The organism is Microbacterium resistens (assembly GCF_031456305.1).
Lineage (GTDB): Bacteria > Actinomycetota > Actinomycetes > Actinomycetales > Microbacteriaceae > Microbacterium > Microbacterium resistens_A.
The window spans coordinates 1-56,481 of the sequence record NZ_JAVDUM010000002.1 but is presented as its reverse complement, the minus strand read 5'-3'; the positions used below and the strand labels follow the sequence as shown (position 1 = coordinate 56,481).

General features: G+C 69.1%; 51 protein-coding genes, 2 tRNA genes and 1 other RNA gene (1 of these 54 only partly in view). 11 read left to right on the top strand and 43 right to left on the bottom strand.

The window, feature by feature from the left end:
• From J2Y69_RS02325 to J2Y69_RS02300, 6 genes are all read right to left on the bottom strand, one after another.
• On the bottom strand, nt 1–319 hold the 5' portion of the coding sequence (locus tag J2Y69_RS02325; protein ID WP_310017131.1) for a type IV toxin-antitoxin system AbiEi family antitoxin domain-containing protein. The gene continues 215 nt to the left of window position 1, outside the view; 319 of the gene's 534 nt are visible here — the first part of the coding sequence; its start codon is at nt 317–319; the stop codon falls past the left edge of the window.
• A 301-nt stretch (nt 320–620) separates the two neighbouring features.
• Nucleotides 621–692, bottom strand: a tRNA-Gln gene (locus J2Y69_RS02320).
• Nucleotides 693–788: 96 nt separating this feature from the next.
• A complete protein-coding gene (gltX, locus tag J2Y69_RS02315; RefSeq protein ID WP_310017129.1) occupies nt 789–2,291 on the bottom strand; it encodes a glutamate--tRNA ligase in 1,503 nt (500 codons plus the stop codon).
• A 78-nt stretch (nt 2,292–2,369) separates the two neighbouring features.
• Nucleotides 2,370–5,030: a hypothetical protein gene (locus J2Y69_RS02310; RefSeq protein WP_310017127.1), complete on the bottom strand. Its 2,661-nt coding sequence runs from the start codon at nt 5,028–5,030 to the stop codon at nt 2,370–2,372.
• Between the two features lies 1 nt (nt 5,031).
• A complete protein-coding gene (locus tag J2Y69_RS02305) occupies nt 5,032–6,279 on the bottom strand; it encodes an MFS transporter (protein ID WP_310017125.1) in 1,248 nt (415 codons plus the stop codon).
• Nucleotides 6,276–7,052: a fumarylacetoacetate hydrolase family protein gene (locus J2Y69_RS02300; RefSeq protein WP_310017123.1), complete on the bottom strand. Its 777-nt coding sequence runs from the start codon at nt 7,050–7,052 to the stop codon at nt 6,276–6,278. The genes J2Y69_RS02305 and J2Y69_RS02300 overlap by 4 nt, the downstream gene beginning before the upstream one ends.
• A 172-nt stretch (nt 7,053–7,224) precedes the next feature.
• Between J2Y69_RS02300 and J2Y69_RS02295 the strand changes: the two genes are divergently transcribed.
• The gene (locus J2Y69_RS02295; protein ID WP_310017121.1) at nt 7,225–8,538 is read left to right on the top strand and encodes an HNH endonuclease signature motif containing protein; all 1,314 of its coding nucleotides are present in this window, start codon (nt 7,225–7,227) and stop codon (nt 8,536–8,538) included.
• A gap of 113 nt (nt 8,539–8,651) precedes the next feature.
• Here J2Y69_RS02295 and J2Y69_RS02290 read toward each other — a convergent pair whose 3' ends face one another.
• From J2Y69_RS02290 to J2Y69_RS02280, 3 genes are all read right to left on the bottom strand, one after another.
• On the bottom strand, nt 8,652–9,740 hold the full coding sequence (locus J2Y69_RS02290; RefSeq protein ID WP_310017119.1) for a branched-chain amino acid aminotransferase: 1,089 nt from the start codon (nt 9,738–9,740) through the stop codon (nt 8,652–8,654).
• A gap of 50 nt (nt 9,741–9,790) precedes the next feature.
• Nucleotides 9,791–10,840: a 3-isopropylmalate dehydrogenase gene (locus J2Y69_RS02285; RefSeq protein ID WP_310017117.1), complete on the bottom strand. Its 1,050-nt coding sequence runs from the start codon at nt 10,838–10,840 to the stop codon at nt 9,791–9,793.
• An 87-nt stretch (nt 10,841–10,927) separates the two neighbouring features.
• Nucleotides 10,928–12,478 (bottom strand): MFS transporter, encoded by a 1,551-nt coding sequence (locus tag J2Y69_RS02280; protein WP_310017115.1) that lies wholly within the window; start codon nt 12,476–12,478, stop codon nt 10,928–10,930.
• Nucleotides 12,479–12,557: 79 nt separating this feature from the next.
• Between J2Y69_RS02280 and J2Y69_RS02275 the strand changes: the two genes are divergently transcribed.
• Nucleotides 12,558–13,106: a TetR/AcrR family transcriptional regulator gene (locus J2Y69_RS02275; RefSeq protein ID WP_310017113.1), complete on the top strand. Its 549-nt coding sequence runs from the start codon at nt 12,558–12,560 to the stop codon at nt 13,104–13,106.
• A 28-nt stretch (nt 13,107–13,134) separates the two neighbouring features.
• Here the strand turns inward: J2Y69_RS02275 and serA are convergent, their stop codons facing one another.
• The 3 genes from serA to J2Y69_RS02260 form a co-directional block, all read right to left on the bottom strand.
• Entirely contained in the window at nt 13,135–14,739 is a 1,605-nt protein-coding gene (gene serA / locus J2Y69_RS02270) for a phosphoglycerate dehydrogenase (RefSeq protein ID WP_310017111.1), read from the bottom strand.
• Nucleotides 14,740–14,907: 168 nt separating this feature from the next.
• Entirely contained in the window at nt 14,908–15,276 is a 369-nt protein-coding gene (locus tag J2Y69_RS02265; RefSeq protein ID WP_310017109.1) for a hypothetical protein, read from the bottom strand.
• On the bottom strand, nt 15,273–15,794 hold the full coding sequence (locus J2Y69_RS02260) for a hypothetical protein (protein ID WP_310017107.1): 522 nt from the start codon (nt 15,792–15,794) through the stop codon (nt 15,273–15,275). Before J2Y69_RS02260 ends, J2Y69_RS02265 begins: the two co-directional genes overlap by 4 nt.
• 68 nt (nt 15,795–15,862) lie before the next feature.
• Here J2Y69_RS02260 and J2Y69_RS02255 point away from each other — a divergent pair, with 68 nt between their 5' ends.
• On the top strand, nt 15,863–16,780 hold the full coding sequence (locus J2Y69_RS02255) for a cytochrome b family protein (RefSeq protein ID WP_310017105.1): 918 nt from the start codon (nt 15,863–15,865) through the stop codon (nt 16,778–16,780).
• Between the two features lie 27 nt (nt 16,781–16,807).
• Here J2Y69_RS02255 and J2Y69_RS02250 read toward each other — a convergent pair whose 3' ends face one another.
• The 14 genes from J2Y69_RS02250 to J2Y69_RS02185 form a co-directional block, all read right to left on the bottom strand.
• On the bottom strand, nt 16,808–18,160 hold the full coding sequence (locus tag J2Y69_RS02250) for an alpha-L-fucosidase (RefSeq protein ID WP_310017103.1): 1,353 nt from the start codon (nt 18,158–18,160) through the stop codon (nt 16,808–16,810).
• Nucleotides 18,157–19,719 carry a M81 family metallopeptidase gene (locus J2Y69_RS02245; protein WP_310017755.1) on the bottom strand — a complete coding sequence of 521 codons (1,563 nt, stop codon included), beginning with the start codon at nt 19,717–19,719 and terminating at the stop codon, nt 18,157–18,159. The genes J2Y69_RS02250 and J2Y69_RS02245 overlap by 4 nt, the downstream gene beginning before the upstream one ends.
• Before the next feature lie 46 nt (nt 19,720–19,765).
• Entirely contained in the window at nt 19,766–20,731 is a 966-nt protein-coding gene (locus J2Y69_RS02240; RefSeq protein ID WP_310017100.1) for an ROK family protein, read from the bottom strand.
• Complete coding sequence (locus J2Y69_RS02235) at nt 20,728–21,645, bottom strand: carbohydrate ABC transporter permease (RefSeq protein WP_310017098.1); 918 nt, start codon at nt 21,643–21,645, stop codon at nt 20,728–20,730. Before J2Y69_RS02235 ends, J2Y69_RS02240 begins: the two co-directional genes overlap by 4 nt.
• On the bottom strand, nt 21,635–22,540 hold the full coding sequence (locus J2Y69_RS02230; protein WP_310017096.1) for a carbohydrate ABC transporter permease: 906 nt from the start codon (nt 22,538–22,540) through the stop codon (nt 21,635–21,637). The genes J2Y69_RS02235 and J2Y69_RS02230 overlap by 11 nt, the downstream gene beginning before the upstream one ends.
• Nucleotides 22,541–22,589: 49 nt before the next feature.
• The gene (locus tag J2Y69_RS02225; protein WP_310017094.1) at nt 22,590–23,846 is read right to left on the bottom strand and encodes an ABC transporter substrate-binding protein; all 1,257 of its coding nucleotides are present in this window, start codon (nt 23,844–23,846) and stop codon (nt 22,590–22,592) included.
• A 256-nt stretch (nt 23,847–24,102) separates the two neighbouring features.
• Nucleotides 24,103–25,371 (bottom strand): alpha-L-fucosidase, encoded by a 1,269-nt coding sequence (locus J2Y69_RS02220; protein WP_310017092.1) that lies wholly within the window; start codon nt 25,369–25,371, stop codon nt 24,103–24,105.
• 121 nt (nt 25,372–25,492) lie between these two features.
• Nucleotides 25,493–26,521: a ketol-acid reductoisomerase gene (ilvC, locus tag J2Y69_RS02215; RefSeq protein WP_310017090.1), complete on the bottom strand. Its 1,029-nt coding sequence runs from the start codon at nt 26,519–26,521 to the stop codon at nt 25,493–25,495.
• Nucleotides 26,522–26,593: 72 nt separating this feature from the next.
• Nucleotides 26,594–27,103, bottom strand: coding sequence for an acetolactate synthase small subunit (gene ilvN, locus J2Y69_RS02210; RefSeq protein WP_310017087.1), 510 nt, complete (start codon nt 27,101–27,103; stop codon nt 26,594–26,596).
• Nucleotides 27,104–27,106: 3 nt separating this feature from the next.
• Complete coding sequence (locus tag J2Y69_RS02205; protein WP_310017085.1) at nt 27,107–28,909, bottom strand: acetolactate synthase large subunit; 1,803 nt, start codon at nt 28,907–28,909, stop codon at nt 27,107–27,109.
• Nucleotides 28,910–28,972: 63 nt separating this feature from the next.
• Nucleotides 28,973–30,706: a dihydroxy-acid dehydratase gene (gene ilvD / locus J2Y69_RS02200; RefSeq protein ID WP_310017083.1), complete on the bottom strand. Its 1,734-nt coding sequence runs from the start codon at nt 30,704–30,706 to the stop codon at nt 28,973–28,975.
• 9 nt (nt 30,707–30,715) lie between these two features.
• Nucleotides 30,716–31,534: a trehalose-phosphatase gene (gene otsB, locus J2Y69_RS02195; RefSeq protein ID WP_310017081.1), complete on the bottom strand. Its 819-nt coding sequence runs from the start codon at nt 31,532–31,534 to the stop codon at nt 30,716–30,718.
• Between the two features lie 71 nt (nt 31,535–31,605).
• Nucleotides 31,606–33,021: an alpha,alpha-trehalose-phosphate synthase (UDP-forming) gene (locus tag J2Y69_RS02190; protein ID WP_310017079.1), complete on the bottom strand. Its 1,416-nt coding sequence runs from the start codon at nt 33,019–33,021 to the stop codon at nt 31,606–31,608.
• A gap of 61 nt (nt 33,022–33,082) precedes the next feature.
• Nucleotides 33,083–34,321, bottom strand: a complete 1,239-nt coding sequence (locus J2Y69_RS02185; RefSeq protein ID WP_310017077.1) for an MFS transporter — start codon at nt 34,319–34,321, stop codon at nt 33,083–33,085.
• A 168-nt stretch (nt 34,322–34,489) separates the two neighbouring features.
• Between J2Y69_RS02185 and J2Y69_RS02180 the strand changes: the two genes are divergently transcribed.
• Nucleotides 34,490–34,759 (top strand): hypothetical protein, encoded by a 270-nt coding sequence (locus tag J2Y69_RS02180; RefSeq protein ID WP_310017075.1) that lies wholly within the window; start codon nt 34,490–34,492, stop codon nt 34,757–34,759.
• Nucleotides 34,760–34,766: 7 nt separating this feature from the next.
• On the opposite strand, the gene J2Y69_RS02175 is transcribed toward J2Y69_RS02180, so the two are convergent.
• From J2Y69_RS02175 to J2Y69_RS02165, 3 genes are read right to left on the bottom strand one after another with little or no spacing between them, the layout of a single operon-like run.
• Nucleotides 34,767–35,951: an acetyl-CoA C-acetyltransferase gene (locus tag J2Y69_RS02175; protein WP_310017753.1), complete on the bottom strand. Its 1,185-nt coding sequence runs from the start codon at nt 35,949–35,951 to the stop codon at nt 34,767–34,769.
• Nucleotides 35,952–35,977: 26 nt separating this feature from the next.
• On the bottom strand, nt 35,978–36,646 hold the full coding sequence (locus J2Y69_RS02170; RefSeq protein WP_310017073.1) for a CoA transferase subunit B: 669 nt from the start codon (nt 36,644–36,646) through the stop codon (nt 35,978–35,980).
• A gap of 1 nt (nt 36,647) precedes the next feature.
• Nucleotides 36,648–37,439 (bottom strand): CoA transferase subunit A, encoded by a 792-nt coding sequence (locus J2Y69_RS02165; protein WP_310017071.1) that lies wholly within the window; start codon nt 37,437–37,439, stop codon nt 36,648–36,650.
• Nucleotides 37,440–37,543: 104 nt separating this feature from the next.
• Between J2Y69_RS02165 and J2Y69_RS02160 the strand changes: the two genes are divergently transcribed.
• From J2Y69_RS02160 to J2Y69_RS02150, 3 genes are all read left to right on the top strand, one after another.
• Nucleotides 37,544–38,338 (top strand): IclR family transcriptional regulator, encoded by a 795-nt coding sequence (locus J2Y69_RS02160; RefSeq protein WP_310017069.1) that lies wholly within the window; start codon nt 37,544–37,546, stop codon nt 38,336–38,338.
• A 98-nt stretch (nt 38,339–38,436) separates the two neighbouring features.
• Nucleotides 38,437–38,868, top strand: a complete 432-nt coding sequence (locus tag J2Y69_RS02155) for a MarR family winged helix-turn-helix transcriptional regulator (protein WP_310017067.1) — start codon at nt 38,437–38,439, stop codon at nt 38,866–38,868.
• Nucleotides 38,865–40,097 (top strand): MFS transporter, encoded by a 1,233-nt coding sequence (locus tag J2Y69_RS02150; protein WP_310017064.1) that lies wholly within the window; start codon nt 38,865–38,867, stop codon nt 40,095–40,097. The genes J2Y69_RS02155 and J2Y69_RS02150 overlap by 4 nt, the downstream gene beginning before the upstream one ends.
• Before the next feature lie 22 nt (nt 40,098–40,119).
• On the opposite strand, the gene J2Y69_RS02145 is transcribed toward J2Y69_RS02150, so the two are convergent.
• Nucleotides 40,120–40,608, bottom strand: a complete 489-nt coding sequence (locus J2Y69_RS02145) for a hypothetical protein (RefSeq protein ID WP_310017062.1) — start codon at nt 40,606–40,608, stop codon at nt 40,120–40,122.
• Between the two features lie 75 nt (nt 40,609–40,683).
• Nucleotides 40,684–41,352, bottom strand: a complete 669-nt coding sequence (locus tag J2Y69_RS02140) for an SIMPL domain-containing protein (RefSeq protein ID WP_310017060.1) — start codon at nt 41,350–41,352, stop codon at nt 40,684–40,686.
• A 126-nt stretch (nt 41,353–41,478) separates the two neighbouring features.
• On the opposite strand from J2Y69_RS02140, the gene ssrA reads away from it, so the two are divergent.
• Nucleotides 41,479–41,849, top strand: a transfer-messenger RNA (tmRNA) gene (gene ssrA, locus J2Y69_RS02135).
• A gap of 227 nt (nt 41,850–42,076) precedes the next feature.
• On the top strand, nt 42,077–42,724 hold the full coding sequence (locus J2Y69_RS02130; RefSeq protein ID WP_310017058.1) for a hypothetical protein: 648 nt from the start codon (nt 42,077–42,079) through the stop codon (nt 42,722–42,724).
• A gap of 38 nt (nt 42,725–42,762) precedes the next feature.
• On the opposite strand, the gene J2Y69_RS02125 is transcribed toward J2Y69_RS02130, so the two are convergent.
• From J2Y69_RS02125 to J2Y69_RS02100, 6 genes are all read right to left on the bottom strand, one after another.
• Nucleotides 42,763–43,275, bottom strand: coding sequence for a hypothetical protein (locus J2Y69_RS02125; RefSeq protein ID WP_310017056.1), 513 nt, complete (start codon nt 43,273–43,275; stop codon nt 42,763–42,765).
• Between the two features lie 18 nt (nt 43,276–43,293).
• Entirely contained in the window at nt 43,294–44,151 is an 858-nt protein-coding gene (locus tag J2Y69_RS02120; protein WP_310017055.1) for a cupin domain-containing protein, read from the bottom strand.
• Nucleotides 44,152–44,207: 56 nt separating this feature from the next.
• The gene (locus J2Y69_RS02115; RefSeq protein WP_310017053.1) at nt 44,208–44,837 is read right to left on the bottom strand and encodes a hypothetical protein; all 630 of its coding nucleotides are present in this window, start codon (nt 44,835–44,837) and stop codon (nt 44,208–44,210) included.
• A gap of 204 nt (nt 44,838–45,041) precedes the next feature.
• A complete protein-coding gene (locus tag J2Y69_RS02110; RefSeq protein WP_310017051.1) occupies nt 45,042–45,791 on the bottom strand; it encodes a hypothetical protein in 750 nt (249 codons plus the stop codon).
• Between the two features lie 87 nt (nt 45,792–45,878).
• On the bottom strand, nt 45,879–46,454 hold the full coding sequence (locus J2Y69_RS02105; protein ID WP_310017049.1) for a hypothetical protein: 576 nt from the start codon (nt 46,452–46,454) through the stop codon (nt 45,879–45,881).
• A complete protein-coding gene (locus J2Y69_RS02100; protein WP_310017047.1) occupies nt 46,451–47,326 on the bottom strand; it encodes an inositol monophosphatase family protein in 876 nt (291 codons plus the stop codon). Before J2Y69_RS02100 ends, J2Y69_RS02105 begins: the two co-directional genes overlap by 4 nt.
• Nucleotides 47,327–47,420: 94 nt before the next feature.
• On the opposite strand from J2Y69_RS02100, the gene J2Y69_RS02095 reads away from it, so the two are divergent.
• Nucleotides 47,421–47,493: transfer RNA gene (locus J2Y69_RS02095), tRNA-Lys, on the top strand.
• A gap of 128 nt (nt 47,494–47,621) precedes the next feature.
• Here J2Y69_RS02095 and J2Y69_RS02090 read toward each other — a convergent pair.
• From J2Y69_RS02090 to J2Y69_RS02065, 6 genes are all read right to left on the bottom strand, one after another.
• Nucleotides 47,622–49,061 (bottom strand): GH1 family beta-glucosidase, encoded by a 1,440-nt coding sequence (locus J2Y69_RS02090; RefSeq protein WP_310017045.1) that lies wholly within the window; start codon nt 49,059–49,061, stop codon nt 47,622–47,624.
• Nucleotides 49,058–51,292 (bottom strand): alpha-xylosidase, encoded by a 2,235-nt coding sequence (gene yicI, locus J2Y69_RS02085; RefSeq protein WP_310017043.1) that lies wholly within the window; start codon nt 51,290–51,292, stop codon nt 49,058–49,060. Before yicI ends, J2Y69_RS02090 begins: the two co-directional genes overlap by 4 nt.
• The gene (locus tag J2Y69_RS02080) at nt 51,292–52,173 is read right to left on the bottom strand and encodes a carbohydrate ABC transporter permease (protein WP_396653022.1); all 882 of its coding nucleotides are present in this window, start codon (nt 52,171–52,173) and stop codon (nt 51,292–51,294) included. Before J2Y69_RS02080 ends, yicI begins: the two co-directional genes overlap by 1 nt.
• The gene (locus tag J2Y69_RS02075) at nt 52,170–53,132 is read right to left on the bottom strand and encodes a carbohydrate ABC transporter permease (protein ID WP_310017041.1); all 963 of its coding nucleotides are present in this window, start codon (nt 53,130–53,132) and stop codon (nt 52,170–52,172) included. The genes J2Y69_RS02080 and J2Y69_RS02075 overlap by 4 nt, the downstream gene beginning before the upstream one ends.
• A 55-nt stretch (nt 53,133–53,187) precedes the next feature.
• Nucleotides 53,188–54,498, bottom strand: a complete 1,311-nt coding sequence (locus tag J2Y69_RS02070; RefSeq protein ID WP_396653033.1) for an ABC transporter substrate-binding protein — start codon at nt 54,496–54,498, stop codon at nt 53,188–53,190.
• Nucleotides 54,499–54,623: 125 nt separating this feature from the next.
• On the bottom strand, nt 54,624–55,637 hold the full coding sequence (locus tag J2Y69_RS02065) for a LacI family DNA-binding transcriptional regulator (protein WP_310017037.1): 1,014 nt from the start codon (nt 55,635–55,637) through the stop codon (nt 54,624–54,626).
• Nucleotides 55,638–55,928: 291 nt separating this feature from the next.
• On the opposite strand from J2Y69_RS02065, the gene J2Y69_RS02060 reads away from it, so the two are divergent.
• Nucleotides 55,929–56,390 (top strand): hypothetical protein, encoded by a 462-nt coding sequence (locus J2Y69_RS02060; RefSeq protein WP_310017035.1) that lies wholly within the window; start codon nt 55,929–55,931, stop codon nt 56,388–56,390.
• Nucleotides 56,391–56,481 lie beyond the last annotated feature (91 nt).

The following is a 56,481-nucleotide window of genomic DNA, read 5'->3' as shown; positions in this document are numbered from 1 at the left end:
GCGTGCGACGCACGCGGCGCCGCGTGCCCACACGCACCTTCGGCGGATTGAACTGCCCGAGCCCGAGCAGATCGAGCACGGATTCGCGGTGCAAGAACGCCCCTTCCCCGGCAAGAGCCACGGCAATCGTCGGCTCAGTGAACGAGGTCGTCGGCACGTCGCGGTGCGTGTAGACACCCTGCCCGTACCCGTAGAGCGCGCCACGGGCGGCAAGTTTCCGCACCTCGACAGCGGGCACGCCCGCATCCTCCGCCTCCGCGACCGTCACGACCCCGTTGCGGGTCGCGGCAATCTCCCACAAGTCTTGCCGGTAGCCCATCACATGCCCCCTCGCCAATACCGTACCACAAAAGGTACGGTATTGACTTTCCGATCGAAGCGCGACTTCCGCTGCTCTGCCAGTTTCCTCGACAACGAGGCATCGCACCTCGGCCCAGCCAATGTGCTCGTGGACGATCTTGACCGATTCGTCTGGCGGGACATGTCGAGCCCGGTGAAACAGTGGCAGTCCTATGCCACTGTTCACGCTGAGTTCACCCGCACGGCAACCACGCTCGGGCAGCGCCACTCAATAGAGCGAGAATGGAGTCGGATTCCTAGAGAACTCTAGCGATTTGTTGCTGGGGTACCTGGACTCGAACCAAGAACAACTGAACCAGAATCAGCCGTGTTGCCAATTACACCATACCCCAAGGGCGAAACCGGAGCCTCGCACCGAGGTTCAAGCTTACCCGAGCGGCGAGCGGAACGCCAAAACGCCCGCCCGCCCCACTTCTCCGGGCGCGTCGTCAGCCGAGTCGGGCGGCCAGCGCGCGCAGACGCCGCAACGACTCGTCCTTGCCCAGGAGCTCCATCGACTCGAACAGCGGCGGGGAGACGCGGCGTCCAGTGATCGCGACCCGCGGAGGGCCGTAGGCCACGCGCGGCTTGAGCCCGAGCCCGTCCACGAGGGCAGCGGCGAGCGCGTCCTGGACGGCTGCGGCGGTGAAGCCGTCGATCGGGTCGAGGGCCGCGGCGCAGGCTGTCAGCACCTCGGCGGCGTTCTCGGGAAGCCCGGCGAGCGCGTCCTCGTCGAAGGACACCTCGTCTGCGAACAGGAAGCCGAGGAGGCCCGGTGCGTCGCCGAGGACGGGGAGCCGCTCCTGGATGAGCGGGGCAGCGGCCGCGATCAAGCCCGCCTCACGCTCCGTGACCTGCTCCCCCACGACGCCGGCGTGCTGCAGGTACGGCGTGATACGGGCGGCGAAGTCGGCCGGCTGCAGCATGCGGATGTGGTCGCCGTTGATCGACTCCGCCTTCTTCTGGTCGAAGCGGGCCGGGTTCGGGTTCACGTCCTCGATGCGGAAGGCCGCGATCATCTCCTCGCGGGAGAACACGTCGCGGTCCGGGCCGATCGACCAGCCGAGCAGCGCCAGGTAGTTCAGCAGCCCCTCCGGGATCATGCCCTTCTCGCGCTGGAGGAAGAGGTCGGCGCGCGGGTCGCGCTTGGAGAGCTTCTTGGTCCCGTCGCCGAGCACGAGCGGCATGTGGCCGAAGCGCGGTACGAAGTCCGTCACCCCGGCCTCGATGAGCGCCGCGTACAGCGAGAGCTGACGGGCAGTGGACGGCATGAGGTCCTCGCCGCGGAGGACGTGCGTGACCCCCATGAGCGCATCGTCGACCGGGTTCACGAACGTGTACAGCGGGATACCGTTGGGACGCACGACCACGAAGTCAGGGAAGGACCCGGCGGGGAAGGTGACCTCGCCGCGGATGAGGTCGACGTAGGTGAGATCCTCGTCCGGCACACGCAGCCGCAGCGCAGGCTGCCGCCCCTCGGCACGGAACGCGGCCTTCTCCGCCTCGGTGAGGTCGCGATCGTGATTGTCGTAGCCGAGCTGCTTGGCACGGCCGCTCGCCTCGTTGCGCGCGTCGATCTCCTCGGCCGTCGAGTAGCTCTCATACACGGCGCCCGATGCGATGAGCGTGTCGATCACGCCGCGGTAGATGTCATGGCGCTGGGACTGGCGGTACGGCGCGTGCGGCCCGCCGATCTCGACCCCCTCGTCCCAGTCGATCTCCAGCCACCGAAGGGCGTCGAGCAGCTGCTGATAGCTCTCCTCGCTGTCCCGCGCGGCATCGGTGTCCTCGATCCGGAACACCATGGTCCCGCCGTGATGACGGGCGTACGCCCAGTTGAAGAGTGCCGTGCGGACGAGGCCGACGTGCGGGAGCCCGGTGGGAGACGGGCAGAACCGCACCCGGACGTCGGTTCCGGTGGCGGTCGTGGTGCGGGGGTGAGGAGTAGCCATAGCCCTTCGATTCTAGGGCGCTCGCATCTCCACGCCGGGCCGAGCCGTAGCCGAGCCGAGCCGCATGGTCGACGCCGGTCAGCGTCCTCGGCGACGTGCCTCCTTCTCCGCGACCTTCTGCGAGCGCACGGCCGAGCGGACCTCGGCGTCGGAGAGCCCCAGGCCCACGGCCGTCCGGACCCATGCGTACGTCGCGGCGGCCGACGCCGGGTCGCCCAACCGGGTGAAGCAGGCGGCGAGGTCGAAGGCGGACGCCCTCGCACGCTGGTTCAGCTCCGCGTCCGGCGCCGCCGTGGCGATGTCGAGGATGAGCCGGTGCGCACCCGCCGCCTCCGCGATCCGGCCGAGCCCGTCCAGGATCAGCGCCTTGTTGCGGAGCGCCTTGACCCTCCGCAACCGTTGAGAGGCCGAATCGATCCGCGCCGTGTGCACGGCCAGCACATGGTCGTAGGCGTACAGCGCGGCATCGACCTCTCCGAGGTCGTCCAGGAGCACGGCGCGGTTGTACGCCGCCTGCTGCCGGGCCGTCACGATCTCATCGTCCTCGGATCCCGCGACCAGCCCGTCCAGCGCCTCATAGGTGGCGACCGCCGCGCGGGGATCGCCCAGTCGGCTCAGCGCCAGTGCGAGCCGAAGATAGGCGCGCGCCCGGATCTGCCCCGCCCTGTGGTCCATGCCCTCCCGGATCACGGTCGCCCGACGGGACAGGTCAGCGACGGCGGCCCATCGCCCGGCCTCGGCGAGCTCCGCGCTCCAGACGTCCATCGCCGCGAGGCCCAGCAACGCCGTCTCAGTGTCCGGATCCCCGGCGGTCTCATCAATCGTCGCCTGCCAGAGTCGTGCCGCCTCCTCGCCCCGTCCGGTGTTCAGCAGCTCGTCGGCGGTGAGGAGACGGTCTCGGAGCGCCCGATAGCGCGCGCCCCCTGCATCCGTCGCCGTCGCAGGGGACGGCAGGGCGAGCGAGAGGACGGTGAGGTTCTCACGCGCGAGCCTCACATCGTCCGCGATCTCGCCATCCGGATCGTCCTCGTACGTCGACACGACGGCCTGGAAGAGCTCCACCGCGCGCTCCCTGGCCCCACGCTCGTGAGCGCGGTGCGCCTGGGTGGTCAACCGGGAGGCGTCGAGACGCCGGATCCGGACGTCCTGGTCATCCCCGAAGAGCTCCGCGAAGCGCTGGAAGGCAGCCTCAGCCTCCTCATCGTCGACCTGTTCCGCGCGCCAGGTCGAGAACAGCGTGTTCCCGGCCCAGATCCGCACATCGGGATCGGGATCGGCGCCGAACTCGTCGACCATCGCCTCGGCCAGCCGTCGGCCTCTCGCGCGATCCCCGCCCTCCCGCGTCAGCCGGGCCGACCAGTAGTCCGCCTGGGCGAAGAGGTGCCGCAGCCGCCCGGGCTCACGCACCGAACGGAAACCGGTCCGGATATCGGTGAGCAGGGCGAGCGCCTCGTCCCGACGGCCCAGATCCGAGAGACGCAGCGCCCGTTCGAGGAGCGCCCGCGCGACCTCCGGAGCAAGATCGTCGTCCTCCATCGCCTCGGGGAACCGTCGCGGGAGGTCCTCGGCGAGACGGACCGCGTGCGCGATGTCACGGGGCGCGGACGTTGCGTCGCCGACCGGACGAGCGTCAGGGACACCGAAGACCTCGGCGATCCGCACCGCGATCAAGAATCGGGCGGCCATGGTGTCCGGGTGCCGGTCGTCCTGGAAGCGCGCATCGGCGACCTGAAGGATGCGCAGATCCGCCGCCGTCATGGTGGCCGCCGCGCCCGCTCGGATGCGGACATACTCGAGCGCGGCATGGCGTACCTCGGGATCGCTGGAGACGGCGAAGCGTTCAAGGAGCCTCGTCCACTCCGCGACGCTCCTCTCGTCCCGCTCCTCGTCCGGCAGCCTCTGGAGCAGATCATCCGCGAACCGACACCTCAGCCAGGCGCTCCTCCGGTCGGGGTCGTCCCCCGCATGCAGTGCTTCGAGTCCTTCGCGGAGGGCGTCCTCGGTCGATGCGCCGTCCTCGATGTCGAGATCCGCGAGTCGGAGCAGCGCGGAGAAGCGGAACCTGAGGGCATCCGGAAGATCGACGCTCTCCGAGACCACGGATCGCAGGAGGAATCGTGCGTCCTGGGGCTCCGCGTCGTTCTCGATCAGGAACCGGGCCGCCGAGGCGAGCGCGTTGATGCGGATGAGTCGCATCCTCGCGTCCTCCTCCCCGGTCAAGGAGAGAGCGAGCGCCTCCAGCGCGACGGCGATCGACAGGGGGTCCTGGCCGAGCCAGTTGCGGATCATCTGCGCGGTCAGCGCAGCCTCCGCCGCGGCCCTCCGCACACCGATGTGCTCAGCCTCGGCGTGCCGGTGCACGAGCGCGGATGCGAGTCGAAGCACATCCACCAGGACGACGGGATCCATGTCCTCGTCCCCGTCCTCGTGCACCCACTCCACCGCCTGCACCTCTGCGACAGCGCGCGCCTCCTCCGTGGCGGCATCGTCGAAGCCGTCCGTGAGGACGTCCATCCGTTCGATGTGCTCCAGAAGGACGTCCAGGGGAAGGAGCCCCGCATCGAGCCCGATGAGCGCGCCCGTCGCCTCCGCGATGGCCGTGGCCTCGGACGCCGTCTGGGCGGGAGGAGCCGAGAGCAGAGCCCTGGTCAGCAGCGCCTGGGCCTCCCCCTGGTCGCCCTCGGCGATGAAGGCGCGGGCAGTCTCGACGACCTTCTCGATCTGCACGTGTTCCGTCATGTCAGCGCCGGGCGAGAGGCGAGAGCAGCACGATCGCCGCGACGACCACGAGGGCCGCGGCGCTCAGTCCGCCGTATCCGAAGTTCGTCAGGACGACGCCCGCTCCGGCGGCTCCCGCCGCGGCCGTCAGGCTCATAAGCGAGTCGCTGAGTCCCTGTCGTCGCGGGCGTCGCTCGACGGTCGAGGCCTCGGTGAGGAGGGCCGCTCCGGCGACCGTCGCCGCGCTCCAGCCGAGGCCGAGAAGGATGAGGGCCACCATCACGCCGATCGAGTTCTCCCCGGCGACGATCGCGGTGACCAGGGACGTCACGAGCATCGCTTGTCCCAGCAGAACGACGCGCACCCTCCCCCACCGGTCGGCCAGGATCCCGAACAGGGGAGAGAGCCCGTACATCCCCGCCACGTGCAGGCCGATCGTCATGCCCACCAGCAGGGTCACATCGGACGTGCTCGCACCGTGCCCGCCGTGCGCCATGTGGGCGAGATGCACGGGCGTCATCGCCATGACCGAGGCCATCACCGCGTGCGAGCCCGCCACGGCGAAGATGGCGTACCGTGCAGCGGCCGGCCGATCCGCGTCCGCACCGATCGCGGTCGTGGATGCCGCGCTCCGGCTCACGCGCTGCGCGGTGAGGAGCGGATCCGGACGCAGTGCCACGAGGTAGAGCACGAGCGCGAGCGCCTGTCCGATCAGCGAGAACACATAGGAGCCGGTCAGCGGCGGCATGCCGAGGAGGTGCCCGATGTGCTCTCCCGGCGAGAGCAGGAAGGGGCCAGCGACGCCGCCGATCGTCGTCGACCAGACCACCACCGAGAGATCTCGGCCCCGGTGCTCGGCGGTGGCGAGATCGGTCGCCGCGAACCGGGACTGCAGGTTGCCGGCATTGCCCATGCCGATGAGGATGATGCCGGTCAGCAGCATCGGGAATGAGCGGGCGGACGCCGCGGCGATCACGATCGCGACGCCGACGAGTGCGAGGACGTTGCCTGCGGTGAGGGCGAGGCGTCGCCCGTACCGGGCCGCCGCCCGGGCGAGAGGGATGGCGCAGAGCGCCGCCCCGAGGGTCACGGAGGCCGTCGCGAGCCCGGACAGCGCGTCGTCGCCGGAGATGTCGGCGGCGAGCAGCGCGCCGAGGGACACCGTCGCGCCGAAGGCGATCCCGCCGAGCACCTGGCCGAGCGCGAGGACCCGGACGGTGCGGCGCTGGATCGCCGCGACCTGCGCCGTCGAGGGCGCGAGGACGGTCACGACGCCGGGAGGGCGTCGCGCACGGCGTTGCGGAGCGTCCCGATCCCGCTGACCTCCACCTCGACGACGTCGCCGGCGGCGAACGGGCCGACGCCCGCGGGCGTCCCCGTCATGATCACGTCCCCCGGCAGCAGCGTGAACACCGCGGAGGCGTACTCGATGATGGCGGGGATGGAGTGGATCATGTCGGACAGCGGAGCCTGCTGGCGGACCTCTCCGTTCACGCGCGTCTCGATGGTGGCGCTCGCGGGGTCGAACTCCGTCTCGATCACCGGCCCGAGGGGGCAGAAGGTGTCGAAGCCCTTCGCCCGCGCCCACTGCCCGTCCTTCCGCTGCAGATCGCGCGCGGTGACGTCGTTGCCGACGGTGTAGCCGAACACGTAGTCCAGCGCGTTCTCGGCGCGGACGTTCTTGGCGATCCGGCCGATCACGACGACCAGCTCACCCTCGTGCTCGGTGCGCTCTGAGAGCGTCGGGCGGACGATCGTGTCGCCGGGGCCGATCACCGCGGTGTTGGGCTTGAGGAACAGCAGCGGCTCCTCCGGAGCCTCACCGCCCATCTCCGCCGCATGGTCGTGATAGTTCTTGCCGACGCAGACGACCTTGGAGCGCGGGATCACCGGCGCGAGCAGCGCCGCATCGGCGAGCGGGATCCGCTCCCCCGTCGGCTCATAGCCGGCGAACATCGGATCACCGGCGAGGACCACCAGCTCCTGCTCGTCCAGGATGCCGAACTGGATGCCGTCGTTGTGACTGAACCGTGCGATCTTCACCACCCCAGCCTATCCAGCACCTCCGACACCGGCATCCCCCGCTCACCGCCGAACCGCTCGGCCCTCACTCCGCGAGAGGACCGTTCCTGCACTGCAGATCATCAGGACCTTCGTCTCCACGGATAGACGATCGTCTCTGTTTTTACTCGTATATATCTTCTATTCTTGAGACATGGAAGCCTTCGTTGACTCGTATATCTCTCGTAACGGAGAGATCGTCGACGAGTGCGCCGCGCTTCGCGCCGAGATCGCTCGTCTCGAATCCCGAGTCGCGGCGCTGCTCTCCGAGCGCGTCTCGCGGCTTCTCGCCGAGGTGCCGCCGGGGTCCACAGGGTTCGAGGCGGCAGAGCGCTCGATGCTGTGCGAGGTCGCCGCCGGACTGCACCTCACCAAAGCGACTGCCGCACGGGAGCTGGGCGCGTCCTGGATGCTCCACGACCGTTTCCCCTCGACCAGGGCTGCTTTGGCGGAGGGGACGATCTCGCTCCGCCACGCGACGGCGATCACCGAGTCCGCCGCATCGATCCCGACGAAGGACGCGGCTGCGCTCTCGGACTACGAACGCCAGGTCGTGCCGTTCGCCGCTGCCGAGACGGTCGCGCGGACCGTCGCGTTCGCGAAGTCGGTGAGCGCCGCCCTCGCTCCAGAGAACACGGCCGAGCGCCACCGCCGCGCCCACGCCGACCGGCGGGTCGTGGTGACCGACCTCGAGGACGGTATGGCGCACCTCTCCGCGATCCTGCCCTCGGTCCTCGCCCATGCCGTGCACGACCGTCTCACCGCGATGGGACGCCGGCTGCGCGACGAGGCGCGAGCGGAGTCCCGCTCCCGCGAGGAAGTCGATCCCGATGCCCTCGCCCCAACGAGCCGCAACCGCGACGACAGCGACAGCGACAGCCGTACTCTCGACGAGATCCGCGCCGACGTCCTCGCCGATCTGCTTCTCACCACGGATCCGACATCCGCCCACGGAACCGCGTTGGAGTCCATCCAGGCGACGGTCCAGGTAACCGTCGCAGCGACGACCCTGACCGGCGACGACCAGCGCATGGCGGAACACGACGGACACGGTCCGCTCCTCCCGGGAACGGCACGCCCGCTGGCGGGAACCTCCTCGATGTGGACTCGGCTGTTCCTGGACGCCCAGGGGATGGTGATCCGCACCGACTCCTATGCGCCGACGTCCGCGATGCGCCGCTTCCTGCGCGCCCGCGACCGGCACTGTCGCTTCCCGGGCTGTCGGCGCGCGGCGCGACGGTGCGAGATCGATCACAATCACGACCATGCGAAGGGCGGCCACACCGAGATCGGCAATCTCTGCTGCCTCTGCCCGACGCATCACACCCTCAAACACCCCGACCATGACGCGCGATGGCGATGGCGGGCGATCCAACGCCTGGGCGGAGTCATCGACTGGATCAGCCCGACGGGCCAGGTCTACACCGACGCCGTCCCGCCGCGCGTCCAATTCGTCCCCCTCGGATAGCCCGCCCCCTCGGCCCACGGTGCAGAACAAAGCACAAAGCGAAGGGGCGCACAGACCCGTAGATCCGTGCGCCCCTTCGTGAGAGCGTCGCGCTTCAGCTCATGTTCCAGACCTCAGGCGTCCAGACGGACCAGCCAACCATGCTTGTCCTCGCGACGGCCGTACTGGATGTCGGTGAGCTCCTCCCGCAGCGAGAGGGCGAGGTCGCCCTGGGGCTGGGCCTCCTCGAAGCCCTCGCCCTTCAGCGCGCCGATCGGCGTGACCACCGCAGCGGTGCCGCAGGCGAAGACCTCCGTGATGTCGCCGTTCGCCACGCCGTCGCGCCACTCCTGGAGCGAGACCGCGCGACGCTCGACCGTGAGCCCACGGTCCTCGGCGAGCTGCAGCAGCGAGTCGCGCGTGATGCCCTCGAGGATGCTGTCGGACTCGGGGGTGACCACACGTCCGTCCTTGAAGACGAACACGACGTTCATGCCGCCGAGCTCCTCGACGTTGCCGTCCTGATCAAGGAAGACCACCTGGTCGCAGCCCTTCTCGTACGCCTCGGCCTGCGGCAGCAGGCTCGACGCGTAGTTGCCGCCGGTCTTCGCGGCCCCCGTGCCGCCCTTACCTGCTCGCGCGTAGTTCTCGCTCAGCCAGATGCTGACCGGCTTGACGCCGCCTGCGAAGTAGGAGCCCGCGGGACAGGCGATCAGATAGTAGGCGACCTTCTTGGCCGGGCGGACGCCGAGGAACGCCTCCTTGGCGAACATGAACGGACGGAAGTAGAGGCTCTGATCCGCACCGGAGGGGACCCAGTCCAGATCCACCGCGACGAGCTCGCGCAGGGACTGGATGAAGTGCTCCGTCGGCAGCTCCGGCAGCGCGAGCCGGCGGGCGCTGTTGCGGAGCCGGGCGGCGTTCCGGTCCGGGCGGAAGGTGTGCACGGACCCGTCAGCGTGCCGGTAGGCCTTGATCCCCTCGAAGATCTCCTGCCCGTAATGCAGCACGGCGGCGGCAGGATCCAGCGGGATGGGCCCGTAGGGCTGGACGCGGGGGCGGTGCCATCCGCCACCCTCGGACCAGCAGATGTCGACCATGTGGTCGGTGAAGTTGGTGCCGAATCCGGGATCCTGGAGGATCGCCTCGCGCTGGGCGGGGTTCTTGGCTGCCAGGTTCCTGGTCACGGCGAACGTGAGCGGAGCGGTTGCGGTGTCGGTCATGTCACATCCTGCGGTCGGGTGCGAGCGGCGGCGCTCGCGCGGTCTTCAGATTACGCCGAGAGGCGAGCGATGATCGCGTCGCCGATCTGCTCGGTGCTGCGCGGGGCCTCACGTCCCGCGATGTCCTCCCGGACCGCACGCTGCACGCGCTCGGCCTCGTCCTGCAGCCCGAGGTGGTCGAGCAGCAGCGACACCGAGAGGATCGCGGCGGTCGGATCGGCCTTGTGCTGGCCTGCGATGTCCGGCGCCGAGCCGTGGACGGGCTCGAACATCGACGGGAACGCACGATCGGGGTTGATGTTGCCCGAGGCGGCGAGGCCGATGCCACCGGTGACGGCGCCTGCCAGATCAGTGAGGATGTCGCCGAAGAGGTTGTCGGTGACGATGACATCGAAACGCGAGGGGTTGGTGACCAGGAAGATCGTGGCCGCGTCGACGTGCAAGTAGTCTACGGCGACATCGGGGTGCTCCCGCGCCACCTCGTCGACGATCCGCTTCCAGATCGACCCGGCGTGCACGAGCACGTTGGTCTTGTGCACGAGGGTGAGCCCATGCCGGCGCCGCTCCGCCAGCGCGAAGGCGTAGCGGACGACCCGCTCCACCCCGAAGGCCGTGTTCACGCTGGTCTCGTTGGCGACCTCGTGCGGGGTGCCCTTCCTGATCGCCCCGCCGTTGCCGACGTAGGGCCCTTCGGTCCCCTCGCGCACCACCACGAAGTCGATCTCGCCCGGGTCGGCGAGCGGACCGGGGGCGCCGGGGTAGAGCGTGGACGGACGCAGGTTGACGTAGTGGTCAAGCTCGAAGCGGAGCTTGAGGAGGAGTCCTCGCTCGATGTTCGCGTCCCTCAGACGCGGGTCGCCCGGCACTCCCCCGACGGCACCGAGGAGGATCGCATCGTGCGCGCGGATCGCATCGAGATCCTCATCGGTCAGCGTGTCACCGGTCTCGAGGTAGCGCGCGGCGCCGAGCGAGAAGCGCGTCTTCTCGAAGGCGACGTCGCTCCCGGACGTGACGGCGTCGAGCACCCTCTCCGCCTGGACGACGACCTCGGGGCCGATCCCGTCACCCGGGATGACGGCGAGCTTCACGACGCGGGACATGCGACTCCTAGCGACAGAGGATGGGGCAGGCCTCCAGCGTATCGGCCCGCCTGGGGCTCCGACGCACGTGCGACGGAGCCCCGGACGTCACGCCGAGGCGCTCGTCTCGCTGCCCGAGCGGCGCAGCATCACGGCCGCGATCACGCCTGCCAGAACAACGAGGCCTGCCCCGATCAGCGACGTGACCATCACGCCGGAGCCGAAGGCGGTCGACGCCGCCTCCCAGACCTGTCCGGCCAACGGCTCGGGCAGGCCGTGCGAGACCGTGTAGGCGCCGGAGAGCGTCTCCGATGCCGCCGCCGCGTCAGCACCGTCCAGGCCGTCCGGCAGCACGAGCGCCCCCCGGTAGAAGGCCGTGATGAGCCCGCCGAGGAAGGCCGTGCCCAGCACCGCCCCGAGCTCGTACGCCGTCTCGGACACGGCGCTCGCGGCGCCCGCCTTCGCGGGCGGGGCGTTGGTGACGATGAGCTCGTTGGAGATGGTCTCCGCCGCGCCGATCCCGATCCCGAGGGTCACGAAGGCGATCACGAGCGGCAGCACGCCGTGGTCGCTCGTCGTCAGCGCCACGATCAGGTAGCCGGCGAAGGAGAAGACCAACGCGATGGGGATGAGCACGTGCGGGGGGACCCGCCGCGAGATCGGGACGACCGCGAGGCCGGCGACGATCATCATCGCCATCCCCGGCACGAGGGAGAGCCCGGCCTGCATCGGCGAGAGGCCGAGGACCAGCTGCACATGCTGGGAGACGAAGTAGAGGAACCCGACCAGCGCGACGACGCTCAAGAGGTTCACGAGGATCGCGCCGGAGAACGACCCGCGCCGGAACAGCGCCATGTCGAGCATCGGGCTCTCGGCGGCCAGCTGCCGCCGCACGAAGAGCGCCCCCATCACCACCCCGCCGATGAGCCAGAGCATCGGGGCGACGCCGAAGCCGTACACCGCGAAGGTCTTGATCGCGTAGACGACAGGGATCATCGTCGCCATCGACAGCGCGATGCTGAGCAGGTCGATCCGACCCGGGTTCGGGTCACGGCTCTCCGGGACGAGGAGCGGCGCGCCGATCAGGAGCGGGATGAGCACCGGGACCGCGAGAAGGAACACGGAGCCCCAGCTGAAGTGCTCCAGGAGGAAGCCGCCCACGATCGGGCCGAGAGCGGAGCCCGCGGAGAAGGCGGACGCCCAGACGGCGATCGCGAGCCGTCGCTGCTCCCGGTTGCGGAACAGCGAGCGCAGGAGGGACAGGGTCGACGGCATCAGCATCGCCCCGAACACGCCCAGCAGCGCCCGCGCCGCGACGAGCAGCATGGCGGTCGGCGCGAAGGCGGCGAGCACCGAGACGGCGGCGAACCCCGTCGATCCGATCAGCAGCATGCGCCGACGCCCGAAGCGGTCGCCGAGCGTGCCCATCGTCACAAGGAGCCCCGCGAGCACGAGGGGGTAGACGTCGATGATCCAGAGCTGCTCGATGCTCGTCGGCGCGAGCGCCAGCGAGATCTCGGGCAACGCGAAGGACAGCACCGTGTTGTCGACCGAGACGAGGAGCACCGGCAGCATGAGCACGGCGAGCGCCGCCCATGCACGCGCTCCGGCCCTGGGCGCATCCGCCTCGGCCGTCTCGATCGCCTGCGTCGTGGACATGATCTCTCCTCCGATTACTGAACCGTCCGGCTGGTATAGTATCAGACATGCCATGCCCGGCGCACCGGAAGGAGACCTCATGTCCCGTCCCCCGTTGGCCCGCGAACGCGTGCTGGACGCCTTCGAGGCGATCCTCATCGATGACGGCGAGCGCGCAGCGACCCTCGATGCCGTCGCGAAGGCCGCCGGCGTCTCCAAGGGCGGCCTGCTCTACCACTTCGCCTCGAAGGACGATCTAGCGACCGGGATCCTGCGCCGCCTCGAGGAGCGCGTCACCGAGGACGCCGAGCGCATGGCGATCGCCCCCGAGGGGCCCGTGGCCTACTTCCTCCGCACCTCGGTGATGGCCGATGACCCGTTGGACAGGGCGATCGTCGCCGCCTCCCGGCTCGCGCAGGCGGGGCACGCGGGGAGCGTCGACGCCCTCCGCGAGGTCCGCGAGCGCTGGGCGGCGGGGCTGCGGCCGCACGTGCGCGACGAGACGGCGCTGCACCTGGTCATGCTGCTCAGCGACGGGCTCTACTACAACAACGCCCTGGCGCCCGCGACGATCGGCGTCGAGACGCCCGTGCCGACGGGGGCCGCCCTGGACGCCCTCATCGCGCTCGTGCTCGCCTCGACGACCTGACGAGCGTCAGATGACGACCTGACGAGCGTCAGATCTCGGTGATCTGGATCTGCCGGAACAGGTCCGCGTCGATCTCCGCGCGCACCTCGTCCAGCAGCTCCTCGGCGATGGGCGAGTCGAGGGTCAGCACGCTGAGCGCCTGGGCCCCGGCCGCCTGACGGGCGATCTGCATGCCGGCGATGTTGATGCCGGCCTCGCCGAAACGCTGACCGTAGACCGCGACGATGCCGGGACGGTCGGTGTAGAGCATCACCACGTGGTGCTTCTCGATCGGCAGCTCGACCGCGTACTCGTTGATGCCGACGAGCTTCTCGGTCTGCTTCGGCCCGGTCAGGGTGCCCGAGACCGAGAGCTGCGAGCCGTCGGAGAGCGCGCCGCGAAGGGTGATGACGTTCCGGTACTCCTCGCTCACGTCGTCCTTGAGCAGGCGGACGGCCACGCCCCGCTGCTCGGCGAGCAGGGGGGCGTTCACGTAGGAGACGGTCTCGCTGACGATGTTCGTGAAGACACCCTTGAGGGCGGCGAGCCGGAGCACGCTCACGTCGTAGTCGTTGAGGTCGCCGTGGACCTCGACGTCGAGGCTGGTGAGCGGCGACGGCGCGAGCGCGGCGAAGATCTGGCCGAGCTTCTCGACCAGCGGGATGCCGGGACGCACGTACGGATCGATCACGCCGCCGGCGACGTTGACGGCATCGGGCACGAGGTCCCCGCCGAGCGCGAGGCGGACGGAACGGGCGACGGAGACACCGGCCTTCTCCTGCGCCTCCTCGGTGCTCGCCCCCAGGTGAGGGGTGACGACCACGTTCGGCAGCGCGATGAGCTCACGGGCGGAGCTCCCCTCGGCCGGCGGCTCGGCCGTGAAGACGTCGAGCCCGGCACCCGCGATCTCGCCGGCGCGAAGCGCCTCCAGGAGCGCGTCCTCGTCGATGAGGCCGCCGCGGGCGACGTTCACGACGAAGGCGGTGGGCTTCATCGCGGCCAGCTGCGCGGCGCCGATCATCCCCGTCGTCTCCGGGGTCTTCGGCATGTGGATGGTGAGGAAGTCGGCCTCCGCGACCAGCTCGTCGAGCGTGAGCAGCTGCACGCCCAGCTGCTGGGCGCGGGCGCTGGTGACATAGGGGTCATAGGCGACGACGCGCATGTCGAAAGCGGCGAGACGCGCGGCGACGAGTGCGCCGATCCGGCCGAGCCCCACGATGCCGACCGTCTTCTCGAACAGCTCGGCGCCGGTGAAGGAGCTGCGCTTCCACTCCCCCGCGGACAGCGAGGCGTGCGCCGCCGGGACGCGGCGGGCGAGGCTGAGGATGTGGCCGACCGTGAGCTCGGCGGCCGAGACGATGTTCGAGGTCGGCGCGTTGACGACCATGACGCCGGCCGCCGTCGCCGCCTTGATGTCCACGTTGTCCAGGCCGACGCCCGCGCGGGCGACGACCTTCAGGCCCGGCGCGTGGGCCAGCGCCTCGGCATCGATCTTCGTCGCGGAGCGGACGAGCACCGCGTCGGCGTCCGCGAGCGCGGAGAACAGCGCCGGGCGATCGGTCCCGTCGACGTTGCGCACGTCGAAATCGGGTCCGAGCGCGTCGATGGTGGCGGGAGAGAGTACTTCGGCGATGAGCACGACAGGCTTCGGCACGGTGGAGATCCTTCGGGGCGGACACACGACGCGGGGGCGCGCGAAACGGACGGGGCCGATGCGCCGCACACCGTCGGGGGCGCGATCGGTCACACTCTACCGGAGCCTCGCAGACCTCTCCGACCGCGTGACCCGACCGCGTGACTAGACCGTGTGACCCGAGGACCGTCAGGCGGGGACGACCAGCAATGAGCTCAGGTTCAGCGCGGTGTAACCGACGATGTTCAGCCAGAACACCGCGACCACCCCCAGACCGGCGAGCATCACCAGGGAGAGCTCCCCCACGTTGCGTCTGCGGGCGATGGCCAGCGCCGCGACGTAGACCAGGGCGGGGAACACGATCGCGAACAGCATGGTGAACCACCCCGTCGGGTTCAGCCCCAGCTGAGCGAGGTTGACGAGGTGGGCGACGGCGTTCCAGATCGCGTAGGCGTAGAAGAGCCCGGTGACGCCCTTCACGAGGAGGATCAGCCAGCGGGGACCTCGGGACGCGACCCGGCTCCCGGCGACGGCGCCTGTGCCCTGCGACGCGGTCATGCGCCCACCACCCCTGTCATCACGAACGGCCACGGGACCAGCAGCACGACCCCCGCGAGCAGGCCGAGGATCCGGATCCAGGTCGCGCGACCCCGGGTCAGCACCCAGACCGCCAGGAACCAGAGGAACGGCGCCAGGATCCCCAACCACATCCACGGGAGGTACATCGCGTCCGCGACGAGGAAGTTCGCGCTCGGGCGGAGGTTGAGCCCGCCGATCGCCCAGCCGATCGCGTAGAGCAGGTAGATCCCGCCGATCACCCCGAAGGACAGCAGGGCGACGTTGCCGATGCCGTGCTGCTCCTCGGCGCCGACCGGCTCCTCAGCCGCGGCGAGCTTCTCGACAGCGGGCTCGGTCACCGCAGGCTTTTCGGCAGCGGGCTCCTCGGCGCCGATCGGATCGGTGCGCACCTCGTCGCTCCCCCGTCCGACCGCCTTCCATCCGGCGGGAAGCGATGGCCGGGCCTTCTCGGGCTCATCGCCCTCCCATCGCAGGGCGTCATCGGGATCGGGTGTCATGTGTCCAGCGTAGCGACGCCTCGTCACGGCCCACTAGGCTCGGTGACGCATCAGCGAGAGGGATCACTGTGGCCGAGCAGCGCAAGAAGAAAGTCGTCCAGTCGACCGCGTCGACCCCGTCGGGGGCTCGGAGCGGTGCCGCCTCCTCCGGGGGCGCCGGCTCCTCCGGGGGGGCCGGCTCGTCGGGCGGCCCGGTGGATCCGCCGGCCGACTGGTCGCCGACTCCCGAGGCCAAGTCACAGGCCACGCGGCTCCGCTGGATCGCCGTCGCCCTCTGGGTCCTCGCGATCGCCGGCGAGGCGTTCGCGATCTTCTGGCTGCTGCGCCAGAGCCCGTTCACGACCGGTCATCTGATCGGCCTGATCGGGGCGATCGTCGTCATCGGGGTCCTCGCGAGCGTCGGCTCCGTGCTCTGGAAGAAGGCGAACCGGCTGGACCCTGCGCGACGCAGCGACACGGTGCGGTTCTTCGTGCAGAACCAGCTCGGCGCGATCATCTCGATCGTCGCCTTCCTGCCGCTGATCATCCTGATCTTCACGAACAAGAACATGAACGGCTCGCAGAAGGCCATCGCCGGCATCGCGGGCATCGCCATCGCCGCCGTCGCGACGTTCGCCTTCGGCGCCGACTACTCCCCGCCCTCGGTCGAGCAGTACTCTGCGGAGTCGAACATCGTGAAGCAGCTGACGGGCGAGGACAAGGTCTACTGGACCAAGTCCGGCTCGGTCTTCCACGTGTGCGCGGATGTCCCCGACGTCAACAAGGAGTCCAAGGACGGCCAGATCTACGAGGGCACCGTTGCCCAGGCCCACGCCGAGGGCAAGGAGCGCCTCACGAAGCGCTGGGAGTCCGAGGCCGTGAGCTACTGCGGATACACCCAGGCCCAGGTCGACGCCGTCACCGGGAGCACGTCGACGGATGGCCCGTCCACGCCGGAGGAGTCCTCCGCCCCGGAGAAGACCCCGGTCCCGACGACCGCGCCCTGAGCCGCAACGCCCTGAGCTGCAAAGACCTCAGCCGGCGACGGTGAGCACGGCGACGGGGGCGGAGCGGAGAGCGGCCGGGATCTCGGCGGAGGCCGTGCCGTCCGGCCTCGTCTCGAGCACCGCGGTGGTGCCGTCCGCCCAGCGCGCGTCCGCCGTGGCCGCCAGCTCCGCGGGGAGCTCGATGGTCCCGGCCACGGGGTCCAGGGCGTGCAGGTGCACGCGCCCATCCGATCGGGTGTAGCTCCGCGGCGCCCCCGACCTCTCCGCCGCGCGGATCCAGGGACGCGTCCCGTAGACGGCCCCGCCGTTGACGCTCAGCCACGCCCCCATCTCGCGCATCGCCTGACGCTGGAGCTCCGGGATCGACCCGTCCGCTGCAGGTCCGACGTTGATCAGGAGGTTGCCGTTCTTGGCCACGACGTCCACGAGCAGGCGGACGAGCGCCGCTCCCGAGAGCGAGTGCCGCTCGTCCTCCGCCTGGTTGTAGCCGAACGAGTAGCCGAGGCCTCTGGTCGACTCCCAGGGATGCTCGACGATGTCCGGGATGTGGGTGTACTCCCGGGTGAGGAACCCGTGGTACGGAACGCCCCACCGGTCGTTCACGACGCCCTCGGGCACACGGGAGAAGTACCGTCGCAGGAGCGCCGCCACGGCGTAGTCCTCCTCCCCCTTGCCGCCGTCGGGCCACTCGATGTCGTTCCAGAGGACATCCGGCGCGAAGCGCTCGATCAGCTCGTCGACCTGCGCGGCGGAGTAGCGCGCGAAATGCGCGTCGTTGCGTCGGAACCGGAACAGGTCCGTGTCCGACTCGATCGCCGGGAAGTCGCTGACGTGCCAGTCCAGCGCGCCGGAGTAGTAGACGCCGAACCGCGCGCCCGCCCGCCGGGTGGCGTCGTGGAACTCGGCGATCAGGTCGCGGCGCGGACCGCGGCGCACCGCGTTGAACCCGGTCGTCCCTGTTCCCCACAGGCAGAAGCCCTCGTGATGCTTGGTCGTGGGGACAATGTAGCGGGCGCCCGCGTCGACCAGCTCGCCGACGAACGCGCCGGCGTCGAAGGCCGACGCGTCCCACCGGTCGGCCAGATCCTCGTACGAGACCCCGGGCCCGTAGAGGCGCTGATGGCGCTCCCAGGTCGGGCTCCCCGGGATGCGCACGGTGTTCCCGTACCACTCCGCGTACTGATGCCAGGCGTAGGCGTCCTCGGTGGGGATGTTCACCCCGTCGCCGTGCTGGACGGCCCAGGCGGGCACCGAGTACAGCCCCCAGTGCACGAAGAAGCCGAGCTTGGCGTCCCGATACCACTCCGGGACGCCCTGGGTTGGATACTGCGGGCTCGCCACTCCGAGGTCGGGCCCCGTCCTCGTCTCGAAGTTCATCATGCGCCGGCCTCCTCGCCGCGTCGGCTCACGACGGGCGTGAGCGCAGGATCCCCTGTGGTGTCGAACGGGTAGACGCCGGGGGCCAGGCGATGATGCCCCAGACGCAGCAGGTCCTGATCCACACCTCCCGGGGTGAGCGCCAGGATCCACTCGGCCGCAAGCTCGTGGAGCTCGGGCTCGAGATAGCCGATCTTCACGATGATCACGTCGGCGTCCTCGGGGTCGATCCCGAGCATCCGGAAGTCGTCGAGGCGATGGAACGGCTTGCGCCGCTCGGTGATGATCGCGTACACGCTTCCGGAGCGGACCACCGCCTGGGTGCCTGCGTCCGGGTCGCCCTCCGTGATCGAGAGCACCTCGCCGGAGATCGTCACCGGGCCGCGGGGACCGGGGTCGACGCGGCCTCCGACGGAGAGCGTCGCCGAGGCGCCGACCCCCGCGGTCACCGCCTGCGCGACCGCGGCGGCGTCGAACACCGATGCGTGCACCACCATGTGGTCCCCCATCGCCAGATCGTCCCGCGCGAGCAGCTCGCCGAGCGTCCAGGAGACGTCGCCCGCACCGCCCGCGGTGGGGTTGTCGCCGGAGTCCGAGATCAGGAACGGGCGCACAGCGCCAGAAGCCAGCGCCCGAGCCGGCGCTCGGTCCAGCGCCTGATCGAGGGCATCGCCGAGCGTCGCCGTCGGACCGACGAACGCGAAGTCCGCGCGGGCGTCCCAATAGGCGCGGGCGAGGCGCTCCGCCTCACGGGCGATGACCCGGCGGTCGTCGCCCGTGACCATCACGATCGCCATGTTGCGGGGCTCGTCGGCCCAGGCATAGCCGACCCAGACCGCCGCGTCCACGACGCCGTCCAGCGCTTCCACTTCCGGAAGCCGTTCGTAGATCCCCTTCGCCGGCTCGAGGCGCGTGCTCGTCTTCTCCCCGGGGAGGAGGACGGGAACCGGGACCCACGCCTTGTACGGACGGCGACGGAGCGGATCGGCGCCGTGCTCTCCGCGCAGCCGGGCGAGCAGGTTCCAGACCGCGCGCTCCTTCGTGTTCAGCCAGTCCTCGTGCGGAGCCATCCGGTAGCAGGTGAGGAGGTCGATCTCGTCGCGCAGGATCTCGGAGACGTTGCCGTGCAGATCCATCGAGGTGGAGACGAGGGTGTCCGGCCCCAGGGCATCGCGCACGGCGGTGGTCAGATCCCCCTCCGCGTCGGTCATCCCGATGACGCTCATCGCGCCGTGGATGTCCAGGAAGAACCCGTCGAACGGGCCCTGCGCCCGGATGCCGGAGACGATCGCCTCCTTCATCCGGCGATAGGTGTCCGGATGGACCGCGCCGCCGGGCAGGGAGCGTCCATGGTGGATCGGCACCCACTCCGCGGCCTCGCGGAGCTCGCGCCCCTCGTCCAGGAACGGGTAGTAGGCGAGCAGATCGGCACCGGCGCGGATCGTGAACGCCTCGTCGCCCGAGACGTGCGGGGAGAAGGTGCTGGATTCGATCGAGATGCCGCCGATGCCGATCCTCGGCCTGGCAAGGCCTCCCGGGGACACCGGAGGAAGCTCCCCCATCCAGATCTCATGCGCTTCGGGTCGCTCGGTCACGGCGGCACTCCTGTCAGACGATGGCGTAGGGGGCGGTTGCGGCGGCGAGCGCCGCGGCGCCGAGGGCCACGACGTCGCCGTCGAGAACGGCGGGGACGACCCGCAGCGGGAAGCCGGAGACCGGGGCGTCCGTCCGGAGCGTCCGCAAGATCGCGGGCTCCAAGACGTCCCAGGCGTTCGCGAGGCCTCCGCCGACGACCACGAGGTCGAGATCGAGCAGGGAGGCGGTGATCGAGGCGGCGAGGGCGACCGCTCGCCCCGCCGCGGCGAAGACCTCGATCGCGGCCGGCTCGTCGGCGCGTGCCCGCTCGGCGATCTCCGGGGCGGAGAGCGTCTCGCCGGTCCGCTCGGCGTAGCGGAGGGCGATCGAGGTCCCCGAGGCGAGGGTCTCCAGGTGCCCGATCTGTCCGCAGGTGCAGAGGAGATCGCTGAACCCCGGGATGTGGCCGATCTCCCCCGCCGCGCCGTTGGCGCCGTGATGGAGCTCGCCGTCCAGGACGATGGCCCCGCCCACGCCCGTGCCGAGCATGACGCCGAGCACGTTCGCCTCACCGGCGGCGGCTCCCCAGCGCAGTTCGCCGAGGAGGAAGGCGTTGACGTCGTTCTCGATCCGGACGGGGACCCCGAGCCGTGCGGACAGCTCCTGGGCGAGCGGATAGCCCGCCCAGTCCGCGAACGTGGCGGAGGCCGCGACCACTCTTCCGGCGGCCTGATCGATCACTCCCGCAGCCCCCACGCCGACGGCCGCCACGACCACGTCGGCCTCGGCGCCCAGACGTGCGACGAGGCCCGACGCCGCGTCCGCCATCGCGGGGCCGCCCTCCCTGGCCGGGGCCGGGACCGTCCCGCGAGCGAGGACCCCGCCTGCCCCGTCGGCGAGGACCGCCGAGATCTTCGTCCCGCCGATGTCGATGCCCGCCGTCACTCGGGCGCGCGCGTCTCCGGGGGCGCCGTGGCCCCATGGTGCCCTGTCGCTCATCGTCCGCCGAGCCCCGCCATCGCGATGCCCTTGACGAGGTGCTTCTGCAGTGCGATCACGAGGACGGTCGTGGGGATCATCGAGATGATCGCCGCGGCCATCTGCAGGTCCCACCGGGTGCCGGTGAGACCGGAGAAGCTCGCGAGGCCGACCGGCAGCGTGCCGTGGGCGTTGTAGTCGACCGTCACGATCAGCGGCCACAGGTAGCTGTTCCAGAACGTCAGGAAGGTGAACACCGCGAGCACCGCCACCGCCGACTTCGACAGCGGCAGGATGATCCGGAGGAAGGTGCGGACGGGGCCTGCGCCGTCCACGCGCGCGGCCTCCTCCAGCTCATAGGGGATCCCGCGGAAGAACTGGCGCATGAGGAAGGTGCCGAACGCCCCGAAGGCGAACGGGAGGACCAGCGCCTGATAGGTGTCGACCCAGTTGAACCACTGCATCACCTGGAACATCGGGATGACGAGCACCTCGGCGGGGACCATCAGGGTCGCCAGGAACAGGATGAACACGGCGTCGCGCCCCTTCCACCGGAGGCGCCCGAAGGCGTATCCGGCGGTCGTGGAGACCACGAGCACGACGAGCGTCCCCAGGATCGCGACGATGAACGAGTTCACGATGTAGGTGACGAACGGGCCGTAGGCGAAGACGTCAGCGAAGTTGCCCCATCGCAGCTCGGAGCCGATCAGCGTCGGCGGCATCGAGAACATCTCGGTGTTCGGCTTCAGCGCCGAGAAGAACGCGTAGACCAGCGGCGAGATGAAGATCAGCGCCGCGACGTAGATGGCGATGTGGGCGAGGATCCGCCGGAACCGTGCCCCCGGCGTCATCGTGGCGCCCCTGGCCCTGGGGCCTGCGGAGTCCTTCCGGCGGCCCCGGGCATCGGAGGCCTGCACCAGCGTCTCAGTGCTCATAGTGCACCCACTTCTTCTGCGCGGCGAACTGGAACGCGGTGATGACGATGATGATCGCGAAGAGGATCCAGGCGCCCGCCGCGGCGAGACCGAGGTCTCCGAAAGTGAAGCCCTGCTCCCAGATGTACATCACCAGCGGTTTGGTGGCGTTTCCCGGCCCTCCGCCGGTGAGCATCTGCGGTTGGACGAAGACCTGGAGGCTCGTGATCATCGTCATGATCGTCGCGAAGAAGATCGCCGGGGAGATCATCGGGATGATCACGCTCCACACCCGGCGGAAGCCCTGCGCGCCGTCGATGCTCGCCGCCTCCAGGACGCTCTCGGGGAGCTGCTCCAGGGCGGCGGAGAAGATCAGCATGTTGTAGCCGAGTCCCTGCCAGACGCTCATGACGACCACCATGACCATCGCCCAGGACGGGTCGGCGAGGAAGTTGGGGAGCTGGATGCCGAACCAGCTCTGCGAGACGCCGTTGACGAGCCCCTGCGGCTGCAGGAGCATCTTCCAGACCAGGACGTTCGCGACCATCGGCGTCACGACCGGGATGAAGAAGAGCACCCGCAACGCGCCCCTGCCCCGGATGCGGGGGCCGAGACCGAGGGCGAGCAGGAGCGAGAGCGCGATGCTGAGCGGGACGTAGAGGATCGTGTACACCGCGGAGTTGCGCAGTGCCGGCCAGAAGTCGGGGCTGCTGGTGAAGAGCTTCACATAGTTGTCGACGCCGCTGAAGGTCCGGTCCCCGAAGGTCGGCCAGTTGAAGACGCTCATCACGATCGAGAGCCCGACGGGCACGATCGTGAACAGGGCGAGCCCCACCAGGGCTGGGCTGGCGAATCCCAGCGCCTGGCGGGCCTCGACCTTCGCGAGCGATCCTCGACGTGTGGTCGTGATCGTCATCTCGGTTCTTTCCTCTGTCTCCTGCGGGCGGACGCGGATGCCGGTGCGCTCAGTTGCCGAACTGCGACTGGGCGTTGGAGAGCAGCTCCTCCATCGTCATCTGGCCGTTGTAGACGCTGACGAGGTTCGGCTGGATGTAGCTGTCCAGCTTCTGCCAGTTCTTGGTCATGTAGAGCGGCACCGTGTCTCCGAAGGCCGCCTCGAAGACGGTCTTCACCTGGTCGCGGTACTGCGCGTCGATCGACTCGAAGTACAACGGCTGCGACGACAGGCGCGCCGGGTAGGAGCGGCCGGAGGAGGCGATGTAGTCCTGCGCCTCCTGCCCGAGCAGGGAGCCGAGCACCTTCAGCGCAGCCTCGGGGTTCTTGCAGGTCTTGGAGATGCCGTACCCGGAGCCGAGGATCGGGCCGGGGTTGCCCTTCGCGCCGGCCGGGAGCGGGACCATCCCGGCCGCGAAGCCGGACTCGTTCTTGAGATAGCTCACGGCGTTCCAGGTACCGTCGACCGCCATCGCGGCGTTGCCGCCGGTGTACTGGTTCTCGCCCCATCCGGTGTCGGAGGCCGACGCGACGGGGGCGGCGACCTTCTTGTCGACGACCAGGCCCGCGTACCAGGAGGCCGCGTCGACGAACTTCTTGTCGTCGATGTGCAGCGTGCCGTCCTCCGATGCGGGCTGGGACGCGGAGTAGGCGATCGGCATCGACATCCACTGGTAGCCGCCCATGCCCATGCCGAAGCCGTACTTGCCGTCCTTCGTCGCCTTCGCGGCGATCGCGTCGAAGTCGTCGAACGTCCAGCCGACCTCCGGCGTCGGTGCGCCGGCCGCCGTCAGCAGATCCTGGTTGTAGTACACGAGCATCGTGGCGACGTCGAAGGGGACTCCATAGAGCTTGCCCTCGAAACTCAGGATCCCTTCCGCACTGGGGTTGAACTCCTTCCAGTCGAGGCCGGCCGTCTTGAGGTCCTCGGCGCTGAGCTCGCGGAAGCCGCCGGTGTAGCCGCCGAGCTGCGCGCCGCTCATCCCCGTGATGCACGCCATGTTGCCGCTGGCCATGTTCGTGGTGAGCTTGGTGAAGAAGTCGCTCCACGGCGCGGTCTGCAGCTTGATCTCGATGTCGGGGTTCTGCTTCTGGGCGAGGGCGATCTGCGCCTTCAGCGCGTCGGTGTCCGACTCGCTCCCCGACCACATGTCGACGACGATCGCGTCACCGTCGGACGCGGGTGCGCCGCCGCCGCTGCAGCCGGCGAGGACGAGCGCTGCGCTCGCGGTGAGAGCCGCCGCAGGAACGAGGTGAATCTTCTTCATTGAATGCCTCCTCAGGCACGACTGGCGATTCTTCGTTCGAGATCGAACCAAGTTGATCGGGTTGTTCCATAATCCTGACAGATCATCCCACCTTTCGCCAGCCGAACATCGGATGTTTGATCCGCATCGTGAGATATTCGTGATGTTCTCGGGAACTTGCGTCGAGTCGCACAGAACAGAGATCCGAGGTATGTGCGCGCACACCAACAACGGCGCCCGGCGCGAACGCCGGACGCCGTGTGGCTCGCCGTGCGGATCAGGACGACGCGAGGGTGATCTCGATCACCGGGACCAGCACATCGGGCCGCTGGACGGGGAGGTGCACGGTCAGAGTCCCCTCCGCCTCCCCGGCAGGGGTCAGGTAGTCGGCCTGCTGCCCCGGATCGGTCACGGACGTCCGCAGCCAGGATCCGTCGTGGAGGAGTCGCGCATAGGTCGCCTCTCCCCCGAGCCCCGGCAGGTGGACGAAGCCGAGGGGCCAGGAGAACAGGTGCAGGTAGAGGCGATCGCCCCGCCGCGTGTAGACGCCCTCCCGCGGCGGGACGTGTGCGGTGTGCCCGGCGCCCACGACGGCATCGCGGTGCAGACGCATCCACTCGCCGATCTCCGCGAGGACGGCCTCGTCGCGGGGCGCGATCGCCCCCCGCCCGTCCGGGCCGACGTTCAGGAGCATGTTCCCGTCCATCGAGACCGAGTCGGCCAGCATGCGGACGAGCATCTCGGCCGACTTCCGGTCGTGGTTGTCCCGGTGATAGCCCCACGAGCCGTTGATCGTCTGACAGGCCTCCCAGACCTGCGGGACGCCGTCCTTCACGATCGGAGACGTGGGCTGGTACTGCTCCGGCGTGACGAAGTCCGCGGGGATCCCCAGCCTGTCGTTCACCAGCATCCCGGGCTGGAGCTCACGGCAGAGCGCGAGCAGCTCCTCGGCCGCCCAGTCCCCCGGCCCTTTGCCGTCCCAGCCGTCGCGGTGCTCGGGATAGGTGAAGTCGAAGAAGAGGTAGTCGATCTCGCCGTAGCCGGTGAGCAGCTCGCGCACCTGACCGTGCAGGTACTCCCGGTAGCGCGCCATGTCCCGCCCCGCATTGCGCTCGCGCTCGATCTCGTCGCCGCGACGGGGGTGGTTCCAGTCGACGGTGAAGTCCGGGTGGCTCCAGTCGATCAGCGAGTGGTAGAGGCCGACCCGCAGCCCCTCCTCCCGGAGCGCGTCGACGTACTCGCGCACGAGATCGCGCCCGCAGACGGCGACCGACGTGACCTCGGTGAGGGCGGAGTCCCAGAGGCAGAAGCCGTCATGGTGCTTGGTCGTGAGCACCACGTACCCCATCCCCGTCGCCTTGGCCCGACGGGCGAGGGCGCGCGCGTCGAACAGGTCGGGGTCGAAATGGTCGACGTACGGACGGTACTCCTCGGCGGTCAGCCGCTCGTAGTTCTGCACCCACTCGTGCCTCGCCGCGCCGCTGTACGCACCGAAGTGCACGAACATGCCGAACCGTGCCTCATCGAACCATTCCTGCCGCATCATCGCTCCCTCGGGGTCGGATGCCCCCATCTTCGCACAGACATCGGATGTCTGGTGAAACGCCGGATGGGCGCCCCCCTGAGGGACGCCCATCCGTGAGGATCGACCGCAGAGCGGTGTGGGGTCAGCGTGCGGCGCTGCCCTCGACGTAGTCCTCGTCGGTCTGCTTCCACGCGAAGAGCGCGCGGAGCTCCTTGCCGGTGGCCTCGATCGGGTGCCCCTGCTCCTTCTCGCGGAGGGCGAGGAACTCGGGGGCGCCGTTGTCCTGGTCCTCGATGAAGCGCTGGGCGAATGCTCCGGACTGGATGTCGGCGAGGACGTCCTGCATGCGCTCCTTGACGCCGGCGTCGATGATGCGCGGCCCGGAGACGTAGTCGCCGAACTCGGCCGTGTCGGAGATCGACCAGCGCTGCTTGGCGATGCCGCCCTCCCACATGAGGTCGACGATGAGCTTCAGCTCGTGCAGCACCTCGAAGTACGCGATCTGCGGCTGGTAGCCGGCCTCGACCAGCGTCTCGAAGCCCGCCTGCACGAGGTGGCTCATGCCGCCGCAGAGCACGGCCTGCTCGCCGAAGAGGTCCGTCTCCGTCTCCTCGGTGAACGTCGTCTTGATGACGCCGGCACGGGTGCCGCCGATCGCCTTCGCGTAGGAGAGGGCGGTGGCCCAGGCCGAGCCCGAGGCGTCGCGCTCGACGGCGATGATGTCCGGGATCCCGCGGCCCGCGACGAACTCGCGGCGCACCGTGTGGCCGGGGGCCTTCGGCGCGATGAGGATCACGTCGACACCCTCGGGGGCATCGATGTAGCCGAAGCGGATGTTGAAGCCGTGGGCGAAGGCGAGGGTCTTGCCCGCGGTCAACTTGTCCTTGATGGACTCGGTGTAGATCGTGCGCTGGTGCTGGTCCGGCGCGAGGATCATGATGAGGTCGGCCCACTCGGCGGCGTCCGCCACGGTCTTCACCGGGAAGCCGGCCTCCTCCGCCTTCGCGATCGAGGCGGAGCCCTCCTTGAGGGCGATCGCGACCTCGACGCCGGAGTCGCGGAGGTTCATCGCGTGGGCGTGGCCCTGCGAGCCGTACCCGACGATCGCGACCTTCTTGCCCTGGACGATCGACAGGTCGGCGTCGGCGTCGTAGTAGATCTCGGTGCTCACTGGTGTCTTCTCTTTCTCTTCTGAGGTTTCTCTTCTGAGGTTTCGATGTCTCGGCGGACGGGCCGCCGGATGTCAGCCGCGCAGGACGCGCTCGGTGATGCTCTTGCCGCCGCGACCGATCGCGAGGAGGCCGGACTGGGCCAGCTCCTTGATGCCGAAGGGTTCCAGCGCGCGCAGGAGCGCCTCCACCTTGCCCTTGTCGCCGGTGACCTCGATCACCAGCGCGTCCGAGGCGTAGTCCACGACGGAGGCACGGAACAGGTTCACGACCTCGATCACATGGGAACGGCTGTTGTTGTCGGCACGGACCTTCACGAGCATGTGCTCGCGCTGGACCGAGGCCGACGGATCCAGCTCGACGATCTTGATGACGTTGATCAGCTTGTTCAGCTGCTTCGTCACCTGCTCCAGCGGAAGCTCCTCGACGTCGACCACGACCGTGATGCGGGACACGCCCGGCACCTCGGTGACGCCGACCGCGAGGGACTCGATGTTGAACCCTCGCCGGGCGAACAGCCCGGCGACACGGGTCAGCAGACCGGGGGTGTTCTCCACCAGGAGACTCAGCACGTGGGTGGACATGGCTCAGATCTCCTCGTCGAACGCCGGGGCGTGGTCGCGCGCGTACTGGACATAGCTGTTGCTGACGCCCTGCGGGACCATCGGCCACACCATCGCATCCGCGCTCACCACGAAGTCGATCACCACGGGGCGGTCGTTGGTCTCCAGCGCCGTCTTGATGGCGGCGTCGACGTCCTCCTCCTTCTCCACCCGGATCCCGAGGCAGCCGTAGGCCTCGGCGAGCTTGACGAAGTCGGGGATGCGGATCGTCCCGTGCCCGGTGTTCAGGTCGGTGTTCGAGTGCCGTCCGTCATAGAACAGCGTCTGCCACTGGCGCACCATCCCGAGCGAGGAGTTGTTGATGATCGCGACCTTGATCGGGATCTTGTTGATGACGCAGGTCGCGAGCTCCTGGTTCGTCATCTGGAAGCATCCGTCGCCGTCGATCGCCCAGACGACGCGGTCAGGCTCCGCGACCTTCGCGCCCATCGCCGCGGGGACCGAGTAGCCCATCGTCCCGGCTCCGCCGGAGTTCAGCCAGGAGTTCGGACGCTCGTACTTGATGAACTGCGCCGCCCACATCTGGTGCTGGCCGACGCCGGCGGCGTAGACCCCCTCGGGCCCTGTGAGCTCGCCGATGCGCTGGATCACGTGCTGCGGGGCCAGGAGCCCGTCGGTCGTCGGCGCGAACCCGAGCGGGAACTCCGCACGGAGCCCGTCGAGGTAGGACCACCACTCCTCGGTGTCGGCCTTGCCGTCGCCGGCGAGACCGCGGTAGGCGGTCTCCAGATCGGTGAGCACATCGCGCACGTCCCCCACGATCGGCACATCAGCCGTGCGGATCTTGGAGATCTCCGCCGGGTCGATGTCGACGTGGACGACCTTGGCATGCGGCGCGAAGAGCGCCGCCTTCCCCGTGACGCGGTCATCGAACCGCGCGCCCAGCGAGACGATGAGGTCGGCCTCCTGGAGTGCGAGCACCGCGGGCACGGTCCCGTGCATGCCGGGCATGCCGAGGTGCTGCGGATGCGAGTCCGGGAAGGCGCCCCGCGCCATCAGCGTCGTGACCACGGGCGCGCCGGTCGTCTCGGCGAGCTCGCGCAGCTCGGCCGACGCGCTTCCCCGGATGACGCCGCCGCCCACGTAGAGGACGGGCTTCTTCGCCGCGGCGATCATCGCCGCCGCCGCCTGGATCTGCTTGCCGTGCGCCTTCGTCACCGGCCGGTAGCCGGGGAGGTCGTAGCGAGGCGGCCAGATGAAGGGCGCGACCTCCTGCTGGGCGTCCTTGGTGATGTCCACGAGCACCGGGCCTGGCCGGCCGGTCCCCGCGACCTCGAAGGCCGCGGCGATCGCGCCGGGGACGTCCGACGCCTTCTTGACCAGGAAGGAGTGCTTGGTCACGGGCATCGTGATGCCGACGATGTCGGCCTCCTGGAAGGCGTCGGTGCCCATCAGCGTGGAGAACACCTGGCCGGTGATCGCCACGATCGGCACCGAGTCCATGTAGGCGTCGGCGATCGCGGTGACGAGGTTGGTCGCGCCGGGGCCCGATGTCGCGATCGTGACGCCGATGCGCCCGGAGGCCGAGGCGTAGCCCTCCGCGGCGTGTCCGCCGCCCTGCTCGTGGCGGACGAGGATGTGCCGGACGGAGGACGAGTCCATCAGCGGGTCGTAGACGGGGAGGATCGCCCCGCCGGGAATGCCGAAGACATCGGTGACCCCGAGGAGCTCGAGGGAACGGACGACGGCTTCGGCTCCCGTCAGCTCGGGAGCTGCAGCGGGACGGGCGGGCGGGCGTGGCACGGCCTGCGCGGTGTCTGCGGTCATGGGATTCCTTGCGATCGATGATCTTGATGACGGTCGTCGCGCCGCAGCGGGCGGCACGACGCCTCAGCCCGTCGTCGCTCCTTCGGCAGCGGAGCGCACGAGTCGGGAGTACTTGGCCAGAACGCCTCGGGTGTAGCGCGGAGGAAGAGGTTCCCAGCCTTCGCGGCGGGAGCTCAGCTCGGACTCCTCGACGAGTAGGTCGAGAGTGCGAGCCGCGATATCGACCCGAATAAGATCACCATCGCGCACGAAGGCGATGGGACCAGCGTCCACCGCTTCGGGTGCTATGTGGCCGATGCACAGGCCGGTTGTGCCGCCTGAGAATCGTCCGTCCGTCAAGAGTAGTACATCTTTTCCGAGCCCCGCGCCCTTGATGGCGGCGGTGATCGCGAGCATCTCCCGCATGCCCGGTCCGCCCTTGGGGCCCTCGTAGCGGATCACGATCACGTCTCCGGCGTTGATCTCCCCCGCGGCGAGGGCGTCCATCGCACCGCGCTCGCGCTCGAAGACGCGTGCCGGGCCCTCGAAGACGTCGGCGTCGAAGCCGGCCGACTTCACGACCGCGCCCTCCGGGGCCAGGGAGCCGTGCAGGATCGTGATGCCGCCGGAGGCGTGGATCGGGTTGTCGAACGTGTGGATGACCTCGCCGTCGATCGGGTCGGGGTCCAGCTCCCGGAGGTTCTCGGCGAGGGTCTTGCCCGTTACGGTGAGCGCATCGCCGTGGAGCAGCCCCTCGTCCAGCATCGCCTTCATGATCACCGGGATGCCGCCGTGGCGGTCGACGTCGTTCATGACGTACTTCCCGAAGGGCTTCATGTCCGCGACGTGCGGGGTCTTGCTGCCGATTCGGTTGAAGTCGTGGAGGCTGAGCTCGATCTCCGCCTCGCGGGCGATGGCGAGGAGGTGGAGCACCACGTTCGTGGAGCCGCCGAGCGCCATCGCGAGGGCGATCGCGTTCTCGAAGGACTCCTTGGTGAGGATGTCCTTCGTGGTGATCCCCTGGCGGAGGAGCTCGACCACGGCCTCGCCGGAGCGGTGGGCGTAGTAGTCGCGGCGACGGTCGGCGGACGGCGGTGCGGCCGATCCGGGGAGGCTCAGTCCGAGCGCCTCGGCGACCGAGGCCATCGTGTTGGCGGTGTACATGCCGCCGCAGGCGCCCTCACCGGGCGCGAACGCGCACTCGATCCGCTTCAGATCCTCCTCGCTCATGCGTCCGGCGCGGCAGGCGCCGACGCCCTCGAACGAGTCGATGATCGTGATGTCCTTCTCCGTGCCGTCGGAGAGCTTCACCCAGCCGGGGGCGATGGATCCGGCGTAGAGGAACACGCTGGACAGCCCCAGCCGGGCGCTCGCCATGAGCATCCCGGGGATGGACTTGTCGCAGCCGGCCAGGAGCACGGTGCCGTCCAGGCGCTCGGCCATGATGACGGTCTCGACGGAGTCGGCGATGACCTCGCGGGAGACGAGCGAGAAGTGCATGCCCTCGTGGCCCATCGAGATCCCGTCCGAGACGGAGATGGTGCCGAACTGCAGCGGATAGCCGCCGCCGGAGTGCACGCCCTCCTTCGCGCCCTGCGCGAGGCGGTCAAGGCTCAGGTTGCAGGGCGTGATCTCGTTCCAGCTCGACGCGATGCCGATCTGGGGCTTGTCCCAGTCTTCATCCCCCATGCCGACGGCGCGGAGCATGCCGCGGGAGGTCGTGGCCTCGATGCCGTCGGTGACGACACGGCTGCGGGGTTTGATGTCGATGTCGGGACGTGCGCCGAGCACGTCGGCGGAGGGCTCGTTCGGGGACATGAACGCAGTCTATTCCCGCGCGGAGGACCTCTCTTGCGCGAGGGCGCCGAGGAGTGGGGCGATCTGTTGTGGGCTCTCCACACGCAGGTCCGCCGCCGTCTCCCCCGGGCCCACCCGCACGCCGATGTCCTCGGCGCCGAGGGTCTGCAGCGCGTCCTCGTCGGTCACGTCGTCGCCCGCGAACAGCACGCCGGTCGCCCCGTAGTGCGCGCGGAGCCGGGCGATGGCGACGTCCTTGCCCTCGATCCGCCAGGAGAACTCGCGGATGTGATGACCCGTCCGGCGCCGCCATCCGGGGATGCGGCCGGCCGCCCATCGGTCGACCAGCGCGAAGACGCGCTCCTCGTCCTCCGCGGTCGCCCTCCGTGCGTGGATGCCGAACCCGAAGGTCTTGGGCTCGAACTCGACCCCGGGCACGACGAGGGCGATGGCCTTGACCTCGTCCTCGATGCCGGCGCGGTCCTCCGGGTCGCCGGACGCCGGGTCCGCGTCAGCCTTCTCGCCGTCACCCGCGTCGTCCCCCTCGCCCGGGAACCAGTACTGCGCGCCGTGGGACCCGGCGAGCGCGAGCGGCGAGCGGTCGTCATGCTCGGTGATCACGCGCAGGTGGTGCATGCTCCGCCCGGAGACGTACGCCACGACCGTGTCCGGGAGGGCGGCGAGCCGGGCGACGGCGGCGGCGACCTCCGGCAGCGCTCGGGCGGCCATCGGATCATCCACGTGCAGGGAGGCCGTCCCGTCGAAGTCGAGGGCGACCAGCAGGCGAGGCGTGCCGGCGAGCGCCGTCAGCGCGGGGTCTTCGGTCTCGGGCGTCCAGGTCCGTGCCATTCGTGTCCTCCGGTGCGTCGCGATCAGAACCCGTCCAGTATCCCCCGCAGCGATCGGGCCGCCGGGACCCGTCACGGCCGTGCGGCGCTGACCTGGCGGAGCGCGGCGAGGAACGACCGCGACCAGGCGTCCACATCGTGCTCCAGGACCCGTTTGCGCAACGACCTCATCCGTCGGCCCTGCTCCGCTGGCGGCATGTTCACCGCGACCAGGATGGACTCCTTCAGCCCCTCGATGTCATGGGGGTTGACCCGGACCGCCTGGCGCAGCTCGTCGGCCGCCCCGGTGAACTCGCTGAGCACCAGCACGCCGCGGTTGTCGTCGCGGGTGGCGACGTACTCCTTCGCGACGAGGTTCATGCCGTCGCGGAGCGCCGTGACCAGCATGACGTCGGCGGCGAGATAGAGCGCGACCATCTCCTCGCGGGGGAACCCCTGGTGCAGGTACCGGATGGCGGTGTGGTCCATCGTGTCGTGGTTGCCGTTGATCCGGGCGACCGCGAGCTCGATCTCGTCACGGAGGTGCACATAGGCGTCCACCCGCTCGCGGCTGGGGCTGGCCACCTGCACGAACGTGACGTCCTCGACCGAGAGCCTGCCCTGGTCCAGCAGCTCCCCGTACGCCTTGATCCGGTGACGGATCCCCTTGGTGTAGTCGAGCCGGTCGACGCCGAGGAGGATCTTCCGCGGGTTCCCCAGCCCCTCGCGGATCTCCGCGGCCCTGGCGCGGACGTCCGGACGCGCGGCGAGCTCCAGATAGGGCTGGGTGTTGATCGAGATCGGGAAGGCCCGCGCGACGACCCGCCGTCCGGCCGTCCCGTCCTCCGGAACCGTCACGACGGTCGCCCTGACCTCGTAGCGGAGCCGTCGCCGCACGGCGGTGAGGAAGTAGGTCGCGTCCTGCGCCCGCTGGAAGCCGATCACGTCGGCGCCGAGGAGCCCCCTCAGCACCTGGTCGCGCCAGGGCAGCTGCGCGTAGAGGCCGTGGGCCGGGAACGGGATGTGGTGGAAGTAGCCGATCGTGACATCCGGTCGGAGCTCGCGCACCATCTGCGGGACCAGCTGCAGCTGGTAGTCGTGGACCCACACCGTCCCGCCGTCGGCGACCGCGTCGACCGCCGCCTCCGCGAAGCGGCGGTTCACCCGCACGTAGGCGTCCCACCACTCCCGGTGGTACTGGGGCGAGGAGATCACGTCGTGATAGAGCGGCCAGATGGTGTCGTTGGAGAAGCCCTCGTAGTACTCCTCGACCTCGAGCGCCGAGAGCCGCACCGGGACGAGCCGGATGCCGTCGGCCTCGAAGGGTGCGAGGTCCAGGTCCGCCTGCCCTGCCCAGCCCACCCAGGCGCCCTCGACGCCGTGCATGACGGGCTCGAGGGCGGCGACCAGGCCGCCGGGAGACGTCCGCCAGCTCTCCTCGCCCTCGGCGCTCACCACCCGGTCGACGGGGAGGCGGTTGGCGACGACGACGAACTCAGCGCTGGGCATGGTGCTCCTCCTGGTGATGGACGGCGTCTCCAGGCTATCGACCCGGACGGGAGGGCACCGGTCAGCGTCCGCCGCGGTTGAGCATCGCGTTGACGATGCCGGCCGCCACCACGACTCCCGCGGCGCCGACCGGGAGCAGGAGCGCGGTCGCGGAGCCGGCGCTCTGCGCCACCGCGCCCGTGACCGCCGCGCCGATCGACTGCCCCACGATGATGGCGGAGCCGAGCATCGTCATCACCGTCGCCGAGCGCCCGGCGGGGCTGAGAGCGGCGCCGAGGCTGTACTGCGTCACGAGCGTCGGTCCGATCCCCGCGCCCATGACCGCGAGGGCCAGGACCATCCCCGCGACGTCCGTCGTGATCGGCAGGAGCAGGGAGCCTGCGAACAGGATCCCGGCGAACGTCAGCCAGCGGGCGCGGAGCGCGAACCGGGCGGGCAGGAAGGCCACCCCGAGTGCGAGCACCGCGGAACCGATCCCCATCACGCCGTACAGGAGCCCTGCGCCCTCAGGGTCGCCCCGATCGGCCATGAAGGAGGTGAGCGCGGTGAGCATGGTCCCGAAGAACAGGCCGACGCCGAGGATCCCGGCGACCACGACGAGCAGGCGGAGCCGGAACAGCTCGGACACCGCCGACGGGGCCTTCCCGTCCGCGCCCCGCAGCACCGAGACGTGCGCCCCGGACGGATGCAGCGCGAAGGCGCCCACGAAGAGGACCGTGAGGGCCGCCCCGATCAGGAGGGGCGCCGCCGGGGACAGCAGCGAGGCGAGGACGCCGACCAGGAACGGCCCGATCACGAACACCGTCTCGTCGGCGGCCGACTCGTACGCCATCGTGGACGACACGGTCCTGGGGCGCCGCTCCTCCGGGATGCGCTCGGTGATGAGGGTCATGAGGCGCGACCGGGACAGCGGCGCCACCTGCGGGGCCGTCGCCCCGATCGCGAACGCGCTGAGCAGGAGCAGCGAGGGCGGCAGCGTGCTGTAGACGACCGTCGCGAACAGGGCCAGGGCCGCGGCGTTCCCGCCGGCGAGGAGCAGCAGGACCCGGCGCTGCCCGAACCGGTCGGCCGCCGCTCCGAGGAGCGGCCCGAAGCAGGCGGTGCCGATCCCGACCGCGGCGGAGGTGAGCCCGCCGAGCGAGATCGAGCCGCGGGCGGCGACCGCGAGGGTGAGCACTCCGACGACCATCATCGCGAACGGCAGCCGGGCGACGAAGGCGATCAGGAAGTACGGGAGGCCGGCGAGCCGGAACAGACCGGGGGTCGGAACGGCCGTGGGCGTGTTGTGCGTCAGGGTCATGGCTCTCGTGCGTCGGTGGACGCAGGTCGGGTGCCGCCGCTGTCCGCCGGGGTGCCGGCGGTCGGTAGATGCACGGATGCATGGGCGTGCGCCGTGGCGTCACGCCGTGATCCATCGTATCGCGATGCGCTCGGGTGCTGCCGGGACACTTCCGGGTACCGTTGTCGCATGCGCAACTACCTCTTCGGAAGCGGGCTGTTCGCCGCCGTGGCCAGCGGGATCGCTCTGCTGCGCGGCTCGAAGGACGCGCCGGTCACCTGGCGCGCGCTGCTCGCCTGGCTCAGCTGGGGCATCACGCTCGCGCTGGCGATCGGCGCGATCGTCGACATCCGGCGCGACTCCCGCGGCGTCGCCGTCGCCCCGGACTCGCCGGTGGCCGAGACCCAGCTCAAGCGCGCCCGCAAGGACGCCAAGCGCGCCGCGAAGAACGCCTCCTGAGCGGACGTCAGCGCGTGAGGATCAGCGCTTCGCCCTGACCGCCGCCGCCACACAGCGCGACCACGGCCGTCCCTCCCCCGCGGCGGACCAGCTCATGCGCCATGTGCACCACCAGCCGGCTCCCCGAGGAGCCGATGGGGTGCCCGATCGCGATGCCGCCGCCGTGGATGTTCACGATGTCCTCGGTGAGACCGAGCTCGGTCTGCGAACGGGCGACGACCGCGCCGAAGGCCTCGTTGATCTCCACCAGGTCGAGGTCCGAGACCGCGATGCCCTGCTTCCGCAGCGCCTTCTCGATCGCCCGCGCGGGCTGCGCGTGCAGGGAGTTGTCGGGGCCTGCGGTCTGACCGCTCGCGCCCACCGTGACCAGCACCGGCCATCCATGCGCCTCCGCGGTGGCCCGGGTGGTCACGATCACGGCCGAGGCGCCGTCCGAGATCTGTGAGGAGTTGCCCGCGGTGATCGACCCGCCCTCGGCGAAAGCGGGCCGGAGCCCGGCGAGCGTCTCCGTGGTGGTCCCGGGGCGCACGCCCTCGTCCGCGGTGAGGACGACCGGATCCCCCTTGCGCTGCGGCACCGTCACCGCGACGATCTCCGCATCGAACAGGCCGGCCTCCTGGGCCGCGGCCGCGCGCTGGTGGGAGCGGGCAGCGATCGCGTCCTGCTCTGCACGCGTCACCTCGAAGCGGGCGTTGTGCCGCTCGGTGGAGGCTCCCATGCTCTCGCGGTCGTAGGCATCGGTGAGGCCGTCGTAGGCCATGTGGTCCAGCACCTCGACGCTGCCGTAGGCCCAGCCGTCCCGCGACCCCATCAGGAGGTGGGGCGCACGGGTCATCGACTCCATGCCGGCGGCGACCACGGTCTCCGCATCACCGGTGCGGATCATCCTGGCGGCATCGATCACGGCCGTGAGCCCGGACAGGCAGACCTTGTTGACCGAGTGCGCGGGGACGTCCCAGCCGATGCCCGCGCCGACTGCCGCCTGCCGGGCGGCGTTCTGCCCGGAGCCGGCGGCCAGGACCTGGCCGACGATGACGGCATCGATGTCGGCCGGATCCACGCCGCCCTGATCCAGGGCGCCGCGGATGGCCATCGCGCCGAGCTGCGGGGCGGTGAACGGGGCGAGCTGCCCCTTCAGCCGTCCCTGCGGCGTCCGCGCCGCGGCCACGACGACGATGTCCTCTGCGGTGATGTCCTCTGTGGTGGTGAGCGTTCCGGTCATGATTCCTCCAGCCCTTCGGCGACGGCCAGTCCTTCGGCGATGGCCAGTGGCGGCTCCGTCGCATCGATCACGTCCTGTGCCGAGACGCCGGGCGCGGTCTCGACGAGCACCAGCCCCTCGGGCGTCACATCGATCACCGCGAGATCCGTGATGATGCGATCGACGACACCGCGGCCGGTCAGCGGCAGCGAGCACTCTCGGACGATCTTCGCCGAGCCGTCCTTCGCGACGTGCTCCATGAGCACGATCACGCGTCCGGCGCCGTGCACGAGGTCCATCGCGCCGCCGGGCCCCTTGACCATCTTCCCCGGGATCATCCAGTTGGCGAGATCGCCGGAGACCGACACCTGCATCGCACCGAGGATCGCGGCGTCGATCTTCCCGCCGCGGATCATCCCGAAGCTCGTCGCCGAGTCGAAGTAGGCGGCGCCGGGGAGGACCGTGACGGTCTCCTTGCCCGCGTTGATGAGATCGGGGTCGACGTCCTCCTCCACGGGGTACGGGCCGACCCCGAGGATCCCGTTCTCGGACTGCAGGACCACCGTCACGCCCTCGGGCACGTGGTTCGGGACCAGAGTCGGGAGGCCGATGCCGAGGTTGACGTAGGAGCCGTCGGCCAGCTCCTCGGCGGCCCTGGCCGCCATCTCGTCCCTGGTGCGCGTCATGTCATTCCCCTTCTCTGACCGATTCTCTGGCCGGGCGGACCGTCCGGCGCTCGATGCGCTTCTCGATGTCGGTGCCGACCTCGACGATGCGGTGCACGAAGACGCCGGGCAGGTGCACGTGATCGGGATCCAGCTCGCCCGGCTCGACGAGGCGCTCCACCTGCGCGATGCAGATGCGTCCGGCCATCGCCGCGAGCGGATTGAAGTTGCGCGCCGCCTTGGTGAAGACGAGGTTGCCGTGCCGATCCCCGACCGCGGCGTGGACCAGGGCGTAGTCCGTCCTGATCGCCTCCTCCAGCACGAACTCCCGAGGGCTCCCGTCCACGTCGAAGGTGCGGACGTCCTTCCTCGGAGAGCCCACCGCGATCGTGCCGTCGGGGTGGTATCGCCGCGGCAGCCCGCCCTCGGCGACCTGCGTGCCGACCCCGGTCTGGGTGTAGAAGGCGGCGATGCCCGAACCGCCGGCACGGAGCTTCTCGGCGAGCGTGCCCTGGGGGGTGAGCTCCAGTTCGAGGCTCCCGTCGAGGAACTGACGCTCGAACTCCTTGTTCTCGCCGACGTACGAGGAGGTCATCTTGCGGATCCGCTGCGCGCCGAGGAGGATCCCCAGCCCCCAGTCGTCGACGCCGCAGTTGTTGCTGACGATGCTGAGGTCCTTCGTCCCCTGGGCGAGGAGCGCCTCGATGAGGGCGATCGGATTGCCGGAGAGTCCGAAGCCGCCGACGGCGAGCGATGCGCCGTCGGCGATGTCGGCGACGGCCTCGGCGGCGGACGGCCATTGCTTGTCGATCACGCGGCACTCCTTCGTGGCGGTTTCCCTCCAGCATCCGCCGCGCCGGCGACCGATGCCAACCCGATGGTTGCCATATGGCCATGGCTCCGGGTAGCGTCCACATTGTGGGATCAACGGGATCGGCCGGGCGCAGCGTCCCCGGCGCACAGGCCGTCGCGCGTGCGGCGTCCCTGCTGCGGCTCGTCACCGGGGCAGCTGACGGCGCGACCCTCCAACAGCTCTCCCACGACGCGGGACTCAGCCGCTCGACCACCCACCGGCTGCTCGCCGCACTCCGCTTGGAGGGCCTGGTGGACCAGGACGAGGCGACATCCCGCTGGATGCCGGGTCCCGAGCTCTATCTCATGGGAACCGTGGCGGCGGCCCGCTACGACGTGACCGAGCTCGCACGGGACATCGTCCGATCGCTCGCGGTCAAGACCGAGGAGAGCGCGTTCCTCTCGGTACGACGCGCGGATGAGACGGTGTGCCTCCTCCGCGAGGAGGGGGCGTTCCCGATCCGCTCCTTCGTGCTCAGCGAGGGCGTGCGCTTCCCGCTGGGCGTCGCGAGCGCCGGCCTCGCGATCCTGTCGTTCCTCCCTGACCACGATGTGGATGCCTACCTCGATCGCCACCCCGAGCTCGTCGAGCACTGGGGGCGCGCGCACGGCTCGTCGCCGCTGCGGACGCGACTGGCCGAGACGAAGGCGCGCGGCTACGCGGTCAACCCGGGGCTGATCGTGGAGGGGAGCTGGGGAATGGGGGCCGCGGTGTTCGACCGCGAGGGTCGCCCGGAGTGGGCGCTGAGCCTGACGGGCGTCGAGTTCCGCTTCGGCCCGGACCGGCTCCCCTCGCTCGGACGCACCCTGCTCGCCCACGCCCACCAGCTCTCCTCGCGCATCGCCGGCGCGCGGCGCTGACCGCGCCCAGATGACCCGGGACGCCCCAGGCGCCCCGAGCGTTCCGGCCTTCGCCGCCGGTGCAACCAGATAGATACCATGAGGTATATACTCGAAGCATGAATAGCGGCGAGACCATCCAGTCGATCGTGTTCTCGGCGCATGCCCTCACCCGGATCGCCGCGCACACCACCGGCAACGAGACGCCGGCGGCGCAGTGGCGGGCGCTGAGCCTGCTCGCCTCCGACGGGCCGCTCCGCATCGGCGAGCTCGCCCGCGCGAGCCGCACCACCCAGCCGGGCATGACCCGCCTGATCGGCCAGCTGGAGCAGGAAGGGCTCGTCCGCCGCTCCAGCGATCCCGAGGACTCCCGCGCGACCGTCGTCTCCGTCACCGACGACGGGCGCGCAGCGATCCTCGCCTGGCGTCACGAGCTCCAGCAGGCGCTGGAGCCGCGGTTCGCCGACCTCTCCCCCGACGACTGGGCGATCCTTGCCCGTGCCGCCGAGATCCTCCGCACCCGCACCATCTCGGAAAGGACCACGCGTTGACCTCCTCGCCCACCTCCACCCCCTCGATCTGGCGACAGCCCGCCCAGGTCTGGGCCGTCGCCTTCGCCTGCGTCGTCGCGTTCATGGGCATCGGGCTCGTCGATCCGATCCTCCCGGCCATCGCGGACTCCCTCCACGCCACCGCCGTCCAGACCGAGCTGCTGTTCACCAGCTACCTTCTGGTCACCGGGCTCGCGATGCTCGTGACCAGCTGGATCTCCAGCAGGATCGGCGCGAAGGCCACTCTGCTGGTGGGGCTCGCGCTCATCGTCGCGTTCGCGCTGCTCTGCGCGCTGAGCGACAGCGTGGACGCCGTCATCGGCTTCCGCGCCGGCTGGGGACTCGGCAACGCGCTGTTCATCTCGACCGCGCTCGCCACGATCGTGGGCGCCGCGAGCGGCGGCAGCAGCGCCGCGATCATCCTGTACGAGGCGGCGCTCGGACTCGGCATCGCGATCGGCCCGCTGCTCGGCGGACTGCTGGGCGAGCAGAGCTGGCGCGGACCATTTTTCGGCGTCGTCGCCCTGATGGCGATCGCCTTCGTGGCCGTGCTCCTCCTGCTGCGCGGCCCCGGTGAGAAGCGCGACCCCGTGCCGTTCAGCGCGCCGTTCCGCGCCCTGCGCCGCCCGGCCCTCGCCGTCCTCGCGATCGCCGCGCTCTTCTACAACATCGGGTTCTTCGTGCTGCTCGCGTTCTCGCCGTTCCCGCTCGGGTTCAGCGCCATCGGCATCGGGCTGACCTTCTTCGGCTGGGGTCTGGGACTCGCGATCACGAGCGTCTGGGTCGCCCCGATCCTGATGCGGCGCATGCCGATCACGCGGATCATCGTGATCGTCCTGCCGCTGCTGGCGGCCGACCTCATCGTGGCAGGGTTCCTCGTCTCCTCCCCCACCGCCCTGGTGGTCTGCATCATCGTGGGCGGGCTCCTGCTGGGGATCATGAACACCGTGCTGACCGAGGCGGTCATGGAGGCCACCGACCTCCCCCGTTCGGTCGCCTCCTCGGCCTACTCCGCCGTGCGGTTCCTCGGCGGAGCGGTCGCCCCGCCCCTCGCGGCCCTCCTCTGGCACACGTTCAACGCCACCGTGCCGTACCTGTTCGCGGCGGGGTCAGTCCTGATCGCCGCCCTGGTCGTGTTCCTCGGACGGCGAGCGCTCGCGCACATCGACCGCGGGTCGCACGACGCCGCGGAGGACGCCGAGGCCGTCCTCGTGGGAGACGCCGCCTGAGCCTCGCGCCGGGCACGTCTCCTCAGTCGACCTCGAGGTCGTCCAGGTCCAGGTCGTCGTCCAGCTGGCAGCGGATCGTCGACCCCGGGTACTGCTCGGGAGCGAGGTAGAGGAGCACGATGACTCCGTCGGCGAAGACCAGGACACCGTCGAGGGCGATGTCCGCGGCGAGGACGGCCTCCTGATCGACGGAGTCCTCGTCGTCGCCGTAGGCCGCCGCGGTGAGTTCGGCGATTACCTCGTGCTCCCTCGCGTCGAGGACCTCCTCGGTCAGCCGCGCCAACGCGTGCTCGATGACGCCGCGCATCCGGTCGACGTCGGGAGCCGACTGATCCCGTTCCTCGTCACCACCGCCATCGCCGTCCTCATCGCCGCCGTCGTCGGCCTCCTCCACATCGAGGTCCTCGTCGTCCACGGCGAACTCCACCGTCACATGGCGTTCACCGGGAAGCAGCGCCGTCGCCGTGAGCGCTCCCTCCTCATCGATGTCGATGTCTTCAAGATCGATCATGTCGCCTCCTCGAATGGCCATGATCCCACTTCGATCCGACTCGACGGAAGGGGCCTTCCCCGTCGCCGATGCGCGTCAGCAGGCGAGGAACCGCCCCTCGACCGTGGCCGCGACCACGATGTCGTCCGGTTGGAACTCCATCGCCGGCGCGTCCACGGCGGTGAGGGAGAAGGCTGCCGCGCGCATCGCGGGCATCGGGGATCCGCTGGATGCACCCGGTGAGGAGATGAGGCCGACGTCCGCGATCTCCACCGGCTCCACCGTCTGCCGCCCGAGTGCCTCGGCGTAGGCGGTCGCGCGCGCCACCGCCACGCCGACGGCCGATGCGGCGACCTCCCGCTCGACACGCGCCCGGGTCTCTGGAGTGAGCTGCCAGTGCGTCCCCCCAATCGTGACGCCGTCCCACACGGCGACCTCCGTCGCCCAGACCGACAGCTCCGACAGATCCGAGAAGGTCGCCGTGAACGAGACCGTCGCCGTGTAGACGACGGCCAGCCGCTTGCCCTCGCTGTTCCACGGCCGCTCCGCACGGACGGAGAGCCGGGTGCTCGACCATTCGGCGATGCTCTGCGCGGCCTCTCGGGCGACGAGCCCCTCGCGCACGGGAGCCGCCAGGGCGAGGGCCCGCGCGACGACCGCCTCGCGGTCCGCGCCCTCCTGCCCGACCGAGAGCTGGATGATGGCGCGCTCCGGCGCGATGCGCACCTCATGCTCGCCGCGGACCGTGATCGTGACGTCGCTCATGGACGCGACTCTACGGCACGGAATGGCGCGGCTCCCCGAAGCGTTGTAGTCTGAGATGCTCGGGTGCCACGGCAGCCGAGGACAACTCCACAGTGATGACAGCGGCTCCTTCGAGAGAAGGTCCACGGGGCTGATCGGTTTCGACAGCGCCTGTGAATCCACGAGAAGCGGGCCGAGGATGCAGGGTTATCTCGTGAACGCTCCCTGCAAAAACAATAAGTGCCGAAACCAAGCGCACTGACTTCGCCCTCGCTGCCTAAGCGAGCCCGATAGTCCGTCAGGCCGTATGTGATTCCGATACGGATCCTGGCGTCATCTAGGAATCTTGCTGTGCGACGGCGTCTGGACGTCGTACGGGACTCTTCCCAGGCTGGGCCTGTCGACTTAGGTGTCTATGACAAAGGTCGGGGCCGAGCAGAACGTCTTCATAGACTGCGCCCGGAGAAGGCGTGGAGACTCAGCGTTGGACGGGGGTTCGATTCCCCCCAGCTCCACCAGCCGCTGTCACAATCAAAGAGGCCTGCCTCCCTAGTGAACGCTGGGGAGGCAGGCCTCTTTGCGTCTGTGGACCACTCGTCAGGCGGCGAGGTCTGCCCGCACTTTGAGGATCATCCGACCCTCAAGCCCCCCAGCTCATGCCAGCGGCGGGGATCTTTCGTCGTGCCTTAGGGGATTGCCCCTAGATCCGCTCGCACTCCCTCACCTCCCCCATAGGATGACCGCCATGACACCCCCCGATCTGGCGCGCCCCCGTCCTGCGCGGCTTTGGCTTGGCATGGTCGCCTTAGTTCTCGCGTTCCTGAGCCTCATGTACCTGGCGCTCGCTTCCGTCACGGTCGCCTACGGGATCGCGGGCGCCCCTCCCGGGCAGCAACTTCTTTGGCTGACTCTGCTTGTCCTGCTCCCCCTTCTGATCGTGACAGGGGTAGGGGTGTGGGCCATCGTGCGCTCCAGACCCCGATGGGTGGGAATCGTCGCAACCGCGCTATGCGCGGCCCCGCTGGCACTGGTGCTGTGTCTCATGGCCGTCATGGCATCGAGCGCGATTTCTCTCGCGCTCCAACCGACCACCGAATACTCGTCTCTCGATGACCTCAAGGCCGCGTATGTGAAGGCAGGCGGCACCTGCACCAAGTACGAGGATGTGTCGAACGAGTTGCCGCAGGGAGGTGAGGCCGTTAAGTGCTTCGAAGACGGATTCGACTCCACGCTGATGTTCTTCGAGACCACGGAGCAGCGAGACGCCTACTTGAAAACCCGGGGCAGCGGCTTCGGCGGTTCCCCGGTAATAGGCGGGGAACACTGGGCTGCGTCCGAGCCCTACGATGCTGCCGTGCAAAAGCTCGGCGGCAAGGAACTCCCCCGGGGATAGTCCCGCACGAACGTCAGGGGTGTCGCGCTGGATCGCCGCTACGGTTCCTTCGCGCTCCCCCGAAGGGGCATCCCGATCCACCCCGCGATAGCGACGAGCGCCTCGTCGCTGAGCGCCCGGCCTGGGACCACGAAGGCCGCCTTGCCTGCGGCGTCTCGGAAGACCACAGCGCCGGCGTTCCGCTCCGCCCCCGAGAACGAGGTCCAAGGAGTCTGCGAGGAGCCGCGTGCGCCGCTGAGGGAGAGCCCTTCCGCAGCGGCGCGGACGGAGAGGGGCGAGCCCTCCGGCAACGCGTCGGCGACGGGCCGAGCGGCAACCCGTCGGGCAAGGACCACGAGAACCGCGAAGAGGAGCGCGAGAGCCGCGACCGCGCCGAGGACGAGGACACCGACGCGGTCGCCGGATGCGGCGAACAGGCAGCTGACGATCAGGGCGGCCGAGAGGACGATAGCGCCGACCAGCAGGAGCCTGCGCGGGAGCACTGTGGCGGCGAGCGCACGGCGCACGGCGGCCTGATCGGCGACCGTGACGGTGATGCTGCTCTCGATCATCGGGCTCCTCTTCGACGGTCAGGCGCTTCGCGCCCCCTCCGCCCGATATCGAAAGAGCGCTCGTCGGAGCTGCTTCGCCGAGGAGAAGCCCGAGATTCCGATGACCTCGGCGGAGAGTGAGGGCGCATCCAGCGTCTCGAGGTCGAATCGGGCGAGCACCGAGACGATGCGGCGCCGTTCGATCTCCAGGCGCGGACTCGTCTCGAAGCCCGCGAACACCTCGTAAAGGTAGGAGCGGGATGTGCTCAGCGCGCGGCACAGTGCCTCGACCGAGAACGTCGGGTCGACGTAGCGGGACTCGATGACGAACTGCGCGCGCTCGTACAGGCGCTGCTTGGTGCTCCCGAGCCGGAGGGAGTCGGCGACCGCGGCCACCACGATCTGGGACAGCGCGCGATACACGAAGACCTGAGCGCGGCTGGCCGGGTCGGGAGGGGACGCGATCAACGAGGACGTCATGCTCCCCATCAGCCGATGCACCGGAGCGTCGACCGCGAACGGCAGAGGCCGGATCACCCGTGCCCGCACCAGCCCGGACGGCGGCGATGTCAGCTGCCACTCCCAGCGCGTCCAATGCTCGTCCGCCCTCGCACGCAACGGCTGGTCGCCGTTGATGACGAGCACCTCCCTGGGCCGCAGCCCGAAGGAGACGTCACCGACCTCGAACTGCGCCTGCCCTGCGACGCCGATGATCGCACGGCAGACCGAGGCCCCCAGATCGACCGCCTGCGCATCGAACGGTCCAGTCCGGACGCTGGCGACGAGCCAGTCCTCCCCCGCGACGAGGTCGGCGACGCTGCGGGCGCCCTCCGCTCTCCCCGACCAGCCCAGCCGCTCCAGCCCGCCCGCGGCGGGCGCGTTGCCTGCCTTCATCATGACTCCTCACATCCATCGCCGGCGGGAACAGCATCCGCCGGCGATGGATGGTAGCGTCAGGCGCCGACGATCTGCATCTGGTAGGAGACGCCGATGACGGCGGTTCCTCCGGAGACCTGTCCGCTGGTGAAGCCCGCGCCCCCGAGACTGAAGGCGTAGTTGAGCGTCTTGGTGCACTGCTTGCCGTCCCAGTCGAACTGGGCGACCACGGTCAACGACTGCGGCGACACCGGAACGTTGCCGCCGAAGGAGCTGTAGTTCCCGTCGGGGAAGTGGACCCCGTCGAACCGCAGGTTCACCGGAACCGCCCCGTGCGAGAACGCGAAGCTGTTGTTCGTCGTTCCTCCCGAGATGATCGTCCCGGTGTATCCCTGGCCATCGCTCATCGTCAGCGTGGTCGACAGCACCGTGACCTGGTAGGTCTGCGAGGTGTGCGCGCACTGGGTCCCGTCGATGCCGAAGCCCGAGTTGTAGACGACCTTCCCCTGGCCACCGGTCAGCTCGGTGACGCCGAAGCTCACCCCCTGGCCGAGGGTCGACGGCACGAAACAGGCGCAGTCCGTGGACGCTGCCGCGTTCGGAAGGGCGACGGCCGCGGCAACGACCGGCATGCTCCAGGCCGCCCCCTTGAGCACCGTCCGTCGTCGCACGCCGTTCGGCGTCCCCAGGCTCTCCGAGTTGGTCATTCGTTCTCTCTCCCTAGATCTCGCTTTGCGGAGTCCCCCTGGTCCTCCAAGCGGTGTCCAGTATTACGACGGAAACCGCCACAAAATGATGGGAAAGCGAATCGGCGGACGATTGATCCATAAGAGCAGACACTCGACACGGATCCAACGCGCCGTGGTCGTGATCCCGGTCGCGCCCCTGATCGTGGTCGTGGTCGTAGTCGCTCAGGCGAATGCCGCGACCGCGATCGCGATGTCGTCGTGGGGCTTGTCGAAGCTCGACGCGGTTGAGCGCGCATCCTCGCCGGAGCGGATCTCGGCGACGATCGTCTCCAGCTCGCCCTCGGTCGCAAGTCGGGCGAAATGATCGAGCGAGTGGGCGCCGACCAGCTGGAACCCCCGCGTCCCACCGTCCGATGCCGCGATCACGGCGCGAAGACCGGAGAGCGGGTGCCGCTCGACAAGGGCGCGATCCGCGGCGGACGGATCGGTCTGCGCGCACCAGAACCCGCCATCGACATTGCGCGTCGCGTCGAGGGCTGCGAACCGCGCGGCGGCGACCTCATCGCGTGAGGGGATCCCCCTCCCCTGGCGTTCGGTCCCCCGATGTTCAGCGAGGATCTCGGCGGCGCGGCGGGAGACCGCATGCTCGATGCGGTCGTCCGTGATCTCCCGCGTCGATCCGTCACGTCCGTGGAGCACGACGGAGGCATCGCAGAGGACGAGGACGTCGACGGCCTCGTCCTCAATTCGCCACGCGGCGACGGTCGCGCTCGGCGACCCTTCCCCGAGCCGGCAGGTTCCCGAGTGCATCGCGGTCACCGTGGAGATCGCCGCACCGAGCGCCTCTCGCATGGAGGTGGACCGCTCCGCGAGCGCTGAATGGAAGGCGGCGGCCAGCCCGCGGGCGTACCAGGCCACCGTGTGGGAGCACCCGCGGCGCATGGATGCGGGAAGACCGGCGCCGTCGACCACGACGCCGATTCCGTCACCGACGAGTGCAGCGTCCTCACTGACGCGCCCGGGTTCGGCCGGACACTCGTGCAGGAAGGCGACCACGGCTCAGCCGGGAACGGTGATGAGGACGAGGCCCTGCTTGGTGTCGGAGACCGTGACCCAGCCGTCGCCGAAGAGATAGGTCATGCCGTAGCCGTCATCGTCCTTGGTGAAGGCGAACTTCGGATCCACCGTCACGTAGACGCCACGTCCGTCCTCCTCGCGGATCCACCCCTGCGCCACGAGGCTCTTCTGCGCTTCGACGGCCGCATCCGCGGAGATCGGCGCCCATCCGTACAGGAGACCGCGGTCGGACGCCGTGCTGTAGTCGGACCACGGGCATTCCAGCCCGCCCGCGACCACGTCCGGCCCGATCGCGAAGTCCCGTTGCCGCGCCGACCACCCCTGCTCCTTCAATGCGGTGACCGTCGCCGCGCTGATCAGCGTCTCGCAGGTCGGGGCCTCGGCTGGTGTGGCCGGCGCCCCGCCCTTCCCCGGATCGGTCGTCGGCTCACCGGATGCCACGGTCCCGGACGTTGCCGCCGGGTCGGGAGTCGTCGCCCCCGGCGCGCAGGCCGTGATGCCCGCGAGAAGCGCGATGGCGACGAATGGGATGGCCAGTCGGATCGGGCGCACGCTCATGTCGCCGCCTCCGTCTCACCCGTCGGGGCCGAGGGTCTCCCCGATCCCGACGCCAACCCCGACGCCGCCCCCGACGCGCCGCTCAGCAGCGCGAGGAAGTCCTCGTGGAGCACGCCGTTGGTGGCGAGGATCGACCGGTCCGACAGCGTCTCCTCGCCGGCGTACGAGGTCGCACGACCGCCTGCCGCGTTGACGATCGCGATGGCCGCGGCGATGTCGTACTCCTTGACGCCGAACTCGGCGACCATCTCGACCCGCCCCTCGGCAAGCAGCATGTACGAGTAGACGTCGCCGTAGGCGCGGTCCCGCCAGACCCGCCGGCTGAGGGCGATGAGGGCGTCGAGGTGACCCGCCGCATCCCACTGCGCGATGCTCTGGAAGCTCACGCTGGCTTCATCGAGCGAGAAGACCTCCGACACCCGGATCGCCTGGGGGGCCTCCACCGTCCCGGTCCAGGCTCCGTGTCCGACCACGCCCCACCAGCGTCGACCCAGCGCGGGCATGCTGACGACGCCGATCAGGGGGACCCCGTCCACTGCGAGCGCGATCATCGTTCCCCAGAGCGGCACTCCGCGCAGGAAGTTCGCCGTCCCATCGATCGGGTCGATGATCCACTGCCGGCGCGAGTCCCCTTCGCTCCCGAACTCCTCCCCGAAGATCCCGTCCTGCGGGCGCTCATCGGCGAGGATCACGCGGATCGCGCGCTCCGTGGCCAGATCCGCATCCGTGACGTGCGAACGGTCCGGCTTCAGCGAGACGCGCAGATCGGCGGCGTCGAAACGGGGGAAGGACTCGGCATCGGCGGCATCGGCGAGGCGGAGGGCGAGGTCGAGATCACCCTGGAGCTCGGCGGGGAGGGGGATTTCTGGCACCCGTCCAGGATAGGGGGCGAGCCTGTGCGGCCCCGATTTCCCCTTGTACGAATCCCCTGGTAATGTAATTCCTCGGCCGGGGATAACCGGCCACGCACCTCTAGCTCAATCGGCAGAGCAACTGACTCTTAATCAGTGGGTTCTCGGTTCAAGTCCGAGGGGGTGCACGGATCAGCCCTCGTAGATCTCGCCATCTACCGGGGCTTTTCTGCTTCCCGGGGTCGACCGACTTAGTCTCGATGCCGCCCCCGGGATATGACTATCAGAGCCCTCTCGTCCGCGCTCTCGCGCGACCTCAGGCGGTGATCGTCCGCGTACGTACGAGGTCCCGATACCAGGCCCCAGAGTCCTTCACCGTACGCTCCATGGTGTCGAAGTCGACGCGCACGATGCCGAACCGCTTGGCGTAGCCGTATCCCCACTCGAAGTTGTCGAGCAGCGACCAGACGAAGTAGCCGCGCAGGTCGACTCCACGTTCCAGGGCGCGATGGGCCGCGGTGAAGTGCCGACGCAGATAGTCGGTGCGGTCCGGATCGGGCACCGAACCGTCCTCAGCGACCTCGTCCTCGAACGCGGCGCCGTTCTCGGTCACCATCAGCGCCTGGTCAGGGAACTGCTCCGCCAACGACACGAGCAGTTCCTCGAGTCCCTCCGGAGCGATGTTCCAGCCCATGGCCGTGTAGGGCCCCGGCTGTTCGACGAACTCCACGATCCGGTCGCTGCCCGGCCAGGCGGTACCGCCCGCAGAACCCTTGTGCCCGTCGTTCCGCTGCTGCTCAGAGACTCCGTCCCACAAGCGCACGGTCGCCGTCGAGTAGTAGTTCACACCGAGCACGTCGATCGGCTGGTTCACGGTGTCGAGGTCTCCATCGTGCACGAACGACCAGTCGCTCACGCCGGCCGTGTCCTCGAGGAGATCGGCGGGGTACTCGCCGCGCAGCATCGGATTCGTGAATGCCCGGTTCGCCAACGCGTCGATGCGGCGCGTCGCCTCGGACGCGCGATCCCCTTGCCCTCGCAGCACATGGAAGTTGAGCGTGACGGAGTAGTCGGGGTCTCCGGTCGAGGTCGCGCGCAATGCCTGGATCGCCCGGCCGTGTGCGAGGTTCAGATGGTGCACGGCGGAGAGAGCGGATGCCGGTTCCTGGCGCCCCGGCGCATGCCCGCCCTGTCCGTACCCGAGGTAGGCCGAGCACCACGGCTCGTTGAGCGTCGTCCACGTGTGGACGCGGTCGCCCAGGGCTGCGCCCATGATCTCGGCATAGCGCTCGAAGGCATCGGTCGTCACCCGCGACGTCCATCCGCCGGCGTCCTCGAGATACTGCGGGAGATCCCAGTGGTAGAGCGTCGCCACCGGACGGATGCCGCGTTCCAGCAGCCCGTCGACGAGCCGTGAGTAGAAGTCGACGCCCGCCCGGTTCACCTCGCCCGACGCCGTGGGGACGACGCGCGGCCAGGCAACGGAGAAGCGGTACGCCTGCAGACCGAGATCCGCCATCAGATCGAGGTCCTGATCGACACGGTGATAGTGATCGCACGCCACATCACCGGTATCGCCGTTCCACACTTTCCCCGGCGTCTTGCTGAACGTGTCCCAGATGGACGGTGTGCGCCCGTCCTCCGCCGCGGCGCCCTCGATCTGGTACGAGGCCGTGGCCGACCCGAAGGTGAATCCCTCGGGAAACACGAGCCCGGAGCCCCGATAGTCCTCACTCGGGGCAGACGGCGCGGTCATGCGGTGACCTCCTCGAGGTCGACGGTGTAGGTCTCCGCACGACCGTCGGGGTTCGTCACGGTCACGGAGGAGATACCCGTTCCCCCGGGGAAGACACGGAGCTGCAACCCGTCATGATAGTCGTACTCCGGCCCGTCGACCTTGGCCCCCCACGGCAGGATCGTCCCCGGCCGCGCGTACAACGGCAGGGAATCGAAGCCATGGACCTCACGCCGCCAAGAACCGCCTGTCACGGTCTCGCCCGTGAGGAGCGAGGTCCATTCGCCGGAGGGCAGGTAGAACTCCACCGATCCGTCGGAGGAGAACACCGGCGCGACGAGCAGGTTCGCGCCGAGCATGTACTGACGGTCGAGATAGGCGACCGCCGGATCGTCCGGGAACTCGAGCACCATCGGCCGCATCAGCGGGACGCCCGTGGCTGCGGCGTCGAGCCCCTGCTGGTAGAGGTAGGGCATCAGACGCATCTTGAGGTGGGTGAAGCGACGCGTCACATCGACCGCCTCCTCATCGAAAGCCCACGGCACCCGATACGAGCTCGAGCCGTGGAAGCGCGAGTGCGAGCCGAGCAGGCCGAACGCCGTCCACCTCTTGAAGACCGCGGCATCCGGCATCCCCTCGAACCCGCCGATGTCATGGCTCCAGAAGGCGAACCCGGTGAGGGCAAGGGAGAGCCCTCCGCGAAGGGTCTCGGCCATCGAGGTCAAGGTCGACGTGGAATCTCCTCCCCAATGCACCGGCATGCTCTGCCCGCCCGCCGTCGCGGAGCGCGCGAACAGCACCGCCTGGCCCTCGCCCCGCGTCTCAGTGAGCACGTCGAAGACCGCCCGGTTGTACAGCTCGGTGTAGAGGTTGTGCATGCGCTCCGGATCGCTGCCGTCCGCCCAGACCACGTCCGTGGGGATGCGCTCGCCGAAGTCGGTCTTGAAGCAGTCGACGCCCTGCGCCACGAGCCGCCGCAGATGGGACTGGTACCAGGCGACGGCGTCGGGGTTGGTGAAATCCACCAGCCCCATCCCCGCCTGCCACAGGTCCCACTGCCAGACGGAGCCATCGGCGCGCCGAACCAGGAACCCGCTGTCGGCCGCCTCGTCGAACAGCGGGGAGCGCTGCGCGATGTACGGGTTGATCCAGACGCACACGCGAAGGTCCTTGCGATGCAGTCGATCGAGCATGCCCTCAGGGTCCGGGAAGACTCTGGGATCCCACTCGAAGTCGCACCAGTTGAACTCGCGCATCCAGAAGCAGTCGAAGTGGAAGACCGACACCGGCAACTCGCGGGCGGTCATCTCGTCGACGAACGAGGTGACGGTCTGCTCGTCGTAGTCCGTGGTGAAGCTCGTCGACAACCACAGCCCGTAGGACCAGGCCGGCACGACGGGCGGTCGGCCCGTGAGCCCGGTGTAGCGGCCCAGCACGTCCTTCGGCGTCGGCCCCGCGAACACGAAGTACTCCAGCGTCTCCCCCGAGACCGAGAACTGCACACGCTCGACGGCCTCGGAGCCGACCTCGAACGACACATGGCCCGCGTCGTTCACGAGCACCCCGTAGCCGCCGCTCGAGAGGTAGAACGGCACGTTCTTGTAGGCCTGCTCGCTCGAGGTTCCCCCGTCGGCGTTCCACACCTCGACCGCCTGGCCGTTCTTGACGAGGGGGCCGAAGCGCTCCCCGAGTCCGTAGATGTGCTCGCCGACGCCCAGATCGAGCTGCTCGTGGATGAACGCGGATGCCGTCGGGGCGGTTCCTCCCTGACGAGCGTTGCCGACGACCCCCCGGTCGACCTGTGCGCCCGGAGCGAGCTGGATGTGCCCCTGCGCCTTGTGGCCGCTGCCGGTCACCCGGCGCCCCTCCACCTCGAACATGAGGTCCCACGGTGCGCCGGGAACGATCCGCGCCACGAGCGAGCCGGCGTCGAGCACTCCCCCGTCCGCCGAGATCGAGACGGAGGCCGCTGAGCCTCCTGCACCGGGGAGCGCGAAACCGCCGTGCCATCGGCCCCCGCGGTGATGGGTGATGCGCACCCGGATGACGCCCTCCGCCGGAGAGGACAACGTCGTGGTGAGGACCGGCCTGTTGAGCACGTCACCGCGCTTGGCGATCACCCCGGTGGGCGCCGTGATCACGATTCCCGGGCCATCGGCGGTGCGGGCAGTCTCGGCGATGTCGTAGGCCTCCTGCGCGTACAGCGCCGTGACGCCTGGCCGCAGCTGCCAGAACCCGTCGGTGAACTTCATTACTTGACTGCTCCTGCCGTGATGCCGCGTGTGAGCGTGCGTTGGAAGATGAGGAAGAAGATGAGGGTAGGGATGATGCCCAGCAGGGCGGATGCGCTCGTGGTGGTGACGTCCATCAGGCGATCCCCCTGGAGCACGCTGATCGCGACCGGAACCGTCTGATTCGCATTCGACGCGAGGAACGTCAGCGGGATGAGGAACTCGTTCCACGTCCAGATGAAGAAGAAGATGAGCAGCACCGAGAGCGTCGGGCGGCTGATCGGGAACACGACCCGCCAGAGGATCTGCCAGCGACTCGCACCGTCGAGGGACGCGGCCTCGAGCACCTCCTTCGGGAAGGTGCCGTAGACGGAGGACAGCAGATAGGTGCCGAACGCCGCCTGGATGACGGTGAACACGATGATCACCGACCACACGTTGTCGTACAGCCCCACGGACTTGAACATGTAATACAGCGGGTAGAGCAGCGCTTCCTGGGGAAGAAGGTTCGCGAGCAGGAAGAGCAGCACGATCCAGCTGCGGCCGCGAACCCGGCCGATGCCGATCGCGAAGGCGTTGAGCATCGAGATCAGCACCGCGAGCACCGCGACGACACCCGAGATCAGGATCGAGTTCCACACCTTCTGCGGGAAGTTCACCCGCTCCCAGAACTTCAGGATGCCGCTGAAGTCGAGCGCCTCCGGAAGGGCGAGAGGCCCGGAGGTGGCGTAGTCGACGGGAGACTTGAACGAGTTCACCAGCACGAGGTAGAACGGCGCGACGACCAGCAGCGCTCCGACGGAGACGAGGGCGAGCATCAGCCAGTCGACTCCGCGCTTCCTCGTCATGCCGCCGCGACTCTTCGCCGGCTTGCCGGTGACGATGACAGTGGTGGCGCTCACAGCCCCGCCCTCTCTTTGAGTTCGATGGAGTTCTGCACGCGGATGAAGACGATCGACACGATCACGACGACGATCGTGAGGACGGTCGCTATCGTCGCGCCGTAGCCGACATTCCGCTTCGTGAAGAACTCCTGGTAGGCGTAGTACGCCGGAACCAGGGTGGCGCCGGCCGGACCGCCGCGCGTGATGATGTACACCGGACCGAACACCTTGAGAGCGGCGATCGTGCAGGTGAGGGTGACGACGAAGATCTCCGGGCGGATGATGCTCATGGTGATCGCGGAGAATCGCTGAAACCAGTTCGCCCCGTCGAGCTCGGCCGCTTCGTAGAGCTCGGGGTCGACCCGCTGCAATGCCGCCATGAAGACGACCACCGGGTAGCCGATCTGCACCCAGACCATGACGATCATGAGGACGATCAGCGCCGACGGCATCTGTCCCAGCCAGTCGTATGGCGGGACCCCGAACCAGCCGAGGATCTGGTTGAGAGCGCCGTCGGATCCCGGGCGAACGATCCAGCCGATCACGATGCCGGCGACCGCGATGGGCAGGATCTGGGGCAGGTAGTACGTCGCTCGGAGGAAGCTGCCGACCTTGCCGCCGAACTTGCGCCCGACGACGTCGAACAGCAGAGCCGCGACGATCAGACCGACGACCGTCGGCACGACCACCATCGCGAGGATCATCCATACGGAGTTCGTGAACGATGTCCAGAACCCCTCATCCGTGAAGAGTCTCTGCCAGTTCTCGAGGCCGATGAGCTCCGGCGTCCGCACCCCCTTCCACTTCGTGAACGTGAGGTACACGTTCCAGACGAGCGGCACGACGACGATCACGAGCAGCAGAACGAAGCCGGGAAGCAGATAGAGCCAATAGGCCCCGGTGCCGCCCCTTCGCTGCGGGATGGACGGTTGTTCGGGTGGCAGCTTCACCCGGGTCGAACGCATTTCACGAGACATCTTCATCACTCCTGGAAGGGGTGGGGACGGCGACACCGCCGCCCCCACCGTCGGATCAGCGGAAGTCCGCGGTTCCTTCGTCATAGGCGACGCCGAGGTTCGCGTTGGTGGTCGCGACATCCTGAACACCGGTGACCAGCCCCTGCAGCTCCTGCACGATCACGTCGTAGAAACCGGGCGTCGGCCAGTCGGGGTAGAACGACAGTCCGTCCTTGTCGAGGACCCCGTTGAAGGTCTTGATGAGCTCGGCGCTCCTCTTGTCGGTGATGTCGGCCGCATCGACCGCGACGGGCAGACCGCCGTTGTTGCCGATGATCGCCTGGATCTCCGGGCGCATCGTGATGTCGATGAAGGTGTAGGCGAGCTCCTTGTTCGCCGCGTTCTCCGGCACGACCCAGAGGTTCCCCGATGATCCGAGCGACAGCTCGGCGCCCGGGAAAGCGGTCATCGTCCAGTCGAAGCCCGTAGCCTCTGCGGCGAAGCGACCGAACCACCACGAGCCGGAGACGAAGATCGGCGAGGTGCCGTTGATGAACGAGACGCCGGCGTCCTCCGCTTTGACGGATGAGACATCAGCGGCGATGTAGCCCTTGTCGACGTACTCCTTCAACGTCGCAGTCGCCGAGGCGACTTCCGTGCCCTTCCAGTCGACCGGGTTCTTGTAGAGCTGGTAGTCATCGACGAAGCCGCGGTCGCCCTCGAGGAGCGCAAGCTGATACCAGAGCTGCCCGAGCGGGTACTCGGCTCCCGCCTCGGCGAGCGGGGTGATGCCCTTCGCGACGAAGGCGTCGAGCACGCCGGTGAACTCCTCATACGTCGTGGGGATGGCAAGGCCCGCCGCCGCGAAGGCGTCCTTGTTGTAGTAGACGCCGACGAACTCGCCATAGTTCGGAACGCCGTACCAGGTGTCACCGCCCATGATTCCGTCCTCGGAGTACTTGGCGGTGGTCTGCAGGGACGGGGCGAGCTTCTTGTCCCAACCGTGCTTCTCGACGGCTTCGGAGATATCGGAGACCAGACCGGTGGAGGCGAGGAAGCCCGCCGTGGCGTTTCCCTTGTTGAACTCCATCAGATCGGGAGCGGCGTCCGTATCGAGGACCTGGCTGGCGGTCTTCTGGATCTGCTCGAAGGACTTCTCCTCGAACTCGACGGTGGCGCCGGTCTCCTTCTCGAAGACCGCGATGGCCTCGGCCCACGCCTTGCCCATGGCGCTGTCGGCGCCCTCGTAGTGCCAGAGCTTCAGGGTCTGGCTGCCCCCGGCGCCCTCTCCGGGACCGCCAGAGGCACATCCGCTCAATGCGATCCCCATCGCTGCGAGCACGGCCGCGACGGCCAGGGTCTTCGTTCTGCGGGTGTTGCGTGCCATCATCGGCACTCCTTTTCTCCGTGGCCCTGGGGCCAGACACTTCGATGGGTCGGGTATTCAGTTGTGGGTGCGACAATCGTCGAAGCGCTTCGACTTCGACGACGCGGCTACACGTTCCGAGAACGTCACCCCCGCGCGGGAACGACCGAGCCGGCAGAGTGATATTCGGGCGGAATGAGATGGACCCGGGCGGCGAGGTCATCGCCTTCGAGGCGTCGCACAGCGAGATCGACGGCGAGTTCGCACGACTGCTGAGGAACGAGCGGGATGACGTCGATCGGGACCGCGAGCGTCGATGTATCGAAGGATGCGGCGGCGGAGACCACCGAGACGTCCTTGCCGACCTGCAGTCCGTGCGCCGCGAGCGTGTCGAGAAGCAGCACGTGCACATCATCGACCGCATGGACGATGAACGCCCGATCACCTCGTGCGAGGGCCGCCTCGACCGCCTCCCGGACGGCGGAGGCGTCGGTGGCGGATTCGCCGCTCGTCACTCGATCCAACGCGATCTCGCGCTCGATCGCGCGATCCTGCGCACCCCTGAGGAGTCGCCGAGGGAAGTTGGACTTCCGATACGCCACCTCGGTCTGCCCGACGAGCGTGACGCGCACATGTCCGGCATCGGCGAGCCGGTCGATCGCCAGGCATCCTGCAGCCTCGAAGTCGAGGTCGACGCATGTCAGACCCCTCCAGTCGTCGGGGACGCCGATGAAGACGGTGGGCGTGCGCATCGAGCGAGCGATGTCGGCGCGCTCATCGTCCGGTGCCACATCGAGCACGAGGATGGCGTCGACGAGATGACTCGCGACGACCCGATTCATACCATCGGACGCCTGCTCGTCCGTCAGCAGCAGGATGTCGTAGCCGCGACGACGGGCGGCGACCGCGGTCGCCAGCACGAAAGCCATATGCGTGGGCGCATGGGTATCGGCGCGCAGAGGCTCAGTGAGAGCGAAGATCTGCGTGCGCCGCCCCGCGAGCATACGCGCGCCGGCATCGGGCTCGTACGCCAGAGACAGGGCGACTTCCTCGATGCGGCGACGGGTCTTCTCCGACACGGGGCGCTTGCCGCTGAGGGCATAGGAGACCGTGCTGATCGACACTCCGGCGGCTTCGGCCACCTCGTGGATCGTCGTCATCTTGACTCCATCGTCGTCTCTTGATCGTCGCCTCTTGCGATCTGTCGAAGCGCTTCGTTTCGCCTCTTGAGTGAGGATAGACGCCTCGGGACGGCACCCGCAAGCTTTATGTGGTTTTTGACAACAAACATGCGATCGGGCGATCCGCCGATCATCCTGAAGACGGACGACGGATACATCTCCCGACGGGCGACCGCGCCCACCCCTCCCGGATAGCGTCGAAGAAGAGGCCGTGGGAAACCAAGCCCAGGCCCGAACGTTGTGAATCGAGGGGAACTTATGAACGCAGGCATGCGAAAGGGCCGGAAGCTCGTCGCCCTTGCCGGGGTGACGTCGCTGGCGGCGGTCGCCCTCACGGGATGTGCGCAGATATCGGAGTTCGTCTCCAAGACCAAGACCGTCGACTATGCGACCGTCGCGGCGTCGAAGTCCGATCCGAACCACGAGTCGATGATCCTTCGCGTGCCCGACTGGGTGCCGGAGGACGCGACGTCCATCAAGATCTCCATCCTCGAGACCGATGACCCGGGGTACCTGCTGCGCTGGACCTCGAAGACGGGGATCGGCGACAAGGTCCCGGGGTGTGAGGCGGCACCGGATACCGCTCCGACGCCCAGCCCCTTCACACTGGACTGGTGGCCGACCACCGTCCCCTCAGAGGACCACCAGGTCTGCGATCGCGGCATGGAGATCGCCCGCGACAAGGATGTCTGGTACGCCTGGCAGGCGAAGCCCGCCCCGCAGGCGAACTAGGGCGTGTCTGACAAATAGGTCGGCGATGCGCTGAGAGTCTGGGGTCGTGTCGCGCTTTCAGATGCTCTCGGATGCTCAGTGGTCGTTGATC

What these genes read in the sequence shown, in the direction of transcription:
- gltX (WP_310017129.1), bottom strand. Translation starts at nt 2,291, where the DNA reads ATGGCTACTCCTCACCCCCGCACCACGACCGCCACCGGAACCGACGTC.
- J2Y69_RS02310 (WP_310017127.1), bottom strand. Translation starts at nt 5,030, where the DNA reads ATGACGGAACACGTGCAGATCGAGAAGGTCGTCGAGACTGCCCGCGCC.
- J2Y69_RS02295 (WP_310017121.1), top strand. Translation starts at nt 7,225, where the DNA reads ATGGAAGCCTTCGTTGACTCGTATATCTCTCGTAACGGAGAGATCGTC.
- J2Y69_RS02290 (WP_310017119.1), bottom strand. Translation starts at nt 9,740, where the DNA reads ATGACCGACACCGCAACCGCTCCGCTCACGTTCGCCGTGACCAGGAAC.
- J2Y69_RS02285 (WP_310017117.1), bottom strand. Translation starts at nt 10,840, where the DNA reads ATGTCCCGCGTCGTGAAGCTCGCCGTCATCCCGGGTGACGGGATCGGC.
- J2Y69_RS02280 (WP_310017115.1), bottom strand. Translation starts at nt 12,478, where the DNA reads ATGTCCACGACGCAGGCGATCGAGACGGCCGAGGCGGATGCGCCCAGG.
- J2Y69_RS02275 (WP_310017113.1), top strand. Translation starts at nt 12,558, where the DNA reads ATGTCCCGTCCCCCGTTGGCCCGCGAACGCGTGCTGGACGCCTTCGAG.
- J2Y69_RS02265 (WP_310017109.1), bottom strand. Translation starts at nt 15,276, where the DNA reads ATGACCGCGTCGCAGGGCACAGGCGCCGTCGCCGGGAGCCGGGTCGCG.
- J2Y69_RS02260 (WP_310017107.1), bottom strand. Translation starts at nt 15,794, where the DNA reads ATGACACCCGATCCCGATGACGCCCTGCGATGGGAGGGCGATGAGCCC.
- J2Y69_RS02250 (WP_310017103.1), bottom strand. Translation starts at nt 18,160, where the DNA reads ATGATGAACTTCGAGACGAGGACGGGGCCCGACCTCGGAGTGGCGAGC.
- J2Y69_RS02245 (WP_310017755.1), bottom strand. Translation starts at nt 19,719, where the DNA reads ATGGGGGAGCTTCCTCCGGTGTCCCCGGGAGGCCTTGCCAGGCCGAGG.
- J2Y69_RS02240 (WP_310017100.1), bottom strand. Translation starts at nt 20,731, where the DNA reads ATGAGCGACAGGGCACCATGGGGCCACGGCGCCCCCGGAGACGCGCGC.
- J2Y69_RS02235 (WP_310017098.1), bottom strand. Translation starts at nt 21,645, where the DNA reads ATGAGCACTGAGACGCTGGTGCAGGCCTCCGATGCCCGGGGCCGCCGG.
- J2Y69_RS02230 (WP_310017096.1), bottom strand. Translation starts at nt 22,540, where the DNA reads ATGACGATCACGACCACACGTCGAGGATCGCTCGCGAAGGTCGAGGCC.
- J2Y69_RS02225 (WP_310017094.1), bottom strand. Translation starts at nt 23,846, where the DNA reads ATGAAGAAGATTCACCTCGTTCCTGCGGCGGCTCTCACCGCGAGCGCA.
- J2Y69_RS02220 (WP_310017092.1), bottom strand. Translation starts at nt 25,371, where the DNA reads ATGATGCGGCAGGAATGGTTCGATGAGGCACGGTTCGGCATGTTCGTG.
- ilvN (WP_310017087.1), bottom strand. Translation starts at nt 27,103, where the DNA reads ATGTCCACCCACGTGCTGAGTCTCCTGGTGGAGAACACCCCCGGTCTG.
- J2Y69_RS02205 (WP_310017085.1), bottom strand. Translation starts at nt 28,909, where the DNA reads ATGACCGCAGACACCGCGCAGGCCGTGCCACGCCCGCCCGCCCGTCCC.
- ilvD (WP_310017083.1), bottom strand. Translation starts at nt 30,706, where the DNA reads ATGTCCCCGAACGAGCCCTCCGCCGACGTGCTCGGCGCACGTCCCGAC.
- otsB (WP_310017081.1), bottom strand. Translation starts at nt 31,534, where the DNA reads ATGGCACGGACCTGGACGCCCGAGACCGAAGACCCCGCGCTGACGGCG.
- J2Y69_RS02190 (WP_310017079.1), bottom strand. Translation starts at nt 33,021, where the DNA reads ATGCCCAGCGCTGAGTTCGTCGTCGTCGCCAACCGCCTCCCCGTCGAC.
- J2Y69_RS02185 (WP_310017077.1), bottom strand. Translation starts at nt 34,321, where the DNA reads ATGACCCTGACGCACAACACGCCCACGGCCGTTCCGACCCCCGGTCTG.
- J2Y69_RS02180 (WP_310017075.1), top strand. Translation starts at nt 34,490, where the DNA reads ATGCGCAACTACCTCTTCGGAAGCGGGCTGTTCGCCGCCGTGGCCAGC.
- J2Y69_RS02170 (WP_310017073.1), bottom strand. Translation starts at nt 36,646, where the DNA reads ATGACGCGCACCAGGGACGAGATGGCGGCCAGGGCCGCCGAGGAGCTG.
- J2Y69_RS02155 (WP_310017067.1), top strand. Translation starts at nt 38,437, where the DNA reads ATGAATAGCGGCGAGACCATCCAGTCGATCGTGTTCTCGGCGCATGCC.
- J2Y69_RS02145 (WP_310017062.1), bottom strand. Translation starts at nt 40,608, where the DNA reads ATGATCGATCTTGAAGACATCGACATCGATGAGGAGGGAGCGCTCACG.
- J2Y69_RS02140 (WP_310017060.1), bottom strand. Translation starts at nt 41,352, where the DNA reads ATGAGCGACGTCACGATCACGGTCCGCGGCGAGCATGAGGTGCGCATC.
- J2Y69_RS02130 (WP_310017058.1), top strand. Translation starts at nt 42,077, where the DNA reads ATGACACCCCCCGATCTGGCGCGCCCCCGTCCTGCGCGGCTTTGGCTT.
- J2Y69_RS02125 (WP_310017056.1), bottom strand. Translation starts at nt 43,275, where the DNA reads ATGATCGAGAGCAGCATCACCGTCACGGTCGCCGATCAGGCCGCCGTG.
- J2Y69_RS02120 (WP_310017055.1), bottom strand. Translation starts at nt 44,151, where the DNA reads ATGATGAAGGCAGGCAACGCGCCCGCCGCGGGCGGGCTGGAGCGGCTG.
- J2Y69_RS02115 (WP_310017053.1), bottom strand. Translation starts at nt 44,837, where the DNA reads ATGACCAACTCGGAGAGCCTGGGGACGCCGAACGGCGTGCGACGACGG.
- J2Y69_RS02105 (WP_310017049.1), bottom strand. Translation starts at nt 46,454, where the DNA reads ATGAGCGTGCGCCCGATCCGACTGGCCATCCCATTCGTCGCCATCGCG.
- J2Y69_RS02090 (WP_310017045.1), bottom strand. Translation starts at nt 49,061, where the DNA reads ATGACCGCGCCGTCTGCCCCGAGTGAGGACTATCGGGGCTCCGGGCTC.
- yicI (WP_310017043.1), bottom strand. Translation starts at nt 51,292, where the DNA reads ATGAAGTTCACCGACGGGTTCTGGCAGCTGCGGCCAGGCGTCACGGCG.
- J2Y69_RS02075 (WP_310017041.1), bottom strand. Translation starts at nt 53,132, where the DNA reads ATGTCTCGTGAAATGCGTTCGACCCGGGTGAAGCTGCCACCCGAACAA.
- J2Y69_RS02070 (WP_396653033.1), bottom strand. Translation starts at nt 54,498, where the DNA reads ATGGCACGCAACACCCGCAGAACGAAGACCCTGGCCGTCGCGGCCGTG.
- J2Y69_RS02065 (WP_310017037.1), bottom strand. Translation starts at nt 55,637, where the DNA reads ATGACGACGATCCACGAGGTGGCCGAAGCCGCCGGAGTGTCGATCAGC.
- J2Y69_RS02060 (WP_310017035.1), top strand. Translation starts at nt 55,929, where the DNA reads ATGCGAAAGGGCCGGAAGCTCGTCGCCCTTGCCGGGGTGACGTCGCTG.